At 71.8% G+C, this 55,675-nt stretch carries 54 protein-coding genes and 1 tRNA gene (2 of these 55 cut by a window edge); 30 read left to right on the plus strand and 25 right to left on the minus strand.

Annotated features, from left to right (window positions below; genetic code table 11):
• The 3 genes in view from ASC58_RS08410 to ASC58_RS08420 are tightly spaced (at most 35 nt apart) and all read right to left on the minus strand, a layout consistent with a single transcriptional unit that may run on beyond the window.
• Nucleotides 1-388, minus strand: partial view of a HipA family kinase gene (locus tag ASC58_RS08410; RefSeq protein WP_056918978.1) — the 5' portion only. Its footprint begins 380 nt before the window's first position; the window shows 388 of its 768 coding nt (coding positions 1-388); it begins with the start codon at nucleotides 386-388; its stop codon lies beyond the left edge, outside the window.
• A 35-nt stretch (nucleotides 389-423) separates the two neighbouring features.
• On the minus strand, nucleotides 424-1,647 hold the full coding sequence (locus ASC58_RS08415; protein WP_056918979.1) for an MFS transporter: 1,224 nt from the start codon (nucleotides 1,645-1,647) through the stop codon (nucleotides 424-426).
• Nucleotides 1,648-1,664: 17 nt separating this feature from the next.
• On the minus strand, nucleotides 1,665-2,108 hold the full coding sequence (locus tag ASC58_RS08420; RefSeq protein WP_056918980.1) for a MarR family winged helix-turn-helix transcriptional regulator: 444 nt from the start codon (nucleotides 2,106-2,108) through the stop codon (nucleotides 1,665-1,667).
• Between the two features lie 132 nt (nucleotides 2,109-2,240).
• Here ASC58_RS08420 and ASC58_RS08425 point away from each other — a divergent pair, with 132 nt between their 5' ends.
• Nucleotides 2,241-2,705, plus strand: a complete 465-nt coding sequence (locus ASC58_RS08425; protein WP_056914376.1) for a peroxiredoxin — start codon at nucleotides 2,241-2,243, stop codon at nucleotides 2,703-2,705.
• 32 nt (nucleotides 2,706-2,737) lie between these two features.
• Here ASC58_RS08425 and ASC58_RS08430 read toward each other — a convergent pair whose 3' ends face one another.
• The 5 genes from ASC58_RS08430 to ASC58_RS08450 form a co-directional block, all read right to left on the minus strand.
• On the minus strand, nucleotides 2,738-4,273 hold the full coding sequence (locus ASC58_RS08430; protein ID WP_056918981.1) for an ATP-dependent DNA ligase: 1,536 nt from the start codon (nucleotides 4,271-4,273) through the stop codon (nucleotides 2,738-2,740).
• Nucleotides 4,274-4,309: 36 nt separating this feature from the next.
• The gene (gene ald, locus ASC58_RS08435; RefSeq protein ID WP_056914378.1) at nucleotides 4,310-5,428 is read right to left on the minus strand and encodes an alanine dehydrogenase; all 1,119 of its coding nucleotides are present in this window, start codon (nucleotides 5,426-5,428) and stop codon (nucleotides 4,310-4,312) included.
• A gap of 94 nt (nucleotides 5,429-5,522) precedes the next feature.
• Nucleotides 5,523-5,708 carry a hypothetical protein gene (locus ASC58_RS08440; protein ID WP_056914379.1) on the minus strand — a complete coding sequence of 62 codons (186 nt, stop codon included), beginning with the start codon at nucleotides 5,706-5,708 and terminating at the stop codon, nucleotides 5,523-5,525.
• A gap of 112 nt (nucleotides 5,709-5,820) precedes the next feature.
• Complete coding sequence (locus ASC58_RS20950) at nucleotides 5,821-6,006, minus strand: hypothetical protein (protein WP_157581183.1); 186 nt, start codon at nucleotides 6,004-6,006, stop codon at nucleotides 5,821-5,823.
• Nucleotides 6,007-6,142: 136 nt separating this feature from the next.
• Nucleotides 6,143-7,324: a phosphodiester glycosidase family protein gene (locus tag ASC58_RS08450; RefSeq protein ID WP_056914381.1), complete on the minus strand. Its 1,182-nt coding sequence runs from the start codon at nucleotides 7,322-7,324 to the stop codon at nucleotides 6,143-6,145.
• Between the two features lie 265 nt (nucleotides 7,325-7,589).
• Here ASC58_RS08450 and ASC58_RS08455 point away from each other — a divergent pair.
• From ASC58_RS08455 to ASC58_RS08465, 3 genes are all read left to right on the plus strand, one after another.
• Nucleotides 7,590-7,677 (plus strand) — tRNA-Leu (locus tag ASC58_RS08455).
• Between the two features lie 71 nt (nucleotides 7,678-7,748).
• Entirely contained in the window at nucleotides 7,749-9,092 is a 1,344-nt protein-coding gene (locus ASC58_RS08460) for a M20/M25/M40 family metallo-hydrolase (protein ID WP_056914382.1), read from the plus strand.
• Nucleotides 9,093-9,225: 133 nt separating this feature from the next.
• Nucleotides 9,226-10,140: a hypothetical protein gene (locus ASC58_RS08465; RefSeq protein WP_056918983.1), complete on the plus strand. Its 915-nt coding sequence runs from the start codon at nucleotides 9,226-9,228 to the stop codon at nucleotides 10,138-10,140.
• On the opposite strand, the gene ASC58_RS08470 is transcribed toward ASC58_RS08465, so the two are convergent.
• A complete protein-coding gene (locus ASC58_RS08470; RefSeq protein WP_056917068.1) occupies nucleotides 10,115-10,300 on the minus strand; it encodes a DUF5703 family protein in 186 nt (61 codons plus the stop codon). The genes ASC58_RS08465 and ASC58_RS08470 overlap by 26 nt on opposite strands.
• Nucleotides 10,301-10,338: 38 nt before the next feature.
• Between ASC58_RS08470 and ASC58_RS08475 the strand changes: the two genes are divergently transcribed.
• Entirely contained in the window at nucleotides 10,339-10,773 is a 435-nt protein-coding gene (locus ASC58_RS08475) for a hypothetical protein (RefSeq protein WP_056918984.1), read from the plus strand.
• 19 nt (nucleotides 10,774-10,792) lie between these two features.
• Here the strand turns inward: ASC58_RS08475 and ASC58_RS08480 are convergent, their stop codons facing one another.
• Entirely contained in the window at nucleotides 10,793-11,731 is a 939-nt protein-coding gene (locus ASC58_RS08480) for an aldo/keto reductase (RefSeq protein ID WP_056914385.1), read from the minus strand.
• A gap of 113 nt (nucleotides 11,732-11,844) precedes the next feature.
• Between ASC58_RS08480 and ASC58_RS08485 the strand changes: the two genes are divergently transcribed.
• Together ASC58_RS08485 and ASC58_RS08490 are read left to right on the plus strand one after the other, a co-directional pair.
• Nucleotides 11,845-12,903 (plus strand): LLM class F420-dependent oxidoreductase, encoded by a 1,059-nt coding sequence (locus ASC58_RS08485; protein ID WP_056914386.1) that lies wholly within the window; start codon nucleotides 11,845-11,847, stop codon nucleotides 12,901-12,903.
• A 33-nt stretch (nucleotides 12,904-12,936) separates the two neighbouring features.
• The gene (locus ASC58_RS08490; RefSeq protein ID WP_056918985.1) at nucleotides 12,937-13,794 is read left to right on the plus strand and encodes an undecaprenyl-diphosphate phosphatase; all 858 of its coding nucleotides are present in this window, start codon (nucleotides 12,937-12,939) and stop codon (nucleotides 13,792-13,794) included.
• 49 nt (nucleotides 13,795-13,843) lie between these two features.
• Here ASC58_RS08490 and corA read toward each other — a convergent pair whose 3' ends face one another.
• The gene (gene corA, locus ASC58_RS08495; RefSeq protein ID WP_056914388.1) at nucleotides 13,844-14,824 is read right to left on the minus strand and encodes a magnesium/cobalt transporter CorA; all 981 of its coding nucleotides are present in this window, start codon (nucleotides 14,822-14,824) and stop codon (nucleotides 13,844-13,846) included.
• A 58-nt stretch (nucleotides 14,825-14,882) separates the two neighbouring features.
• On the opposite strand from corA, the gene ASC58_RS08500 reads away from it, so the two are divergent.
• Genes ASC58_RS08500 through mshC form a run of 4 tightly spaced genes read left to right on the plus strand, consistent with a single transcriptional unit; the run spans nucleotide 14,883 to nucleotide 18,204 of the window.
• Nucleotides 14,883-15,581: an MSMEG_4193 family putative phosphomutase gene (locus ASC58_RS08500; RefSeq protein ID WP_056914389.1), complete on the plus strand. Its 699-nt coding sequence runs from the start codon at nucleotides 14,883-14,885 to the stop codon at nucleotides 15,579-15,581.
• 10 nt (nucleotides 15,582-15,591) lie between these two features.
• Nucleotides 15,592-16,128: a DUF3090 domain-containing protein gene (locus tag ASC58_RS08505; RefSeq protein ID WP_056914390.1), complete on the plus strand. Its 537-nt coding sequence runs from the start codon at nucleotides 15,592-15,594 to the stop codon at nucleotides 16,126-16,128.
• A gap of 26 nt (nucleotides 16,129-16,154) precedes the next feature.
• The gene (locus tag ASC58_RS08510; RefSeq protein WP_056914391.1) at nucleotides 16,155-16,934 is read left to right on the plus strand and encodes an SCO1664 family protein; all 780 of its coding nucleotides are present in this window, start codon (nucleotides 16,155-16,157) and stop codon (nucleotides 16,932-16,934) included.
• 22 nt (nucleotides 16,935-16,956) lie between these two features.
• Entirely contained in the window at nucleotides 16,957-18,204 is a 1,248-nt protein-coding gene (gene mshC / locus ASC58_RS08515) for a cysteine--1-D-myo-inosityl 2-amino-2-deoxy-alpha-D-glucopyranoside ligase (RefSeq protein ID WP_056914392.1), read from the plus strand.
• Nucleotides 18,205-18,214: 10 nt separating this feature from the next.
• Here mshC and ASC58_RS08520 read toward each other — a convergent pair whose 3' ends face one another.
• On the minus strand, nucleotides 18,215-19,066 hold the full coding sequence (locus tag ASC58_RS08520) for a PAC2 family protein (RefSeq protein ID WP_056914393.1): 852 nt from the start codon (nucleotides 19,064-19,066) through the stop codon (nucleotides 18,215-18,217).
• A gap of 148 nt (nucleotides 19,067-19,214) precedes the next feature.
• On the opposite strand from ASC58_RS08520, the gene ASC58_RS08525 reads away from it, so the two are divergent.
• Complete coding sequence (locus ASC58_RS08525) at nucleotides 19,215-19,916, plus strand: HAD family phosphatase (RefSeq protein WP_056918986.1); 702 nt, start codon at nucleotides 19,215-19,217, stop codon at nucleotides 19,914-19,916.
• Between the two features lie 31 nt (nucleotides 19,917-19,947).
• Here the strand turns inward: ASC58_RS08525 and ASC58_RS08530 are convergent, their stop codons facing one another.
• Together ASC58_RS08530 and metH are read right to left on the minus strand one after the other, a co-directional pair.
• The gene (locus ASC58_RS08530) at nucleotides 19,948-20,793 is read right to left on the minus strand and encodes a PD-(D/E)XK nuclease family protein (RefSeq protein WP_056914395.1); all 846 of its coding nucleotides are present in this window, start codon (nucleotides 20,791-20,793) and stop codon (nucleotides 19,948-19,950) included.
• A 94-nt stretch (nucleotides 20,794-20,887) separates the two neighbouring features.
• A complete protein-coding gene (metH, locus tag ASC58_RS08535) occupies nucleotides 20,888-24,610 on the minus strand; it encodes a methionine synthase (protein WP_235529186.1) in 3,723 nt (1,240 codons plus the stop codon).
• Nucleotides 24,611-24,744: 134 nt separating this feature from the next.
• Between metH and ASC58_RS08540 the strand changes: the two genes are divergently transcribed.
• The 4 genes from ASC58_RS08540 to arc all read left to right on the plus strand — a co-directional run bounded on the left by ASC58_RS08540 (nucleotide 24,745) and on the right by arc (nucleotide 30,271).
• The gene (locus ASC58_RS08540; RefSeq protein ID WP_082553100.1) at nucleotides 24,745-25,872 is read left to right on the plus strand and encodes a site-2 protease family protein; all 1,128 of its coding nucleotides are present in this window, start codon (nucleotides 24,745-24,747) and stop codon (nucleotides 25,870-25,872) included.
• Nucleotides 25,873-25,950: 78 nt separating this feature from the next.
• Entirely contained in the window at nucleotides 25,951-27,339 is a 1,389-nt protein-coding gene (locus ASC58_RS08545; protein ID WP_082553101.1) for an SGNH/GDSL hydrolase family protein, read from the plus strand.
• Nucleotides 27,340-27,418: 79 nt separating this feature from the next.
• Nucleotides 27,419-28,456, plus strand: a complete 1,038-nt coding sequence (locus tag ASC58_RS08550) for a tRNA (adenine-N1)-methyltransferase (protein WP_056918988.1) — start codon at nucleotides 27,419-27,421, stop codon at nucleotides 28,454-28,456.
• 72 nt (nucleotides 28,457-28,528) lie between these two features.
• Nucleotides 28,529-30,271, plus strand: a complete 1,743-nt coding sequence (gene arc, locus ASC58_RS08555; RefSeq protein ID WP_056914398.1) for a proteasome ATPase — start codon at nucleotides 28,529-28,531, stop codon at nucleotides 30,269-30,271.
• Here arc and ASC58_RS08560 read toward each other — a convergent pair.
• Genes ASC58_RS08560 through ASC58_RS08575 form a run of 4 tightly spaced genes read right to left on the minus strand, consistent with a single transcriptional unit; the run spans nucleotide 30,268 to nucleotide 35,349 of the window.
• The gene (locus ASC58_RS08560) at nucleotides 30,268-32,856 is read right to left on the minus strand and encodes an AMP-binding protein (RefSeq protein ID WP_157598408.1); all 2,589 of its coding nucleotides are present in this window, start codon (nucleotides 32,854-32,856) and stop codon (nucleotides 30,268-30,270) included. The genes arc and ASC58_RS08560 overlap by 4 nt on opposite strands.
• 59 nt (nucleotides 32,857-32,915) lie before the next feature.
• The gene (locus tag ASC58_RS08565) at nucleotides 32,916-33,317 is read right to left on the minus strand and encodes a DUF3054 domain-containing protein (protein WP_056918990.1); all 402 of its coding nucleotides are present in this window, start codon (nucleotides 33,315-33,317) and stop codon (nucleotides 32,916-32,918) included.
• Nucleotides 33,314-34,303, minus strand: a complete 990-nt coding sequence (locus tag ASC58_RS08570) for a ribose-phosphate pyrophosphokinase (protein ID WP_056914401.1) — start codon at nucleotides 34,301-34,303, stop codon at nucleotides 33,314-33,316. Before ASC58_RS08570 ends, ASC58_RS08565 begins: the two co-directional genes overlap by 4 nt.
• A 35-nt stretch (nucleotides 34,304-34,338) precedes the next feature.
• Nucleotides 34,339-35,349, minus strand: coding sequence for an alpha/beta hydrolase (locus ASC58_RS08575; RefSeq protein ID WP_056918991.1), 1,011 nt, complete (start codon nucleotides 35,347-35,349; stop codon nucleotides 34,339-34,341).
• 75 nt (nucleotides 35,350-35,424) lie between these two features.
• Between ASC58_RS08575 and dop the strand changes: the two genes are divergently transcribed.
• The 4 genes from dop (at nucleotide 35,425) to prcA (ending at nucleotide 38,886) form a co-directional block, all read left to right on the plus strand.
• Nucleotides 35,425-36,942, plus strand: coding sequence for a depupylase/deamidase Dop (dop, locus tag ASC58_RS08580; protein ID WP_056914403.1), 1,518 nt, complete (start codon nucleotides 35,425-35,427; stop codon nucleotides 36,940-36,942).
• Between the two features lie 77 nt (nucleotides 36,943-37,019).
• A complete protein-coding gene (locus ASC58_RS08585) occupies nucleotides 37,020-37,226 on the plus strand; it encodes a ubiquitin-like protein Pup (protein ID WP_056914404.1) in 207 nt (68 codons plus the stop codon).
• The gene (gene prcB, locus ASC58_RS08590) at nucleotides 37,223-38,050 is read left to right on the plus strand and encodes a proteasome subunit beta (protein WP_056918992.1); all 828 of its coding nucleotides are present in this window, start codon (nucleotides 37,223-37,225) and stop codon (nucleotides 38,048-38,050) included. The genes ASC58_RS08585 and prcB overlap by 4 nt, the downstream gene beginning before the upstream one ends.
• Nucleotides 38,047-38,886, plus strand: a complete 840-nt coding sequence (gene prcA, locus ASC58_RS08595; protein ID WP_056918993.1) for a proteasome subunit alpha — start codon at nucleotides 38,047-38,049, stop codon at nucleotides 38,884-38,886. The genes prcB and prcA overlap by 4 nt, the downstream gene beginning before the upstream one ends.
• A gap of 87 nt (nucleotides 38,887-38,973) precedes the next feature.
• On the opposite strand, the gene ASC58_RS08600 is transcribed toward prcA, so the two are convergent.
• From ASC58_RS08600 to ASC58_RS08625, 6 genes are all read right to left on the minus strand, one after another.
• The gene (locus tag ASC58_RS08600; protein WP_056918994.1) at nucleotides 38,974-39,699 is read right to left on the minus strand and encodes a dienelactone hydrolase family protein; all 726 of its coding nucleotides are present in this window, start codon (nucleotides 39,697-39,699) and stop codon (nucleotides 38,974-38,976) included.
• 36 nt (nucleotides 39,700-39,735) lie between these two features.
• Nucleotides 39,736-40,371, minus strand: coding sequence for a peroxiredoxin (locus tag ASC58_RS08605; RefSeq protein WP_056914408.1), 636 nt, complete (start codon nucleotides 40,369-40,371; stop codon nucleotides 39,736-39,738).
• Nucleotides 40,372-40,422: 51 nt separating this feature from the next.
• Nucleotides 40,423-41,343, minus strand: coding sequence for an alpha/beta hydrolase (locus ASC58_RS08610; RefSeq protein ID WP_056918995.1), 921 nt, complete (start codon nucleotides 41,341-41,343; stop codon nucleotides 40,423-40,425).
• A 171-nt stretch (nucleotides 41,344-41,514) separates the two neighbouring features.
• Nucleotides 41,515-42,513 carry an oxidoreductase gene (locus ASC58_RS08615; protein WP_056918996.1) on the minus strand — a complete coding sequence of 333 codons (999 nt, stop codon included), beginning with the start codon at nucleotides 42,511-42,513 and terminating at the stop codon, nucleotides 41,515-41,517.
• A gap of 19 nt (nucleotides 42,514-42,532) precedes the next feature.
• Nucleotides 42,533-43,678 carry a hypothetical protein gene (locus ASC58_RS08620; RefSeq protein ID WP_056918997.1) on the minus strand — a complete coding sequence of 382 codons (1,146 nt, stop codon included), beginning with the start codon at nucleotides 43,676-43,678 and terminating at the stop codon, nucleotides 42,533-42,535.
• Nucleotides 43,671-45,143 carry a hypothetical protein gene (locus ASC58_RS08625; RefSeq protein ID WP_157598409.1) on the minus strand — a complete coding sequence of 491 codons (1,473 nt, stop codon included), beginning with the start codon at nucleotides 45,141-45,143 and terminating at the stop codon, nucleotides 43,671-43,673. The genes ASC58_RS08620 and ASC58_RS08625 overlap by 8 nt, the downstream gene beginning before the upstream one ends.
• A 66-nt stretch (nucleotides 45,144-45,209) precedes the next feature.
• On the opposite strand from ASC58_RS08625, the gene pafA reads away from it, so the two are divergent.
• From pafA to ASC58_RS08640, 3 genes are all read left to right on the plus strand, one after another.
• On the plus strand, nucleotides 45,210-46,577 hold the full coding sequence (gene pafA / locus ASC58_RS08630; protein ID WP_056914413.1) for a Pup--protein ligase: 1,368 nt from the start codon (nucleotides 45,210-45,212) through the stop codon (nucleotides 46,575-46,577).
• Nucleotides 46,578-46,698: 121 nt separating this feature from the next.
• The gene (locus ASC58_RS08635; RefSeq protein WP_157581189.1) at nucleotides 46,699-47,670 is read left to right on the plus strand and encodes an FKBP-type peptidyl-prolyl cis-trans isomerase; all 972 of its coding nucleotides are present in this window, start codon (nucleotides 46,699-46,701) and stop codon (nucleotides 47,668-47,670) included.
• A 41-nt stretch (nucleotides 47,671-47,711) separates the two neighbouring features.
• Nucleotides 47,712-48,098, plus strand: coding sequence for an FKBP-type peptidyl-prolyl cis-trans isomerase (locus tag ASC58_RS08640; RefSeq protein WP_056914415.1), 387 nt, complete (start codon nucleotides 47,712-47,714; stop codon nucleotides 48,096-48,098).
• A gap of 48 nt (nucleotides 48,099-48,146) precedes the next feature.
• On the opposite strand, the gene ASC58_RS08645 is transcribed toward ASC58_RS08640, so the two are convergent.
• Nucleotides 48,147-49,265 (minus strand): DUF3866 family protein, encoded by a 1,119-nt coding sequence (locus tag ASC58_RS08645; RefSeq protein WP_056918999.1) that lies wholly within the window; start codon nucleotides 49,263-49,265, stop codon nucleotides 48,147-48,149.
• 52 nt (nucleotides 49,266-49,317) lie between these two features.
• Between ASC58_RS08645 and ASC58_RS08650 the strand changes: the two genes are divergently transcribed.
• The 7 genes from ASC58_RS08650 to ASC58_RS08680 form a co-directional block, all read left to right on the plus strand.
• Complete coding sequence (locus tag ASC58_RS08650) at nucleotides 49,318-50,331, plus strand: YafY family protein (RefSeq protein ID WP_056919000.1); 1,014 nt, start codon at nucleotides 49,318-49,320, stop codon at nucleotides 50,329-50,331.
• Nucleotides 50,328-51,317, plus strand: coding sequence for a YafY family protein (locus ASC58_RS08655; protein ID WP_056919001.1), 990 nt, complete (start codon nucleotides 50,328-50,330; stop codon nucleotides 51,315-51,317). Before ASC58_RS08650 ends, ASC58_RS08655 begins: the two co-directional genes overlap by 4 nt.
• Before the next feature lie 10 nt (nucleotides 51,318-51,327).
• Complete coding sequence (locus ASC58_RS08660) at nucleotides 51,328-51,639, plus strand: hypothetical protein (RefSeq protein ID WP_056914419.1); 312 nt, start codon at nucleotides 51,328-51,330, stop codon at nucleotides 51,637-51,639.
• Nucleotides 51,640-51,728: 89 nt separating this feature from the next.
• Nucleotides 51,729-52,052 (plus strand): Sec-independent protein translocase subunit TatA, encoded by a 324-nt coding sequence (tatA, locus tag ASC58_RS08665; protein ID WP_056919002.1) that lies wholly within the window; start codon nucleotides 51,729-51,731, stop codon nucleotides 52,050-52,052.
• A gap of 71 nt (nucleotides 52,053-52,123) precedes the next feature.
• Complete coding sequence (gene tatC / locus ASC58_RS08670; protein ID WP_056914420.1) at nucleotides 52,124-52,894, plus strand: twin-arginine translocase subunit TatC; 771 nt, start codon at nucleotides 52,124-52,126, stop codon at nucleotides 52,892-52,894.
• Between the two features lie 64 nt (nucleotides 52,895-52,958).
• Nucleotides 52,959-53,870: a diacylglycerol kinase family protein gene (locus ASC58_RS08675; RefSeq protein WP_056919003.1), complete on the plus strand. Its 912-nt coding sequence runs from the start codon at nucleotides 52,959-52,961 to the stop codon at nucleotides 53,868-53,870.
• A 15-nt stretch (nucleotides 53,871-53,885) separates the two neighbouring features.
• A protein-coding gene (locus tag ASC58_RS08680) for an RNA helicase (RefSeq protein WP_056919004.1) crosses the window boundary here: on the plus strand, nucleotides 53,886-55,675 show its 5' portion. The gene runs 1,060 nt beyond the window's last position; the window shows 1,790 of its 2,850 coding nt (coding positions 1-1,790); the start codon lies at nucleotides 53,886-53,888; its stop codon lies off the right edge, out of view.

Consider the following 55,675-nt stretch of genomic DNA (forward strand, 5'->3'; position numbering starts at 1 on the left):
TCGCCGTGAGGGCGTCCAGCCACAGCACCTGCGAGGCCACCTCGGGAGCGGGAGGGCGCGAACCGTCGTACCCGAACGAACCGGGGAGGAAGTCGATGCCGAGGTTGAGCCCGAGGCTCGCGGTGAGCAGGTCCTGGACCTCCTCGTCGGCCTCGTACTTCGCGATGGGCGACTGCAGGTCGACGACGGCGAGCCGCGGGACGTCCAGCCCGAGGGCCCGCGCGAGCTCACCGACGAGCACCTCCGCGACGAGCACCTTGAGCCCCTGGCCGGCGCCGCGGAACTTCAGCACGTAGGTGCCGAGGTCGTCGGCCTCGACGATGCCGGGAAGTGACCCGCCCTCCTTGAGGGGGGTCACGTACCGGGTCGCCGTGATCTGTTCGAGCACGGCGCCAGCCTAGGGGGCGGGGGAGCGGCCCCGGGTCAGGCGTCGCCGACCGTGACGGCCTCGGCCTCGAGGTCGCGCTCCTCGATCGTGCGCTCGGTGGTGGCGTGGCCGTGCACCTCGTCGGTCGCCATCACCTCCCGACGGGCGGTGAGCAGCACGAGCACCGCGAGCACGACGGCTCCGGAACCCACCCAGAAGGGGATGTGCACCGAGCGCTCACCGAGCTTGCCGGCGAGGTATGGCGCGACGGCACCCCCGCCGAAGCGGACGAAGCTGTAGGCCGCGGAGGCGACCCCGCGCTCGACCGGCGAGACCTTCATGACCGTCTCGGTGATGAGGGTGTTGTTGATGCCGAGGAACGCTCCGGCGACGATGACGCCGACGACGAGGACCGGCTTGTGCTCGGTGCCGATCGCCATGGCCGCGAGCACGATCGCGAAGCCGATGAGCGCCCCGACGATGCCGGGCAGCGTGCCGAACCGGCGCTGCAGCCGCGGGGCGACGACCACCGAGGTGAAGGCGAGCAGCACGCCCCAGCCGAAGAAGACCAGGCCGACCTCGTGGGCGCCCATGGCAAGCGGGAACGGCGTGAAGGCGAGCAGCGTGAAGAAGCCGAAGTTGTAGAGCAGGGCGGTGATGCCGACGGTCAGCAGTCCTCGGTGCGAGAGCGCCTTGAGGGGCGCGGCGAGGCTGGTGCCGCCGCCGGTCGGCTTCGTCGGGGGCAGGGTGGCCACGATGCCGATGAAGGCGATGGCCATGAGCGCGGAGACGCCCCAGAAGGGCCAGCGCCACGAGTGGCCGCCGAGCCAGCCACCCAGCAGCGGACCGGTGGCGATCCCGACCCCCAGCGCGGCTTCGTAGAGGATGATCGCCTGGCCGACCGACCCTCGGGCGGCGCTGACGATCGTGGCCAGGGCGGTGGCGATGAACAGCGCGTTGCCGAGGCCCCACACCGCGCGGAAGGCGACGATGCCGCCCACGGAGTCCTGGGCCCCGGCGAGGCCGGCGCCCACGATGATGACGAGCAGGCCGACGAGCAGGGTGCGCTTGGCCCCGACCCGGCTGGACACCCAGCCGGTGCCGAGCATGGCCACTCCCATGACGGCCATGTAGCTGGTGAACAGCAGCGACACCTGCGAGGCGCTGGCCCCGAGGTCGTCGGCGATGGGCTTGAGGATGGGGTCGACGAGGCCGATGCCCATGAAGGCGATGACACAGGCGAGGGCGACGGACCAGACGGTCCTGGGTTGGCGCCACATGAGTGGTGGACGTCCTTTCAGTGGTGGGTGTCGGTGCGGGCGGCCCGGAGGAGCAGGTCGTCCAGGGCGGCGACGGCGGCGCGCAGCTGCGCGACCTCCGACTCGTCCAGGCTGGCGAGGGTGGGGGAGAGGACCGCGGCGCGAGCCCGTCGGATCTCCTCGAGCGTGTCCCGGCCGGCCGGCGTCAGCGACAGCAGGCTGGCCCGGGCGTCGGCGGGGTCGGGGACCCGTCCCGCCCACCCCTGGGACTCGAGGCGCTGCAGCGCGGTCGACATCGTCGGCTGGCTGCAGTGGTCGGCCTCGGCCAGCGCGCTCACGCGGGCCGGGCCGAGCTCGTCGAGCAGGGCCAGGAGCCGCGCCTGGGCGTACGACACGTCGAACGCGGCGAGTCGCGAGGCCCAGCGGGACAGCCGGGCAGCAGACCGCAGCAGGTCGTTGGCAACCGTCTCCCTCGGGTTCATGGTCCCAGTTTACATAGTTCACCTATATAAACCAATCCGGCCGGTCGGTCGTGGCGAACTGCTCCCGGACGTGCAGGGTCCATCCGATCCTGCGCACCGCCCGGACCGACCGACCGCAGCAGGAGGCACCCCATGAAGTCACTTCGCATCGGAGAGCTCGCACCGGAGTTCGAGCTTCCCGACCAGGGCGGTCGGACCCGCAGCCTGACCGGCCTGCTGGAGGAGGGGAGTGTCGTGCTCTTCTTCTACCCCGCAGCGCTCAGCGGCGGCTGCACCAAGGAGGCGTGCCACTTCCGCAACCTGCGCGCCGAGTTCGCCGCCGTGGGTGCCCAGCCGGTCGGCATCAGCATGGACACCGTCGAGGCGCAGTCGCAGTTCGACGGCAAGGAGTCGCTGGGCATGCCGCTGCTCTCCGATGCCGACGGTGCCGTGGCGACGGCCTTCGGGGTGCGCCGGAAGTACATCACCCCCGTGAAGCGCGCGACCTTCGTCATCGCCCCCGACCGCAGGATCATCGAGGTCATCGAGTCCGAGTGGAGCATGGAGAAGCACGCCGACACGGCGCTCCAGGTGCTCGGCGCTGCCGTCAGGCGCTGACGCAGGACCTCCGGGCCGGTGCGGGCTTGCCCTCAGGCGCGCAGGGACCGCACCGTGTCGACGGTGTCGGCCTGTTCGGCGGTCTTGTCGTCGCGGTAGCGGATGACGCGGGCGAACCGCAGCGCCATGCCTCCGGGGTAGCGCGAGGACGTCTGGATGCCGTCGAACGCGATCTCGACCACCTGCTCGGGACGGACGTGCACGACGTGTCCCTTGCGGTGCGTCTCGAGCTCGAGGAACCGCGCCGTCTGCCAGGTGAGGATCTCGTCGGTCATCCCCTTGAACGTCTTGCCCAGCATGACGAATCCATCGGTGTCGGGGTCACGGGCACCGAGGTGGATGTTGGAGAGCCAGCCCTCGCGCCGGCCGCTGCCCCACTCGACGGCCAGGACCACGAGGTCGAGGGTGTGCCGTGGCTTCACCTTCACCCACCCGGCACCTCGGCGCCCGGCGGCATACGGCGCCGACGGTGACTTGACCACCACGCCCTCGTGGCCGTCGGTGACGAGGCGGTGGAAGAACTCGGCAGCCTGAGTCGGGGACGGCGCCAGGGTGCGTGGCACCTGCCACTGCCCGGGCACGAGGTCGGCGAGGCGGGCGAACCGCTCGGTGGCCGGCAGGTCGAGCAGGTCCTCGCCGTCCACGTGGAGCAGGTCGAAGAAGTAGGGGGTGACGGGGACGGTCGCCCTCAGCTCGTCGACCCCGGTGCTGCTCATGGTGCGCGAGGCCGTCTCCTGGAACGGGCGTGGTCGACCGTCCTCGGTCAGCGCGATCGCCTCACCGTCGATGACCAGCCGCTGGGCCGGCAGGGCCAGCACCGCCTCCACCACCTCGGGCAGTCGGTCGGTGATGTCGTCCAGGGAGCGGGTGAAGAGCCTGACCTCGTCGCCGTCGCGATGGGCCTGGAGGCGGATGCCGTCGAGCTTGCCGTCGACGAAGACCCCGGCCCCGTCGTCAGGGGCGACCTGCTCCCAGGCGGCGTCCACGTCGGGAGCGGAGGCGGCCAGCATCGGCCGCACGGGGCGCCCGACCTCGAGGCCGATCTCCGCCAGCGCGGTGCTGCCGCCGGCCAGCGCGGCAGCCGCCACCGGGCCGGTGTGGCCGGCGAGCATCACGGCCCGCCGGACCTCCGTCTCGGGGACCTCGGACGCCGCGGCGATGGCGGCGAGCATCACGCCGTCGAGGGCGCCCTGGCGGACCTGCCCGGTCACCAGCGCGCGCAGGTAGACCTGCTCGTCCTCGGTGAGCCGCTCGAACAGCTCGACGACCGCGGCGGCCCGCGAGGCCCCGCTGCCGCTGCCGGCGATCGCCCCGATCGAGGTGAGGGCGGCGTCGACCTCGGCCACCGTGACCGACGGCTCCGGGGCCGGGACGGGCAGGGTGGACAGCCCGCGCCAGCTCACGCCGATGCGTCGCTGGGGGAGGACGCCGGACAGGTAGGCGGCGACCGTGGCCGCGTCGCCCGGGCCGGCCGCCCGCAGGGCGTCGGCCACCGCGGCCGTCTTGGCCAGCCTGGAACGGGTCGCGGAGGCCGCGTGGGAGGCGGCGACGACATCGGCGAGGAGCACGCCCCGAACCTAGTCGCCGCCGCCGACAGCCGCCGGTCAGCCGGCGAGCACGTCCGCGAGGTCGACCGAGTCGAACCCGTGGGCCTCCGCAACGGGGGCGTACGTCACGTGGCCGTCGTGGGTGTTGAGCCCGAGGGCGAGTGGACGGTTCGCCGACAGCGCGGCCTGCCACCCCTGGTTGGCGAGCTGCACGGCATACGGGAGGGTCACGTTGGTGAGGGCGTAGGTGCTGGTGTGCGGCACCGCGCCGGGCATGTTGGCGACGCAGTAGAAGACCGAGTTGTGCACCGCGTAGGTGGGGTCGGCGTGGGTCGTCGGTCGGGAGTCCTCGAAGCAGCCGCCCTGGTCGATGGAGATGTCGACGAGCACCGAGCCGGGCTTCATCCGGGAGACCTGCTCGTTGGTGACGAGCTTGGGCGCCTTGGCGCCGGGGACGAGGACCGCACCGATGACGAGGTCGGCGTCGGCGATCGCGCGCTCCACCTCGTAGGCGTTGGAGGCGACGGTCTGGCAGTGGCCCTGGTAGATGGCGTCGGCGTGCCGCAGCTTGCTGATGTCGCGGTCCAGGAGCAGCACCTCGGCCTGCATGCCGAGGGCGATCGCGGCAGCGTTCATGCCGGAGACTCCGGCACCGATGACGACCACCTTCGCGGCGTACACCCCGCTCACACCGCCCATGAGGACGCCACGACCACCCTGCGCGCGCATCAGCGTCTGTGCGCCCACCTGCGGCGCGAGGCGACCCGCGACCTCGGACATGGGGGCCAGGAGGGGCAGTGAGCGGTCGGGCAGCTCGACGGTCTCGTAGGCGATGCCGGTGACCTTGCGCTTGACCAGCTCCTCCGTGAGGGCCCGGTCCGCGGCGAGGTGCAGGTAGGTGAAGAGGGTCTGGCCCTCGCGCATCCGGTGGTACTCCGGCTCGATCGGCTCCTTGACCTTGAGGATAAGGTCCCCGGTGCCCCACACGTCGTCGGCGGTGTCGAGGATCTTCGCGCCGGCTGCGACGTAGTCCTCGTCGAGGATCGAGGAGCCGACTCCGGCGTCCTTCTCGACGTACACCTCGTGGCCCTGGACGACGAGCTCGTGCACCCCCGACGGCGTGATGGCGACCCGGTACTCGTTGTTCTTGACCTCGCGGGGGATCCCGACCTTCATGTGACGCTCCTCCATGGTTCGGCGTGGTCCTCGAACAATGGCGGAGTTGCGGCGCCCTGCCAACCTCCGTCGGCAGGTCCGTGCTCGCGACGGCTCAGGCGGCCAGCCGCTCGGAGTGACCGAGGGCGTCGACGAGGGCCTGTCGCCACGAGACCACCTCGTGGCCGGTGCGGCAGGAGGCGCCGCCGCACGAACACATCCAGACCCAGCTACCGGTCGTCGCGCGGAACACCATCGGGTGGTGGTGGGCGACGTTCCTGCGGTGCGAGCGGACGGTCATGGCAGGTTCCTGGGTGGGAGGGGTGGACGGTGTGGTTCCAGTGATGAGGAGGCGTCGGACGCGTTCCAGATACACGGGCCGGCCGGGTGGGGGTCCCCGACACGGTGGTGGCTCAGGGAGCGACTGCGGAGGAGTGGTTGAGCGCACCGATCAGGGCGACCCTCCAGGGCGTTGCCTCGCGGGTGGTGCGGCACGAGGCGCCGCCACAGGAGCACGCCCAGACCCAGCCACCCTGGCTGGAGCGCTGGACGCGGGGGTGGTGGAGGGCTGAGGACCGGTGGGCCGTGCGGGTGTTCACGTGTCGAATGTAGGACGCGTGCCAGCACGCCCACGCGTCGCCGCGCCGTGGGTCGGCCACCCTCGGGAGGCATCCCACCCGAACGGACGAGGCCGGTATGGGGAGTTGTCACCACCCCGGCGTAGGGGCGGTGGGCTCAGCCGGCGCTGAAGACGTTCGGGACCGCGCGCTGCGCCTCGGAGAGACCGCGGTCCAGCCGGACGACGGTGCCCGAGGGCAGCCGCGCCAGCATCGTCGTGGAGCCACCCCCGTCGAGGTTGGTGGCGTTCCAGGCGCCCAGCTTCTGGAGGTAGTCGGCCATCTGGTGGATCGTCGCGCCGCCGTAGCGGACGCCGTTGACCGTGGCCCGTCCGGAGACCGTCACGAACAGCAGGTCGCCGGCCTTGGTCCAGCCGATCGCGGTCCGCGGGCGGAGCAGCTCGTCGCGGGCACCGCAGGTGCCGCCGTTCTTCACCCCTGCGTTGAGGTAGCGGGCACCCCGGCCCACCGCCTCCCAGACGGCGATGGACGCGTCCGTGTGGGCGGCATACGACACGGACACGGCGTTGCCCACGCGGAGGCTGGACAGCCAGGTGGCGGTCGCACCGGTGCCGGTGAGGATCGTCTGCCCGGAGGCCGGCACCTTGCCGCGGCTCGTGCCGGTCCGCAGCGCGACCACCTTGCCCCCGACGACGACGACGTCCACCGAGCCGTAGGGGCGCGACTGCGAGCCCCAGGCAGTCGTGTAGACGGTGACGCCCTCGGTCACGGCCTGCCAGTTGAGTCCGGTGACGGTGCGCGCGCCCTTGCTGCCGGCCGAGGCCGAACCGGTGAGCCAGAGCTTGGTCGGCACCGACGCACCGCTCTTGCTCACGGCGATGACGGCGTCCTTGACCGAACGCGCCTTGGTGACCTGGCCCCCGACCATCTGCGGCAGGTCGGGCAGTGCGCCCCGAGTGGGGTCGAAGACCCCACCGTTGACCATGACGACCGCGCCGGGGGCCCCCTTGAGGTAGGCCGACGGCGTGCTGGCCTTGGTGAGCGCAGCCGCTGCCCTGACCCGCGGGTGCAGCGCCGACGACGCCGGAACGCGCACGACGACGATGCGGGTCGACGCCTGGGGGTTGCTCGGGGTGGGGCCGGTGTCCCAGATCCTGGCGCTGAGGCCGCCGGCCAGCCTGGTCGTCGTCGGCGTCCGCGACAGGAGGGCCGGCGTCGCCCGGCAGGTCGCTGCCGTGGCGCTCGTCGCCACCGGGGCGGTGACCAGCAGGGCGCCGGCGAGGGCGGGGACGAGCAGGGGGGCGACGGCGCGCAGACCGCGGGCGGGGGAGCTGGGCACGAGGGGTCCTGGGGGCTGCGGGGGACGGAGGGCCCCCACGCTAGGTCGGCCCGCCGCCGGGCGTGGGGTGGTCGCAGAGGGTCGATCCGTTCGGACGAGGGGGTATGGCGCACGGACCCCCGGGTGGGTGCCGGTCGACGGTGGACGCACGTCCGATTCGTGCCGGATTTTCGTTGGGACCGAGGCGGTTTGGGAGTTGTGGCCGCTGACGTGTATCGTTCCGGGTCGCAGCAGGCGCTCCTCTGGAGCGTGTGTGAAACACCTTGTCCGGGTGGCGGAATGGCAGACGCGCTAGCTTGAGGTGCTAGTGCCCTTTATCGGGCGTGGGGGTTCAAGTCCCCCTCCGGACACCAGCGTGACGAAGGACCTCCAGGCGACTGGGGGTCCTTCGTCGTTTCCCTCCCGCGCGCCTAGTGTGGACGGCATGAGCGACGTCACCAGCCCTGCCCGCGAAGTCGAAGGTCCCGTCGACGAGGTCGTCCGGATCTGCCGGGACCTCATCCGCATCGACAGCACGAACTACGGGGACGGCAGCGGGCCGGGGGAGAAGGAGGCGGCCGCCTACGTCGTCGCCCAGCTGCGTGAGGTCGGCCTGGATCCGACCGTGGTCGAGAGCGACCCCGGCCGCACGAGCGTCATCGTGCGGGTCGAGGGCGAGGACCGCAGCCGCCCGGCCCTGTGCATCCACGGCCACCTCGACGTGGTGCCGGCCAACGCCGCCGACTGGCAGGTCGACCCGCTGAGCGCCGAGCTGCGCGACGGGTGCGTCTGGGGACGCGGAGCCGTGGACATGAAGGACATGGATGCCATGATCCTGGCCAACATCCGCGACCTCGCCCGCCGCGGCGCCAAGCCGCCGCGGGACGTCGTCTTCGCCTTCTTCGCCGACGAGGAGGCCGGTGGGGTCAAGGGTTCGCACCATGTCGTGAAGACCCGGCCCGAGCTGTTCGACGGGGTGACCGAGGCCGTCAGCGAGGTGGGGGGCTACAGCGTCACCGTGCCCACCAAGGACGGAGAGCAGACCCGCGCGTACCTCGTGCAGACCGCCGAGAAGGGGATCCTCTGGCTGCGCCTCGTGGCCACCGGACGCGCCGGCCACGGCTCGGTCCCGAACCCCGACAACGCGATCGTCCACCTGGCCGAGGCGATCAGCCGGATCAACGCGCACAAGTGGCCCCGCGAGTACATCGCGTCGGTCCGCGAGCTGCTCGACGGGCTGAGCGACCTCACCGGCACGAGCTACTCCGACGAGGACCTCGACGAGCTGCTCGAGCACCTTGGAGGCGCCCAGGGGTTCGTCCGGGGGACGTTGCAGGACACCGCGAACTTCACGATGGCCGAGGCCGGCTACAAGCACAACGTCATCCCGCAGAGCGCCAGCGCCGCGCTCGACTGCCGCTTCCTCCCGGGTCACGACGAGGACCTGCTCGCGACGATCCGCGAGCTTGCCGGCGACAAGGTCGAGGTGCAGGTCGTCCACCGCGACATCGCCCTCGACTCGCCCTTCGAGGGTGAGCTGGTCGACGCGATGACCGCCGCGCTGCTCGCCGAGGACCCGGGTGCGCAGGTCCTGCCCTACTGCCTCTCCGGCGGCACGGACAACAAGGCCCTGAGCACCCTGGGCATCACCGGCTACGGCTTCGCCCCGTTGCAGCTCCCCGCCGACCTGGACTTCGCCCCGATGTTCCACGGCATCGACGAGCGGGTGCCGGTGTCGGCCCTCGAGTTCGGCGCCAAGGTGCTCCAGCGCTTCATCGCCACCTGCTGACAGGAGGTATGGCGCGTGGCCCGGCCGCGCGCCATACCGGCCTCTCGCACGCGTTTGCTACTGACCCGTAGCGTTCGCCCCGCTGTCTCGTTTGACCGGATACAACCCCCGTGTGTCCGGCAAAGGAGCCACCATGACTCGGCGTCGTCCCCGCCTGCTCGCCCTTCGTTCGGCCGCTGCCCTCGGCGTGGCCGTCGCGCTGTGCGGCCTGGCCACCTCGCCGTCGCACGCGCTGGGGCTGCCCGAGCCCGTGAGCACGGCCGTCGGTGGGGTCACCTCCACGGTGAAGGGTGCCACCGGGGGTCTCGGGCTGCCGGTTCCCGGGGCGACCAGCACGGCCCCGACCGGGACGGGTTCGCCGACCTCGTCCGCCCACCCTTCCTCGTCGGGCACCGGCACCGCTCACGGCCCGAGCGCGACGTCGTCCGGGGCCTCGGGCAAGGGTGCGGGTTCATCCGCTGGCAGCGCGCCTGCCGACGGCGCGGTCGTGGACTCCCCGGCAGCCACCGTCTGCCTCATCCCCACGGGCGGTTCGTCACCCGCGGTGCGCGTCGACCTCAAGGCGGCGGGGGTGGACCTGTCCTCGCCGCTGGTCAAGCAGTTCCCCCAGGCCCTCGCGCCCTGCCCCAAGGGGGCCGTGCCCGCCGGTGACCACGTCCTGTCGATCGACGCGACGGTCAAGGGCCTCCTGGGTGCCTGTGTGCGGGTGACCCGCCAGGTCGTGCCGGTGCAGACCACCCTCGTCGTGCTCGACCGCGACCTCATCAAGGAGCTCACGGCCGCCGGTGTGCCGCTCCAGCGCCTCGTCGTGTCGTGCCCCCGTGGTGCCGGGGCTCCGCCCGCCGGGCACACGCCGTCCTCGGGCACCCCGGGTCACCCCGCCGCCGGCCACACCCCGGGCGCGGCCTCGGCCCTGCCCGCCGGTCTGGCCTTCACGGGCACCGACCCGGTCCCGATGGCCCTGGTCGGTGCAGGCCTGCTGTGGCTCGGGGTGCTGTTGACCCGACGCGCCCGGGTGGCCCTCAGGACGAACGCGGCACGCGGATGATCTTGCGCCGCAGCCAGGTCCGCTGGATGCCCCCGAGGTAGATCCGGGTCCGGTGCAGCTCCCAGTGGCCGTACTCGGCGTGCTCCACCAGGGCGCGCCTGATCTCGGAACGGCTGTCTCCTCGCGTGAAGCTCACCACGCGGTACTCGTACTCGACCATCGACGCCATTGTCACCCAGAACCCGCTACGGTCGGCACATGACCGCAGACCCGCGTGGCGCGCTGGCCGACCTCGTCGCCGCATTCGAGCGGCACCTCGAGGCCTCCGCCTCCAAGCGCGGGGAGGACGATCCGACGGTCATCGCGACGTACGACGACCTCGCCGACGCCTTCGCCTCCTACGACGACGCCCTGCTCCAGGCCTACGGCGAGATGACGCCCCTGGACATCTACGACGGCGATGACGAGGACGACGAGGACGACGACGAAGAGCTCGACGACCACTCCGACGAGGACGGCGACGGCACGGTCTACTCGGGGCTGGACGACGCGGACTACGACGACGCCGACGACGACTCGGACGACGACTCGGACGACGACTCGGACGATGACTCCGACGATGACGACGACGACTCGGACGATGACGACGACGACCAGGGCCACTCCCACGACGCGGACCACGCGCAGCGCTGAGGCTCGCTGAGGCCGACCGTCAGTCGGACACCTCGTCCAGTGCTGCCACGAGCTCGGCCGGCAGCTCGAGCTGCTCGCTCGCCAGCGACGTGCGCAGCTGGGCCGTGGTCCGGGCCCCGACGACGGGGCTGACCACCCCGGGTCGGTCCCGCACCCAGGCCAGGGCGACCTCGGTGGTGCTGACCTCGAGGCCCTTGGCCGCGATGGCGAGAGCCTCGACGATGTTGGTGCTGCGGTCGTCGAGGTAGCGGGCGGTGAAGCGCGGGAAGTCGCGGGAGGCGGCTCGGGAGTCGGCAGGGATCCCGTGCCGGTACTTGCCGGTGAGCACGCCTCGCCCGAGCGGCGACCACGGCAGGATGCCGAACCCCAGGGCCTGCGCGGCCTCGAGCAGGTCGGGCTCCGGGTTGCGGTTGACCAGGGAGTACTCGACCTCGTTGGCCACCAACGGAACTCGCGCCTGCTCGAGCAGCGAGAACGCCCGGGCGCTCTGCCACCCGCTGAAGTTGGACACGCCGACATACCTCGCACGCCCGGTCGCCACCGCCCACTCCAGGGCTGACAGGGTCTCGGTGAGCGGCGCCTCGTCGGACCAGGTGTGCACCAGCCACAGGTCGACGTGGTCGGTGCCGAGGCGTTCCAGCGAGGTGTCCAGCTGGCGCAGGAGGCTGTGGCGCGAGGTGTCGACGACCCGCTGCCCCGAGCGGCGCGAGATCCCGGACTTGGTGCAGAGCATGACGTCCTCGCGGTCCACGGCGTCGCCCATGAGCCGGCCGATGATCTCCTCGGCCGCACCGTCGGAGTAGCCGTGGGCGGTGTCGAGGAGGTTGCCCCCGGCGTCGAGGAAGGTCCGGAGCTGCTCGCGGGCATTCTCCTCGTCGGTGGTGCGGCCCCAGGTCATCGTGCCGAGGGCCAGCCGGGACACGGACAGGCCTGAGGTCCCCATTCGTCGCTGGCGCATGGTCACTCACCGTAGTCGCCGGGGTCGCCCGCCCCGGGCCGCGGCACGCGCAAGGGGCTCGGCCGGCACCCGGCTTCGGCACGCAGCGAGGGCTCCGCCGCTAGCCTCGGTCCATGGAACTCGGTGTGAACCTCGGCTACTTCGGCATGGGCATGGACCAGGACAACGTCGCGGTCGCGCAGGAGGCCGACCGGCTCGGCTACGCCGTCGCCTGGGTGGCGGAGGCGTACGGGTCCGACGTCCCCACCGTGCTGTCCTGGATCGGCGCCCTGACCGAGAAGATCCACCTCGGGGCAGCCGTCATGCAGATTCCCGCCCGTACCCCGGCGATGACGGCGATGACCGCAGCCACGCTCGACACCCTGTCGGGCGGCAGGTTCCGGCTCGGCCTCGGGGTCAGCGGCCCGCAGGTGAGCGAGGGCTGGCACGGGGTGCGCTTCGCGGCACCGCTGGGCCGAACCCGTGAGTATGTCGACATCGTCCGCATGGCCCTGCGCCGCGACACGGTCTCCTACTCCGGCAAGCACTTCACGCTCCCGCTGCCCGACGGCCCGGGCAAGGCGCTCAAGCTCACCATCCACCCGCCTCGCACCGACCTGCCGATCTACCTGGCGGCCGTGGGTCCCAAGAACCTCGAGCTCGCCGGCGAGGTCGCGGACGGGTGGCACGCCATCTTCTTCAGCCCCGAGCACTCCGGCGACCAGGTGGCCAGCGTCGTCGCCGGGCGCCGTCGCGCTGGTCGCGGCACGGACGAGAACCCCTTGGCCGGCTTCGACATCGCCCCGTCGGTGCCGGTGGTCGTCGCCGACGACGTCGAGGCCGCGGCGGACGCGATCCGCCCCTACGCTGCCCTGTACATCGGCGGCATGGGTTCGCGTGAGCAGAACTTCTACAACCAGCTCGCCTGCCGGATGGGCTTCGAGGACGCCGCCGCGAAGGTCCAGGACCTCTACCTCGCCAAGCAGCACCGTGACGCCGCGGCCGCCGTGCCGTTCGAGTTCATCGACGCCACGTCCCTCATCGGACCCAAGGCGCGCATCGCCGAGCGCATCGGCCGGTATGCCGCCGCGGGCGTCGGGACGCTCTCCGTCGCCCCCTTCGCAGGGAGCCTCGACGCACGGCTGCATGTCGTGCGGACCATGGCCGAGGTCATGCGGGAGACTGTCGGCTGAACCTGCCCAGTCCCCGCCCTCGAAAGTAGAGCCGTGACCCTCAGCTACCTCGACGCCGTGATCCTCGGCATCGTCGAAGGACTCACCGAGTTCTTGCCGGTCTCCTCGACCGGCCACCTCACCATCACCGAGAAGCTGCTCGACCTGAAGATCGACGACCCGGGCGTCACGGCCTACACCGCCGTGATCCAGCTCGGCGCGATCCTGGCCACGCTTCTCTACTTCCGCAAGGACATCGTGCGGCTGCTCGTCGCCTGGGTCGGGGGACTGACGCGGGCCGAGGGCCGGACCCACCACGACTACCAGCTGGCGTGGGCCGTCATCGTCGGGTCGATCCCGGTGGGCATCGTCGGCTTCCTCGCCAAGGACGCGATCAGCGGACCGCTGCGCAGCCTCTGGGTGGTCGCCGGGGCGCTCATCCTGTGGAGCGCGGTGATGTACCTCGCGGAGACGCGTCACGCGGCCCTGGTCAAGCACGGGGAGGAGCGGGGCGAGGGACAGGTGACCCTGCGCGACGGGATCGTCATCGGCCTCGTGCAGTGCGCCTCGCTGGTCCCCGGCGTCTCCCGCTCGGGAGCGACGATCTCGGCCGGGCTGTTCCGTGGCCTCGACCGACTCACGGCCACCCGCCTGTCGTTCTTCATGGCCATCCCCGCCCTGACCGCGGCGGGCCTGTTCGAGATGGTCAGCGAGGCCGACCACCTCAAGCTGCTCGGCGTCGGCCAGATGGTCGTGGGCGTCGTGGTGTCGTTCGTCGTGGCGTACGCGTCCATCGCCTGGCTGCTCAAGTTCGTCAGCTCCAACAAGATCACCGCGTTCGTCTGGTACCGCGTCCTGCTGGGTGTGGTGCTCATCGTCGTGCTGTCCGCAGGCTGGATGACCGCCACCTGACGGAGGTGACGACAGGGGCGGGCCGGGTCACCGGGCCGCCCCTTCGTCGTCAGAGCCAGCCGGAGCGGCGGAACGCGCGGTAGAGGCTGCCGCAGGCCCCGGCCATGACGGCCAGGACGATGAAGTAGCCGTACCGCCACTTGAGCTCCGGCATGTTGTCGAAGTTCATGCCGTAGATGCCGGCGATCATCGTCGGCACCGCGGCGATCGCGACCCACGCCGAGATCTTCCGCATGTCGCTGTTCTGCTGCACGGTGATCTGCGCGAGGTGCGCGTTGAGGACGTCGGTGAGCAGTCGGTCGTACGACTCCACGTGGTCGATGACGCGCAGGAGGTGGTCGGCGACGTCGCGGAAGAGCAGCCGCATCTCCTTGACGGACACCGGGCTGCGCGAGCCGTCGTGCAGCATGTTGAGCGGCGCGGCGAGGGGGGTCGCGGCCCGGCGGAACTCCACGACCTCGCGCTTGAGGCTGTAGATCTGCTCGGAGTCTGCGTGACCGCGCCCGCCGAAGACCGCCGCCTCGATCTGCTCTAGGTCGGTCTGCAGCTCGGCGTCGATCTCGACGTAGTTGTCCACGATGGCGTCCATGACGGCGTGCAGCACCGAGATCTCGCCGTGGCGCAGCATGTCGGGGGCTGCCTCGAGGCGCTTGCGCACGGCGGCCAGCGGGCTGAGCTCGCCGTACCGGACGGTGACGACGAAACGGTCGCCGACGAAGAGCATCACCTCGCCGGTCTCGACGTCGCTGGTCTCGTCGAGGTACCTCAGGGTCTTGAGGACCACGAAGATCGTGTTGTCGTAGAGCTCGACCTTGGCCCGCTGGTTGCCCTTGACCGCGTCCTCGACGGCGAGCGGATGCAGCTTGAGCTCGTCGTTGACGAGGTCGAACTCCGCGTCCGTGGGGTCCTTCAGCCCGATCCACAGGAACGCGTGCGGGTCGTCCCCGGTGCGCAGCGCTTCCAGGGCCTCGCTCAGGTCTCCGCACGCCTGGCGGACCCCGTCGCGGTAGATGGCTTGGTCGACGATCACGGGGCTACTCCACCACGTCCGTGCAGTCGGTGCGAGCGACCGGCCGTAGAGTTCCCGCGTGCCCACCCTGCTGCTCGTCCGCCACGGCCACTCCAGCGCGAACGGCGAGGGGATCCTCGCCGGACGGCTGCCCGGGGTCCACCTCACGGACCGCGGTCGCGAACAGGCGCAGCGCCTCGGCGAACGCTTCACCGACCTCACCCCGGTCCGGGTCGTGAGCAGCCCGCTCGAGCGCTGCCTCGAGACCGCGGCGCCGCTCGCCGAGGCCGTCGGCGCGACCGTGCAGGTGGAGGACGACCTCCAGGAGTGCGCGTACGGCGCCTGGAGCGGGCGCAAGCTCGCCGAGCTCGCGAAGGAACCGCTGTGGTCCACCGTCCAGGACGACCCCGCCTCCGCGCGCTTCCCGGACCACGAGACGTATGCCGCGGAGAGCCTGCAGGAGATGAGCGACCGGGTGGTGGCCGCGGTGCGGCGCATCGATGCCGAGGTCGCGGCCGAGCACGGCGACACGGCCATCTGGGTCGCGGTGAGCCACGGCGACCTCGTCAAGGCGCTGCTCGCGGACGCCACGGGATCGGGGCTCGGCCACTTCCAGCGCTACACCGCCGACCCCGCGTCGGTGTCGGCGATCCGTTACGGCGGACGGCACACGTTCCTCCTCGCGGCCAACGAGCTGACCCCGGACCTGACCCGCTTCGTGCCGCCGAAGGACGCGCCGCCGACGGGTGATGCGCAGGTCGGCGGGGGAGCCGGTTAGAGTTTTGGGCATGTCGCTGCTCGAGTTCGACCCGCCGGACCGGTTCGTCGCCGGCACCGTGGGGCCCCCCGGCCAGCGGACCTTCTTCCTCCAGGCCAGCGAGGGGCGCCGCATCAGCAGCGTCTCGCTCGAGAAGGAGCAGGTCCGGGTCCTGGCGACCCGCATCAACGACCTCCTCGACAGCTATGCCGGTGGGATGGGCGGTGACCACGCCGCGGCGGAGGTCGTCGACAACGCACCGCTCGACACCCCCATCGAGGACGACTTCCGCGTCAACACCCTGGCGCTGGCCTGGGACGAGGACCGTCAGGTCGTCATCATCGAGGCGCTCGACCGCGACCCGGACGAGCCCGAGGCGGGTGACCCGGAGGTGCTGGCGTCCGAGCCCCGCCAGGTGCGGGTCGTGCTCTCGCCGGCACGGGCGAGGGCCTTCGCCCGTCGCGCCCAGTCGATCGTCGCCGCCGGTCGTCCGCCCTGCCCCTTCTGCGGTGGCCCCCTCGAGACCGAGGGTCACATCTGCCCGCGCGCGAACGGCTACAAGCGCTGAGCGCGAGCCAGTCCGCTGACGCGGCCCTGCTCGACGTCCTCTCGAGGGCGGACCTGGAGGTGGTCGGCCGGCTGGCCGACGCGTCGAACCTCGCCGTCCTCGTGCGCGTCGGCGCCGGTGGCCCCTACGCGATCTACAAGCCGGTGCAGGGGGAGCGGCCGCTGTGGGACTTCCCCGACGGCACCCTCGCGGGCCGCGAGGTCGCCTGCTACCTCATCAGCGCCGCCGGTGGCTGGGACGTCGTCCCCCCGACCGTCCTGCGGTCCGGCCCCCAGGGGATCGGCTCGGTCCAGCAGTGGGTGGGTGACCCCGGCGAGGAGCCGGAGCACCCTGTCGACCTGGTCGCACCCAAGCAGGTTCCCCGCGGCTGGCTGCCGGTCCTGCGTGGGGAGAACGAGCTGGGCCAGCCGGTCGTGGTCGTCCACGAGGACACCCCGGCGGCCCGGTCCGTCGCCGTCTTCGACGCCCTCGTCAACAACTCCGACCGCAAGGGCTCCCACCTCGTGCGTGACGGAGACCGCCTGCGCGGGTTCGACCACGGCGTCAGCCTGCACCAGGAGCCCAAGCTGCGGACGGTGCTGTGGGGCTTCGCCGGTGAGCCGCTGCCGGACACCGAGCTCGCCCGCGTGGCGAGGGTGTGCGACCTCGTCGAGGACGAGGACTCCGAGCTGCGGGTCGACCTGGACGGCCTGCTGACCATCGACGAGGTCGCAGCCCTGCTCGGCAGGGGGCGCCGCCTGCTCGACCGCGCGGCATACCCGATGCCGTCCGGGCAGTGGCCGGCCATCCCGTGGCCGCCCCTGTGAGGGCTCACCGTAGAGTTCCGCTGTGATCTCCTGGCCCACCCCGTTCCTCCCCGCCGTCCCCGGCACCGGCCACCCGGTCCAGGTCTTCGACACCGCCACGGGCGGTGTGCGGCCCCTGACGCCGGGGCCGACGGCGCGGATGTACGTCTGCGGCATCACGCCGTACGACGCGACGCACATGGGTCACGCCGCGACCTACGTGACGTTCGACGTCCTCGGCCGCGCGCTGCGCGACGCGGGCCACGAGGTCGAGTACGTCCAGAACATCACCGACGTCGACGACCCCCTGATCGAGCGGGCCGAGCGCGACGGCGTCCGCTGGCAGGACCTCGCCCACCGCGAGATCGCACTGTTCCGCGAGGACATGACCGCCCTCGCGGTCGTGCCGCCGGACCACTACATCGGCGTCGTCGAGAGCATCGAGCCGGTCGCGGCCGCCGTGCGCGGGCTGCTGGCCACCGGTGCTGCCTACGAGGTCGAGACGGCCGAGTCCGAGGGCAACGACCTGTACCTCGACCTGACCAGCGACGAGGGCTTCGGGTCGGTCTCGAACTGGACCCGGGAGGAGATGCTCGCGGTCTACGCCGAGCGCGGGGGCGACCCCGACCGGCCCGGGAAGCGCGACGCCCTCGACCCGCTGCTGTGGCGCTCGGCCCGGGAGGGCGAGCCGTCGTGGGAGGTCGACGGGCTCCCCGCCGGCCGCCCCGGATGGCACATCGAGTGCACCGCCATCGCGCTGGACCACCTCGGCATGAGCTTCGACGTGCAGGGTGGCGGCACCGACCTGATCTTCCCCCACCACGAGATGAGTGCGACCCAGGCCGTCGTCCTCACCGAGGAACGCCCGTTCGCCCGCACCTACGCCCACCAGGCGATGGTCGGTCTCGACGGCGAGAAGATGAGCAAGTCCAAGGGCAACCTCGTGCTCGTCTCGAAGCTGCGCGCGGACGGCGTCGACCCCATGGCGATCCGGTTGGCCCTGCTCTCGCAGCACTACCGGACCGAGTGGTCGTGGACCGACGACCTGCTCGCGCAGGCGCAGGCGCGACTCGAGACGTGGCGTGCCGCGCTGTCCGTCAACGCCGCCCCGGACGCCGAGGAGACGATCGAGCAGGTGCGGCGCCACGTCGCCGACGACCTCGACACGCCGGGCGCGCTGGCTGCGGTGGACCGCTGGGCCAAGGAGTGCCTGACGCGCGGGGGCCGTGACGCCACCTCGGCGGGCGTCCTCGCCCGGGCCCTGGACGCCATCCTGGGCGTCCGGGTCTGACCGGAGGTCGCTAGCCGGGGCCGTCCTGGCCCCGACGACGCAGGTAGCGCTCGAACTCGCGGGCGATCGCGTCGCCGCTGGCCTCGGGGAGGTCGGCGGTGTCCTGGGCCTCCTCGAGGGACTGGACGTACTCCGCGACCTCGTCGTCGGTCTCGGCGAGCTCGTTGATGCCGCGCTCCCACGCCTTGGCCCCGTCGGTGAGGTCACCGTGCGGGATGGGGAGGTCGAGCAGCTCCTCCAGCCGGGACACCAGCGCCAGGGTGGCCTTGGGCGAGGGGGAGTGGCCGGCGTAGTGCGGCACGGCGGCCCAGCAGGAGATCGACTGCAGGCCTGACTGGGTGGCCGCGTCGGCGAGGACCCCGACGATGCCGGTCGGTCCTTCGTAGCGGCTCGGCTCGAGGTCGAAGCGGTGCAGGACGTCCTCGTCGTCGGACGTCGCGGTCACCGGGATGGGTCGGGTGTGTGCGACGTCGGCCATGAGCGCGCCGAGCGTGACCACGGTGCTCGCCCCCACCTGCTGGGCGAACTCCATCAGCTCGATCGTGAACGCGCGCCAGCGGAAGGAGGGCTCGATGCCCTGGATGAGGACGATGTCGCGCTCCAGCGCGTCACTCGTCGCGACCAGGATCCGGGTGGTGCGCCAGTGGATGCGGCGGCGGCCGTCGTCGAGGACCACGCGGGGGCGGTTGACCTGGAAGTCGTAGTACTCCTCCGGGTCCAGCGCGGCGATGGCCTCGGCGTCCCACACGTCGATGAGGTGGTCGATGGCTGCGGTGGCGGCCTCGCCGGCGTCGTTCCAGCCCTCGAAGGCGGCGATGACGACCGGGTTGTTGAGCTCCGGTACGTCTTCGAGCTCGATCACTGTTCCTCCTTGCCCGGGCCGGCCCGTTGCCGACGGCACACCTCGTCCTCCCAGCCTACGGTCCGCGGTGCGGCACCACCGGAGAGGCTGCGTATAGTCGGGCGCGCCGTCCCAGCCTGCCCCACCGACCGCGCGGAGCACCCCAGTCATGTCCACGCCCAGCACGTCGCCCTCCGCACCGGAGGCAGGGCTCCCCGCCGCGGTGTTCTGGGACATGGACGGCACCCTCGTCGACACCGAGCCGTACTGGATCACGGCCGAGCACGCGATCGTCGAGGAGGCCGGCGGGGTCTGGAACGACGAGTACGCCCACCAGCTCGTCGGCAACGACCTCATGGTCTCCGCCGAGTTCATCCGCGACAACAGCCCCGTGGAGCTCGAGCCCCTCGAGATCATCGAGGAGCTGCTCCGCCGGGTGGTCGTCCAGGTTCAGGAGCACGTGCCGTGGCGGCCGGGTGCGCTCGAGCTGCTCGACGCGCTCCAGGCCGCAGGAGTCCCCAACGCCCTGGTCACCATGTCGTGGCGGTCGCTGGCCGACAGCGTGGTGGGGGCCCTCCCCGAGGGCACCTTCGCCGCGGTCATCACCGGCGACGAGGTCGAACACGGCAAGCCCCACCCCGAGCCGTACCTCGCGGCCGCCCGCGCCCTCGGCGTCGAGGTCGGCGACTGCGTCGCGATCGAGGACTCCCCGACCGGGGTGCGGTCGGCCGTCTCGGCAGGGGTGCCGACGATCGCGGTGCCGCACGTCGTCCCGGTGCCCGTGACCGCCGGGGCGGTGCAGGTGCCGAGCCTTCGGGGGCTGGCCCCGGCCGACCTGGTCAGCCTGTTCGACGGGTCCCGTCGGAAGTAGGCAGGTCCTGCGTCGGGCAGGGCCCGCGCGGCTACTCGTCCGTGGGCTCGACCTGCCCGGACACGGCAGGGTTGAGCGCGATGAGCGCGGCGTTCTCCGGCAGCGGCGGGGGCGTGCCACCCCACGCGGGGCAGAACTCGCGGAAGTCGCACCAGTCGCAGAGCTTGGACGTCTTGGGTCGCCAGTCGCCGGTCGTCGCGGCCCGCTCGATCGCGACCCAGACCGCCTTGAGGTTGCGCTCCAGGCTGAGCAGGTCGTGCTCGTCCGGCGCGTACCGGACGACCTCGCCGTTGCCGAGGTAGACGAGCTGGAGCAGTCGCGGGATCTCCCCGCGGAGCCGCCAGAGCACGAGGGCGTAGAACTTCATCTGGAACAGCGCCTTGCCCTCGAACAGCTCGCTCGGCGACCGGCCGGTCTTGTAGTCGACGACGCGCATCGCCCCGTCCGGCGCCACGTCGAGGCGGTCGACGTAGCCGCGCAGCACGAGCCCGTCGACGTCGGTCTCGACGTAGAGCTCCCGCTCGGCGGGCTCCAGCCTCGTCGGGTCCTCGAGGGTGAACCACGTCTCGATGAGGGCCTGCGCGTCGCTGAACCAGCCGTCCTCGGTCAGCTTGGCGTCGTCGGCGATCATCGCGGCCAGCTCGGGCTCCTCCTCGACCAGCGCGCTCCACTGCGGGCCGAGGAGGGCCTGGGCCGCGGCCGGGGTGCGCTCGTCCGCCGGCAGGTCGAACAAGCGCTCGAGGACCGCGTGCACGAGCGTCCCGCGCGCCGCAGCGGGGCTGGGCGGCGAGGGCAGCTTGTCGATCGTGCGGAACCGGTACAGCAGCGGGCACTGCTTGAAGTCGGACGCACGGCTCGGCGAGAGAGCGGGAACCATGACCCGCACTCTAGGTGCCCCGACCGACACGGCCGCGCGGGCCGCGCCATACCTGTGGACGGGTCGTGAACGCGTCCACAGGTATGGCGTGCGCTCAGTCCTCGGGCAGGTAGCCCAGGTTCGGGCTGAGCCAGCGCTCGGCCTCGCGCAGCGTCCAGCCCTTGCGCTCGGCGTACTCCTCGACCTGGTCGCGCCCGAGGCGGCCGACGACGAAGTACTGCGACTGCGGGTGCGAGAAGTACCAGCCGGACACCGCGGCCCCCGGCCACATGGCCATCGACTCGGTGAGCTCGATCCCCGTGCGCTCCTTGACGTCGAGCAGCTCCCAGAGGAGCTCCTTCTCGGTGTGGTCGGGGCAGGCGGGGTAGCCCGGCGCGGGGCGGATGCCGACGTACTTCTCGGCGATGAGGTCGGTGTTGCGCAGGTGCTCGTCCGGTGCGTACCCCCAGAAGTCGTGGCGGACGCGCTCGTGCAGCCGTTCCGCGAAGGCCTCGGCCAGCCGGTCGGCGAGGGACTCGAGCAGGATCGCCGAGTAGTCGTCGTTGGCGGCCTTGAAGTCGGCCACCCGCTCGGCGGACCCGAGCCCGGCCGTCACGGCGAAGGCGCCGACGTGGTCGCGCAGCCCGGTCTCCTTGGGTGCCACGAAGTCCGACATCGCGCGGTTCGGCACACCCTGGCGGTGCTGCCCCTGCTGGCGCAGCGTGTGCAGGGTGGTCGCCACGGTCGCGCGCGACGAGTCCGTGTAGACCTCGATGTCGTCGCCGACCGAGCTCGCCGGGAAGAGCCCGAGCACGCCACTGGCGCGCAGCCACTTCTCGTCGATGACGCGGTCGAGCATCCGCTGGGCGTCCTCGTAGAGCTTGCTGGCGGCCTCGCCCGTCGCGGGGTTGTTGAGGATGTCAGGGAAGCGGCCCTTCATCTCCCACGCGAGGAAGAACGGCTGCCAGTCGATGTAGTCGCGCAGCTCAGCGATGGGGTAGTCGGTGAACGTCTTGACGAACTGCGTCACCGTGGGGCGCTGGTGACCCGACTGCCGGCGCAGCAGCTCCTTCTCCTGGGCGGCGACGAGGTGGGGGACCGGCGGGCGGTAGCCGGACCAGTCGATCGGGGTGGCCTTCTCGCGGGCGACCTCGATCGAGACGAGCGGGCGTTCGGTCGACTTGGCCGCGTGCCGGGCGCGCAGGGCGTCGAAGTCGGCCTTGACGTCGGCCATGAGGACCTCGCGCTGGTCGTCCGCGAGCAGCTTGGACACGACCGGGACGGAGCGGGACGCGTCCTTCACCCACACGACGGGCCCGTGGTACTGCTGGTCGACCTTGACGGCCGTGTGCGCCCGTGAGGTCGTGGCACCTCCGATGAGCAGCGGCAGGTCGAGGCCCTGGCGCTCCATCTCGGAGGCGAAGTTGACCATCTCGTCCAGGCTCGGGGTGATGAGGCCGGACAGGCCGATCACGTCCGCCTTCTCGGCCTTCGCCGCGTCGATGATCTTCTGCGCGGGCACCATGACGCCGAGGTCGACGACGTCGTAGTTGTTGCACTGCAGCACCACGCCGACGATGTTCTTGCCGATGTCGTGCACGTCGCCCTTGACGGTGGCGAGGACGATCTTGCCCTTGCTGCGGTTCTCGGCGACCTCGGCCTCGGTCTTCTCCGCCTCGATGAACGGGATGAGGTAGGCCACCGCCTTCTTCATGACGCGGGCCGACTTCACGACCTGCGGCAGGAACATCTTGCCGCTGCCGAAGAGGTCACCCACGACGTTCATGCCGTCCATGAGGGGGCCCTCGATGACCTCGATCGGCCGCCCGCCGCGGTCGCTGATCTCCTGGCGCAGCTCCTCGGTGTCGGACTCGGCGTGCTCGTCGATGCCCTTGACCAGGGCGTAGGTGATGCGTTCGCCGACGGGCAGGGACCGCCACTCCTCGGCGATCGCCTCCTGCTTGGTGTCACCGGTGTTGAACGAGTCGGCGATCTCGAGCAGCCGCTCGGTCGAGTCGGGGCGGCGGTTGAGGACCACGTCCTCGATGCGCTCGCGCAGGGTCGCGTCGACCTGGTCGTAGACGACGAGGGCGCCGGCGTTGACGATGCCCATGTCCATCCCCGCCCGGATGGCGTGGAAGAGGAACACCGCGTGGATCGCCTCACGGACGGCGTTGTTGCCACGGAACGAGAAGGAGACGTTGGAGACGCCGCCGGAGACCAGGGCCCCAGGGAGGTTCTCCTTGATCCAGCGCGTGGCCTCGATGAAGTCGGTCCCGTAGGCCGCGTGCTCCTCGATGCCCGTGGCCACGGCGAAGATGTTGGGGTCGAAGATGATGTCCTCGGCAGGGAAGCCAACCTCCTGCGTGAGGATGTCGTAGGCCCGCTGGCAGATCACCTTGCGTCGTTCGAGGGAGTCGGCCTGGCCGTCCTCGTCGAAGGCCATCACGACGATCGCCGCGCCGTACTTGCGGCACAGCCGCGCGTGCTCGACGAACGGCTCGACGCCCTCCTTCATGGAGATGGAGTTGACGATCGGCTTGCCCTGCACGCACTTCAGGCCGGCCTCGATGACGTCCCACTTCGAGGAGTCGACCATCAGCGGCACCCGGGAGATGTCGGGCTCGCTCGCGACGAGCTTGACGAAGCGGTCCATCGCGGCGACGCCGTCGATCATGCCCTCGTCCATGTTGATGTCGATGACCTGGGCCCCGGCCTCGACCTGCTGGCGGGCCACGTTGAGCGCCGTGCCGTAGTCCTCGGCCTGGATGAGCTTGCGGAACCGTGCCGACCCGGTGATGTTGGTGCGCTCACCGACGTTGACGAACAGCGACTCCTCGGTGACGGTCAACGGCTCGAGGCCGGACAGCCGCAGGGCGGGGGAGACCTCCGGGGGGACGCGGGGCGACTGGTCGCTGGCGGCCTTGGCGATCGCCGCGATGTGGTCCGGCGTCGTGCCGCAGCATCCGCCCAGCAGGTTGACCAGCCCGGCCTGCGCGAACTCGCCCACGATCGCCGCCATCTGGTCGGGCAGCTCGTCGTACTCCCCGAAGGCGTTGGGCAGCCCGGCGTTGGGGTAGCACGACACGAAGGTGTCGGCGACGCGTGCCAGCTCCGCGGCATACGGGCGCATCTCCTCGGCGCCGAGCGCACAGTTGAGGCCGACCGCGATCGGGCGTGCGTGGCGCACGGAGTTCCAGAACGCCTCGGTGACCTGGCCGGACAGGGTGCGTCCCGACGCGTCGGTGATGGTGCCGGAGATGATGACCGGCCACCGGCGCTCGTGCTGCTCGAACAACGTCTCGAGCGCGAAGATCGCGGCCTTGGCGTTGAGGGTGTCGAAGATCGTCTCGACGATGAGGACGTCCGCACCTCCGTCGACGAGCCCCCGGGCCTGCTCGGTGTAGGCGTCCACGAGCTCGTCGAAGGTGACGTTGCGCTTGCCGGGGTCGTTGACGTCGGGGGAGATCGAGGCGGTGCGGTTGGTGGGGCCGAGCGCGCCCAGCACCCACCGCGGACGGTCCGGCGTCTTCTCGGTCATGGCGTCGCACGCGGCCCGGGCCAGGCGCGCCGACTCGAGGTTGATCTCGTACGCCAGGTCCTCCATGCCGTAGTCGGCGAGGGAGATCTTCTGGGCGTTGAAGGTGTTCGTCTCGACGAGGTCGGCCCCCGCCTCGAGGTATGCCGTGTGGATGCCGGCGATGATCTCGGGCTGGGTCAGCGACAACAGGTCGTTGTTCCCCTTGAGGTCGCTCGGCCAGTCGGCGAAGCGCTCGCCGCGGTAGTCGTCCTCGCCCAGTCCCTCCCGCTGGATCATCGTGCCCATGGCGCCGTCCATCACGAGGATCCGCTCGGTGAGGGCGGACCTCAGCTGGTCGGTCGCGTCGGGCTGGAATGCGGGTGAGTCGGGCACCGGTCAAGTATGGACCGGCGCCTGCTCGGACGTCCGGGTGGTTCACGTACTGTCAGGGCATGACGACCGCTGCCCGAGGGCACCACGCCCCCGAGGACGAGCAGGACCGCGGCCTCGGGGTCCGCATCGCGCGGGTCGCCGGGATCCCGGTCTACGTCGCACCCAGCTGGTTCCTCATCGCCGTGGTCATCACCGCGATCGTGGCCCGCCCGTTCCTGGGGACGCGGCCGCTGCTCGGCATCGGCATCGGCATCGCGCAGGCCCTCGTCCTCCTGGTGAGCGTGCTCGTGCACGAGGCCGCGCATGCCGCGACGGCAAGGGCCTTCGGCATGCCCGTGGTCCGGATCGTCGCGAACCTCTGGGGCGGCCACACCTCGATGGAGGCCGGTCGCACCACCCCGGGACGGATGGCGCTCGTCGCCGCCGCCGGTCCGGCCTCGAACGCGGTGTTCGCCGGGCTGGCGTGGCTCGCCCTTCCCTCCGCGACCGGCGACGTGTCGGGGCGCATCCTCGAGGGACTGGTCATCATCAACGGCTCGCTGGCCGTCCTCAACATCCTTCCCGGCATGCCGCTCGACGGCGGGCAGGTGCTCGAGTGCCTCGTGTGGAAGGTCACCGGGGACCGCAACAAGGGCTCGGTCGTGGCCGGCTGGAGCGGCCGTGTCCTGGCGGCCCTGGTCGTCCTGTGGTTCTTCGTCCGGCCCGTGGCCACTGGTCAGCAGATCGGGTTCAGCCACATCTGGTCGCTGTTCATCGCCTCCATCCTCTGGACCGGCGCGACGGAGTCGATCCGGCGCGGGCGGGCCCTCTCGACGATCGGTCGCCTGCGGCTGGGCTCGGTGATGCACCCGGCCATCGCGGTGCCCGAGACGGCACACGTCGCCGAGCTGCCCGCCACGCCGGGCGGCGAGCTCGTCGTCGTGGACGCGCACGGGCGGCCCACCGCCTACGTCGACTCCGCCCACCTGTCGTCGGTGCCGCCGGACGCGCGCCCCCACACGCCGGTGAGCGCCGTCGCCAGCCAGCAGCACCCGGGCTGGGTGATCGAGGCCGACCCCGCGGGGGACGTGATGCCTGCGGTCGCCGCCCTCCAGGAGTTCCAGATCACCGTGGGCGCCGTCGTCCACCAGGGCCGGGTGGTGGGCGTCGTGCACGCCGCCGACATCGGTCGCGCCCTCAACGGCTGAGCGCGGCCGGTGGGTCGTTCGGTCCGGATGCGCGGGCATCCCTTGATGGGACATTTCGGGCGACGTAGGGTCCGGCCCATGACCTCCGCCCCGGTGCCCCGCAGGCGCCGGCGCCACGCGGTCGCGGCAGCCGCCCTGGCCTCGGTCGTCCTGCTCGCGGGCATCGCGTCCGTGGGCGGCCTCACCCGTGCGGCGTCGGCCGACGCCCCCACGGACGGATCGAGCCGGTCGCTGGTGGCGGTGTCCCCGAAGCCGTCGCGCGGCGAGGTCCCGCAGGAGGATGGGGCCACGCCGGCCGCCATCCCGTCAGCGGCCCCGGTCCGGTGGGTCGGCACCTGGGCCACGGCGGTCGCCGTGCCGCAGGCCGGGGAGGCGCTCGCGGGGTTCACCGACGTCACCCTGCGCCAGCGCGTCCACGTGTCGCTGGGCGGTGACGTCGTCCGCCTGCGCCTCACCAACGTCCACGGCACCTCGCCGTTGTCGGTCTCCGCCACCCTCGCGCGCCCCGCGACCCGGCACGGCGCGCTCCGCGGTGACCTCGACCCGACCACCCTCGTTCCCGTCACGTTCGGCGGGAGCCGGCACGTCGTCATACCGGCGGGCTCGGCGACCGCCTCCGACCCGGTGGCGATCGTGGTCCCGGACGACGGTGACCTGCTCGTCAGCCTGCACCTGCCCGGACCGACCGGACCCGCGACCTACCACCCCCAGGCGCACTCGACGGGGTACGTCGGCCACGGTGACCAGACCGCGTCGGCGTCGGTCGCAGCGTTCCCGGGACGTACGACGTCGTTCTGGTTCCTCGACGGCTTGGACGTCCGCGCCACGGCGTCCGGGTCGGTCGTGTTCCTGGGCGACTCGATCACCGACGGCGCGGCCTCGACGCTGGACGCCGACCACCGCTGGCCCGACCGCCTCGCCGACCGGGTGCTGGCCGAGCCACGTGCGCTGAGGTTCGGGGTGCTCAACGCCGGGATCAGCGGCAACCGGCTCCTGCTCGACGCCCACGGCCAGGGGCAGGGGGAACGCGCCCTGGGCCGGTTCACGCGGGACGTGCTGACCCGGAGCGGTGTGGAGACCGTCGTCGTGCTCGAGGGCGTCAACGACATCCAGCAGGACCCGTCGGAGACGGACCCGCAGGACCTCGTCGCCGCCTACCGGGAGATCCTGGTCCGCGCCCACGAACGCCACGTGCGTGTGGTGGTGGCCACCATCGGACCGTTCCGGGGGTGGCCACGCTGGACGCCGGAGCGCGAGGCCGTGCGCGTGGCCGTCAACGACTGGATCCGCGGGTCCGGGGAGCCCGACGCGGTGCTCGACCTCGATGCCGCCCTGCGCGACCCGGTGCAGCCGACCCGTCTCGTGGCTGCGTACGACAGCGGGGACCACCTGCACCCGAACGACCTCGGGTATGCCGCGATGGCAGCGGCCGTCGACCTGCCAGAGCTGCTCGGCCAGCCCCGTTGACGGCCTCTTCCGGTGCGCCGGTGTCGTGCGACGACCGCGGGTCCGGGGCCAGCTCCGGGGAGAACTAGACTTCGCCGCCATGAGCAGCACCCCCGACCAGACCCCTCCCGCCGCGACCGGGGCCGACCTGCGCCGTGGCACGTTCTCCGAGGGCGAGCGGGTGCAGCTGACCGACCCGAAGGGGCGCCTGCACACGATCACCCTCGAGGCGGGACGCGAGTTCCACACCCACCGCGGACGCCTCGCCCACGACGACCTCATCGGCAGCCCCGACGGGTCCGTCGTCAGGAACACGGCCGGGGTCGAGTACCTCGCCCTCCGGCCGCTGCTGTCGGACTACGTCATGTCGATGCCACGCGGTGCCGCCGTCGTCTACCCCAAGGACGCCGGCCAGATCGTCACCATGGCCGACATCTTCCCGGGCGCCCGGGTCGTCGAGGCCGGCGTCGGTTCCGGCGCGCTGTCGATGAGCCTGCTGCGGGCCGTGGGGGAGACGGGCCACGTCCACTCGTTCGAACGGCGCGAGGACTTCGCCGACATCGCCAAGGGCAACGCCCGCGCCTTCTTCGGGCAGGACCACCCGGCGTGGCAGGTCACCGTCGGCGACCTCGTCGAGGAGCTGCCGCAGCACGTCGAGCCCGGCAGCGTGGACCGCGTCGTCCTCGACATGCTCGCCCCGTGGGAGTGCCTGGACGCCGTCGCCGACGCGCTCCTGCCCGGCGGAGTGCTGATCTGCTACGTCGCCACCGCCACCCAGCTGTCCCGCGTGGCCGAGGGTGTCCGCGAGCACGGCGGCTACACCGAGCCCGAGGCGTGGGAGTCCCTCGTCCGCGGCTGGCACCTCGAGGGGCTCGCCGTGCGACCGCAGCACCGGATGCACGGACACACCGGCTTCCTCATCACCACCCGTCGGCTCGCGCCCGGCGTCACCCCGCCGCTGCGCAAGCGCCGCCCCGGCAAGGGCTCGGTCGACGAGGACGGTGCACCCGTGCAGGACTCCAGCTTCGGCCGCGAAGGGGAGTTCACGCCCGAGGACATCGGCGAGCGCGTCCCATCAGACAAGAAGATCCGGCGGGTTCGCCGTTCTGTGACCCAAACCTCCGAGACCACGGAGTAGTTCAGGGTTAGGTTTGCTTATCGGCCGTCCCCGCACGGTCGATGACCGAGGTTCGCCACCGAGGGAGTCGACATGACCGACCACAGCCAGCCCACCCCCGACCGCAGCGAGGAGCGCCGCCAGGCGGAGCTCCTCTCCGAGGAGGTCGCCGCCCTGCGGCAGCGGCTCGCCGACGCCCCCGTGCGCTCGCGCGAGCTCGAGACCAAGGTGCTGCAGCTGCAGTCCAACCTCGCGACGATCTCCTCGCAGAACGAACGCCTCGTGCGCACCCTCAAGGAGGCGCGCGAGCAGATCGTCACCCTGAAGTCCGAGGTCGACCGGTTGGCCCAGCCCCCGGCTGCGTATGGCGTGATCCTCGAGTCCTACGACGACGCCACGGTCGACATCCTCACCGGCGGCCGCAAGATGCACGTGGCCGTGAGCCCGGCCGTCGACCCGTCCGAGCTCTCGAGCGGTCGGGAGGTACGCCTCAACGAGGCGATGAACGTCGTGGCGACCTGCGGCTACGAGCGCATCGGCGAGGTCGTCATGATCAAGGAGCTGCTCGGGGAGGGCAGGGTCCTGGTCGTCTCGCACGCCGACGAGGAGCGGGTCGTCCGCATGGCCGACTCCCTCGAGGGGGAGCCGATCCGGGTGGGCGACGCGCTCATGCTGGAGTCGAGGTCCGGGTTCGTCTACGAACGCATCCCCAAGGCCGAGGTGTCCGAGCTCGTCCTCGAGGAGGTGCCCGACATCGACTACGAGGACATCGGTGGGCTGGCCGGCCAGATCGAGGCCATCCGGGACGCCGTCGAGCTGCCCTACCTGCATCCCGACCTGTTCACCGAGCACCAGCTCAAGCCCCCGAAGGGCGTCCTGCTCTACGGCCCGCCCGGGTGCGGCAAGACGCTCATCGCCAAGGCCGTGGCGTCCTCGCTGGCCCGGAAGGTGGCGGAGAAGGAGGGCAAGCCGGTCGGCAAGTCGTTCTTCCTCAACATCAAGGGCCCCGAGCTGCTCAACAAGTACGTCGGTGAGACCGAGCGCCACATCCGGCTGATCTTCCAGCGGGCCCGGGAGAAGGCGTCGGGTGGCACGCCGGTCGTGGTGTTCTTCGACGAGATGGACAGCCTGTTCCGCACCCGCGGTTCGGGGGTCTCCTCCGACGTGGAGACGACGATCGTGCCGCAGCTGCTGTCGGAGATCGACGGGGTCGAACGGCTCGAGAACGTCATCGTCATCGGCGCCTCGAACCGCGAGGACATGATCGACCCCGCCATCCTGCGGCCCGGCCGCCTCGACGTGAAGATCAAGATCGAGCGCCCCGACGCCGAGAGCGCCCGCGACATCTTCACGAAGTACCTCACCTCCGACCTGCCGCTGCACCCGCACGACCTGGCCGAGCACGACGGCTCCGCCCAGGCGACGGTCGACGCGATGATCACCGCCACGGTCGAGCGGATGTACTCCGAGATCGAGGAGAACCGGTTCCTCGAGGTCACGTACGCCAACGGTGACAAGGAGGTCCTCTACTTCAAGGACTTCAACTCCGGCGCGATGATCCAGAACATCGTGGACCGGGCCAAGAAGATGGCCATCAAGGACTTCCTCACGGTCGGGGCCAAGGGCATCCGGGTGGACCACCTGCTGGCGAGCTGCGTGGACGAGTTCAAGGAGAACGAGGACCTGCCGAACACGACCAACCCGGACGACTGGGCCCGCATCTCCGGCAAGAAGGGCGAGCGGATCGTCTACATCCGCACGCTCATCACCGGCAAGAGCGGCACCGAGCCGGGCCGGTCGATCGACAACGTCGCCAACACCGGCCAGTACCTCTAGGGGGTGCCGGCGGTCCCCTTCACGCGGCCGACGAGGCGCCCCGCCGCGGCTTCGACGCGCAACCACAGCTGCCAGTAGGCCACCCCGACGGCCACGGAGGCGGCCATGGCGAGCACCGAGCTCGTCCCCATGATGTGCGGGTAGACGACGAAGTGCGTGAGGTAGACGAACAGGCTGGCGCTGGCGACCACGGCAGCCGCCCGCCCGAGGAACGCCGGCAGGACGACCGTCGGCACCCAGACCAGGACGAGCAGCCCGACGATGATGGTCACCTCCCGCATCGGCATCGACGGCCAGAACCCCGGCACCGTGAGGACCGGGATCGCCGAGACCAGGAGACGCTGGGCGGTCGACGACGCCCGTGCCGCGGCCCAGCCGGTGGCGAACAGCCAGATGAGGACGTAGGCGTTGGCCCCTCGGTAGGGGCCGGCGTCGGGCACCACGACGGCATACCTCGTCAGCAGGCCGAGGCCCACGAGGGCGACGGGGAGGGCGAATGGCCAACGGCGTTCCCAGCGGTCCACCGCCGGGACCGCGAGGAGCGCGGCGGTGCCGAGCAGCAGGGCGACCACCGCCTCGACGAACCAGTAGTGCCAGTGGTCGGACCAGCGTGACCAGTCGCCGAGCACCTGGTTGAGCAGCAGCACGTTGCGCCAGTCGTAGGTGCCTGCCACGACGGCGACGACGCCGATCCAGGCCGCACTGGGCGCCCAGATCCGCAGGGCGCTCCGGGCGACGCCCTTCACGCGCTCTCCGCGGGAGCGGCTGGTGAGCTGGAACCGGGCGAGGTTGAAGCCGGCCAGCGCGAGCAGCGTGTGCGCGCCTCCGGGGACGAACGACAGGTGGGTGTGGTTGGCGAGGATGAGCAGCACGGCGACGGCTCGCAGCACGACGCTGGTCTCCACGCGGTGCAACCAGGTCCGCGCCGGGCGCCGGGTCGCTGCAGCCGCACCGACGAGCTCGGCAGGGGCGAGGAGGTGCCAGCCGGACGGGAGCGCGTCCAGGACCCGCTCGAGACGGAGCGACACCTCGACGTAGGAGAGGGAGTCGCCACCGAGGTCGACGAAGCTGGTCCGCTCGGTGGCGTGCGGGGCGTCCAGCAGCCTGCGGTACAGCCCGACGACGCGCGCCACGACGTCCCCGTCGGCCGTCGTGCCCTCGTCGGTGGTCGGGTGCGCCTCGCGGTGGGCTCCCAGCAGCTCGGCGATGCGTGGGTAGTCCGGCTTGCCGGTGGCCAGCCGGGGGGCCTGCAGCCCGTCGAGGACGACGACCGCGGCCGCCGGTATGCCGTGCTGGCGGCGCAGCGCCTGCGTCACCTCCGGGCCGGCCCCGGTGCGTTCGGCGAGCACACCCACCGCGTCCCCGAGGTCGACGCAGTGGGTGGGGTGCCCGGCGTCGCGCAGGTCGCGCTCGACGTGGTCGAGGTCGATGCGCAGGCCCATGACCTTCGCGAACCGGCTCCGTCGGCCGACGATCTCGACGAGGCCGTCGGGTCCGAACCGCGCCAGGTCACCGGTCCGCAGCTCGGTCACGTCACGGCCGCGGGCGAGGTCGGCCGAGGACCGGGCGTAGCCCAGCATGACGTTGGGGCCGGAGTAGACGAGCTCGCCGAAGCCGCAGTCGATCTCCCCGAGGGGCTCGATGCGGAACGAGCCACCCGGCACGGGAGCGCCCACGGTCCCCGGCCGTACGCCCGCGAGGTCCGGCGGGAGGACGGCCATCCGGGCGGTGGCCTCCGTCTGGCCGTACATGACGAACAGGTCCCAGCCCTGCTCGCGCCCGAGGTCGGCGAAACGGGTGACGACCTCCGGGTCGAGTCGCCCACCGGCCTGGGTGACGCAGCGCAGCGTCGGGTGGTGCCGGTCGGCGAACCCGCTGCGCTCCAGCAGGTCGAAGCTGTGCGGGACCCCCGCCAGGGTCGTGGCGGCGGTCTCGTCGAACAGCCGCCAGAAGCAGGGGTCGACGACCGAGAGCTCGGTGAGCACGATGCTCGCGCCGGCGGCGAGGTGGCTGTGCACCACCGACAGGCCGTAGCAGTAGTGCAGCGGCAGGCTGGTCACGGCGCGGTCGGTCGACCGGATGCCGAGCGCGTCCGCGATCGCGTGGGCGTTGCTGTCGAGGTTCTCGTGTGAGAGCCGCACGACCTTGGGGGAGCCGGTCGACCCCGACGTGGGCAGGAGCAGCGCGAGGTCGGGGTGCAGGTCGTGGGCCGGCGAGGCCGGGTCGTGGCGGTCGACCACCTGCCAGCCGGCCGGGCCGCGCCCGGCCACGACGTCTGGGTCGTAGGCGTCGGCGAGGCGGTCGAGGTGCTGCACCCGGTCGCCGGGGGCCAGCAACGGCACGTGCCCGGCAGCGAGGGCCCCGAGGTAGGTCACCAGCGCGTCGAGGGTGTTGTCGGCGGCCAGGAGCACCAGGCGCCGACCACCGCCGAGGGCGGCGGCAGCCGCGTCGACGAGGTCGGCCAGGGCGGCATATGTCAGGGTCCGGGAGCCGGTGTAGACGGCCGGGACGGCACCGCGGGAGCGCAACGAGGTCGCGAAGGCGACTTCCGGTCTGGCCGGGGCGACAGCAGGGAGCGCAACCACGCCCAGGAGCGTATTAGGTAAGGCTTACCAAACTCAAATGCCCTGCACAGGGGGGCCGGCTAGCGCGACACCCGCTCGCGGGCCTGCGACCAGCGGGCCACGCCCTCGACGGCGAAGCGGCCCACCTCGCGCACGCAGCGCCACCCCACGAGGAACAGGCCGAGCACGACGAGGGTGACCACGGCGAAGCTCCAGGCGAACCCACCGCCGGTCGCGACCCGCAGCGCCAGGCCGAGGACCACGGTCGTCAGCCAGACCACGGGCGAACCGGGCACCCGCACCGGCCAGTCACCGCGCGTGCGGGCCAGCAGCCAGCCGAGCGCCAGTGCTGCGAGGAAGGGCCAGGCGACGAGGACGACGCCGCGCAGGGTCACGCCCTCGGCATGGCTGGCCCGGCCGATGGTCGCGAAGAGCAGGACTGCGACGACGTCGAGCAGGAACGCACCCGCGGCACGCCTCACGCGCGCACCTTGTCGAACAGCGTCGCCTGCGGGGGTGAGAGCGTCGGGTCGACCCCGTCGAAGAGGCTGCTCACGGACTCGCCGGCGTGGATGCGCTTGATGGCCTCGGCGAACAGCTGCGCCACCGAGCGCACCTGCAGCTCGGGCCAGTGGCCCGGGGCGGGCACGGTGTCGGTCGTGACGACCTCGCCGATCATCGGGTGGTCGCGGAGCCGTTCGACGGCCTTGCCGGCGAACAGCCCGTGCGTGCAGGCGACGTCGGCACCGGTGCAGCCGAGGTCGCGCAGCCGCTCGAGGAGCTCCACGATCGAGCCGCCGGTGGCGATCTCGTCGTCGAGCACGATGGCGCGCTTGCCGGTGACGTCGCCGACGATGGAGTCGATGATGACGCGGTCGTCGGCCAGGCGCTGCTTGGACCCCGCTGCCACGGGCAGCCCGAGGAGCCGGGCGAACTGCGTGGCCGTCTTGGCGTTGCCGAGGTCGGGGGAGACCACGACCGAGTTGGTCAGGTCCCCGGACCGGAAGTGGTCCGCCAGGACCCCGATGGCGGTGAGGTGGTCGACCGGCACCGAGAAGAAGCCGTGGACCTGCGGTGCGTGGAGCGTCATGGTGAGCACGCGGTCGACACCTGCGGCCACGAGCATGTCGGCGACCAGACGGCCACCGAGGGAGATCCGCGAGGCGTCCTTCTTGTCGGAGCGGGCGTACGCGTAGTGCGGGATCACTGCCGTGATCTGGGCCGCCGAGGCACCCCGCGCCGCGTCGACCATGAGGAGCAGCTCCATCAGGTGCTCCTGCGTCGGCGGCACCAACGGCTGGACGATGTAGACGTCGCGCTGGCGGCAGTTCGCCAGCAGCTGCGCCTGGAGGCAGTCGTTGCTGAACCGCGTGATGTCAGCGGGTGAGAGGTCGACGCCCAGGGCGTCGCAGATGCGTCGGGCGAGGGCGCGGTGGGCGCTCCCGGAGAAAACCACGATGTCCCGCATGACGCTCCTCGGTCGACCGGTGATGCACGTCGAGACTAACCGCCGCGGGGCCCCTGTGGGACCTCCCCGTCCCACAGGTGGGACCGGAGCTCGCCGACGAGCTCGGCGCGGTGCTGGGCCGCGGTGGGCACGACGCCGGGGATGGAGGCGAAACCGTGCGGGACGCGGACGTAGTTGGTGAGCCGGACGGGCACGCCCGCGGCCCGCAGCGCGGCGGCATACCGGGAGCCGTCGTCGCGCAGCGGGTCGCGGTCGGCGGTCTGGATCAGGGCGGGCGGCAGGCCCTCGAGGCTGCCGAACAACGGCGAGACGAGCGGGTCGCGCAGGTCCGAGCCCTCGGGGGCGTAGTGGTTGCGGAAGGCGACGATGCTGGCCCGGGTGAGCATCGGCGCCCCGGCCAGCTCGTGGATCGAGGGGGATGCCAGGGTCATGTCGGTCGCGGGGTAGATCAGGGCCTGGTGGCGCACCGGTGAGTCCCCGCGGTCGCGCAGCACCTGGGCGGTCACCGCGGCGAGGTTGCCCCCGGCGCTGTCACCGCAGAGGGCGACCCGCGAGGTGTCGGCGCGCAGGACGTCACCCTGCCCGGACAGCCACGTGGTGGCGTCGACGCAGTCGTGCGCGGCCGTGGGGGCCCGGTGCTCGGGCGCCAGCCGGTAGTCGACGCTCACGACCACGGCGCGGACCTGGGCGGCGAGGTGGCTGCACAGCGGGTCGTACATCACGACGTTGCCCTGCACGAACCCCCCGCCGTGCAGGAAGACGATGACCGGGACCTCGGTCTCGGTGTCGCGGACGCCACGGGGGCGGTACAGGCGCAGCGGGATCGAGTGGCCGTCACGCGCCGGTGCCGTGCCGTAGGTGATGCCGACCGACCGGTCCACGGCCCCCGTGATCCACGAGAACGGCGGCCGGTCCGGCGTCACCGCACCCCGGTCCGCCTGGATCTGCTCGACGCTGCGACGCTCCACCGGCGGCCGGAGACCACTGTCGAGGAGCGCGGTGAGGGCGGCGGTCTGCGGGTACAACGCTCTGGGGGAGTGACGCATCTGCAGAAACTAACTCACCTAGGGTGAGGACATGAGCCAGGACGCACGACCCGGACACCGCCGCGAGCTCGACCGATGACCGTCCGCCGGGTCATGGGGATCGAGACCGAGTACGGCATCTCGGTGCCCGGCGACCCCGCAGCCAACCCCATGGTCCTCTCCGGCCAGGTGGTCAACGCGTACGCGTCGGCCCAGGGCATCCGGGCCGCGCACGCCTCCTGGGACTACGCCGACGAGGCGCCCCTGCGGGACGCCCGGGGGTTCGAGATGGGCCGCGGGCTCGCCGACCCCAGCCAGCTCACCGACGAGGAGGACCCGACGCTGGCCAACGTCGTCCTCACCAACGGCGCACGCCTCTACGTCGACCACGCCCACCCGGAGTACTCCTCGCCCGAGGTCACCACCCCGCGCGCGGCCGTGGCCTGGGACCGGGCCGGCGAGCTGATCATGGCCGAGTCGGTGCGCCGCCTGTCGCACGTGCCGCCGGGGGTCAACCTCTACAAGAACAACACCGACGGCAAGGGCCAGTCCTACGGCACGCACGAGAACTACCTCATGCGCCGCGAGACGCCGTTCTCCGACATCGTGCGCCACCTCGTGCCGTTCTTCGTCGCCCGCCAGGTGGTCACCGGGTCCGGGCGGGTGGGCATCGGGATGGACTCGCGCCGCGACGGGTTCCAGCTCAGCCAGCGCAGCGACTTCTTCGAGGTCGAGGTGGGCCTGGAGACGACGCTCAAGCGGCCCATCATCAACACCCGGGACGAGCCGCACGCGGTGGCGGACCTGTACCGCCGGCTGCACGTCATCATCGGCGACGCCAACCACTGCGACGTCGCGAACCTCCTCAAGCTGGGCACCACGTCGCTGGTCCTGGCCATGATCGAGGACCGTGCGATCAGCGCCGACCTCACCGTCGCCCGCCCTGTCGCGACCCTCCAGGCCGTCAGCCACGACCCCACCTGCCGCCAGCTCATCGAGCTGCGGGACGGGACGAAGCTCACCGCGGTGCAGCTGCTGTGGCGCTACCACGACGCCGCGGAGCGCTACCTCCAGGACCGGTATGGCGCCGAGCGGGACGACGACACCGCGGAGGTCATGCGGTGGTGGGCCCTGGTCCTCGACAAGCTCGAGCGGGACCCCTCCGAGGCCGCCCGCGAGGTCGACTGGGTCGGCAAGCTGCAGGTGCTGCAGGGGTACATCGACCGCGACGGCCTGGACTGGTCCGACTCGCGGCTGCGCGCCATCGACATCCAGTGGTCGGACGTGCGCCCCGACAAGGGCCTCTTCCACCGGTTGCGCAGGGCTGGGCGGTTCGAGGAGCTCGTGCCGGAGGAGGTCGTCCTCGAGGCCGTGCGCGAGCCCCCGCACGACACCCGGGCGTACTTCCGGGGCAAGTGCCTGGAGAAGTACCCCGACCAGATCGCCGCCGCCTCGTGGGACTCGGTGATCTTCGACGTCCCGGGCCACGCGTCGCTGCAGCGGGTGCCGATGCTGGAACCGTTGCGGGGCACCAAGGCCAGCGTCGGGTCGTTGCTCGACCGGAGTCCGGACGCCGCCACCCTGCTGCGCGAGTTGGCCTCGGCATCGGGTTAGGTTCGGACTAGGGTCGACGCAGGACGGGCGCCCGCGCCCACGTCGCCACACGCAGCACCGAGCGAGAGGTCACGGACATGCCGAGCCAGGAGCAGAGCCGCCCACAGCGCAGGGACGACGCGCCCGACGAGGCGCCCGAGCCCACCCCCGCAGCGCCCGAGGCCACCGCCCGCAAGGAAAACCTCGACTCCGACATCGACAGCGTCCTCGACGAGATCGACGGGGTCCTGGAGTCCAACGCGGAGGAGTTCGTCCGGGGGTTCGTCCAGAAGGGTGGCCAGTGACCACAGGCGCCGACGCGGGGAGGCTCCCCGCGGCATACCTGTCCACGGGCTCCTCGTCCTTCACCGACTTCGTCGGGGCGCACTCCCCTCACCTGCTGCCTTCTCGCAGGGCCCTCCCGGTCGGGAGCACCATGGAGGCTCCGCACGGCACGACGATCGTCACCGTCACCTACGACGGCGGCGTCGTGATGGCCGGCGACCGGCGGGCGACGATGGGCAACCTCATCGCCAACCGCGACATGGAGAAGGTCTTCGCCGGTGACGAGTACTCCGCCGTCGGCATCGCCGGCACCGCGGGCATCGCCATCGAGCTGGTCAAGCTGTTCCAGGTCGAGCTCGAGCACTACGAGAAGATCGAGGGGACGCTGCTCTCGTTGGAGGGCAAGGCGAACCGGCTGGCGTCGATGATCCGGGCCAACCTCGGCATGGCCATGCAGGGGCTGGCCGTGGTGCCGCTGTTCGCGGGCTACGACCTCGACAAGCGGACCGGCCGGATCTTCTCCTACGACGTGACCGGCGGCTGCTACGAGGAGCACGACCACCACAGCGTGGGCTCGGGCTCGCTGTTCGCGCGCGGGGCGATGAAGAAGCTCTGGCGACCCGGGCTGTCGGCCGACGGCGCGGTCTCGGTCGCCGTCGAGGCGCTGTACGACGCCGCGGACGACGACTCCGCGACCGGTGGACCCGACGTCGGTCGACGCATCTGGCCGACCGTGGCGGTGGTGGGTGACCAGGGCGTGGTGTTCCGTTCCGACGACGAGCTGAGGACGACCGTGGAGGCCGTCATCGCCGCCCGCCAGGGCAACCCGGGAGGTGCGCGATGAGCAGCATGCCGTTCTACGTCTCGCCCGAGCAGCTGATGAAGGACCGGGCCGACTACGCCCGCAAGGGAATTGCGCGCGGTCGCTCGGTGGTCGTGCTCGGCTACGACAAGGGGATCGCGTTCGTCGCCGAGAACCCGTCGCGGGCCCTGCACAAGGTGTCCGAGATCTACGACCGCATCGCGTTCGCCGCGGTCGGCAAGTACAACGAGTTCGAGAACCTCCGGGTGGCAGGCGTCCGCTACGCCGACCTGCGCGGCTACTCCTACGACCGCACCGACGTCACGGCTCGCGGCCTGGCCAACGCCTACGCGCAGACCCTCGGCACCGTGTTCACCCAGGAGTCCAAGCCCTACGAGGTCGAGATCGTGGTCGCCGAGGTGGGCAGCACCGCCGACGAGGACCAGATCTACCGGCTCACGTATGACGGGTCCGTCGCCGACGAGCGCGGGTTCGTGGCCATGGGTGGCGCGGCCGAGCCGATCGAGACCGGGCTCAAGGAACGCTGGGAGCCCGGACTGTCGCTCGCCGACGCGTTGCGGCTCGCGGTCGAGCTGCTCGCCAAGGACCCGGCGAAGGACGCGGGCAAGGAGGGCGGCGCACCGACCCGCACGCTCGGTGCGGGTCAGCTTGAGGTGGCCGTCCTCGATCGCGAGCGTCCGCGCCGGACGTTCCGCCGCATCGGGGGTGGGCTGCTCGACGCGCTGCTCAGCACCGAGGACCCGACGCACGACGCCCCGGCCGAGGACGACCGGACGCCGGGACGCCACGACACCCTCACCGGTGAGTCGCCGCGCGACGAGTCGACCAACCCGCAGACCCAGCGCCCGACCGAGTAGCACCGCGCGCACGAGGACGGCCGCCCCCGTCGGGGCGGCCGTCCTCCTGTCCGGGCCTGCTGCGCTGCGCGCTCAGACAGGGACCTTCTAGACAGGGAGCTTCTCGAGCAGGAAGCTCTCGGTCGCGACCCAGGCCTGGCTCGAGGCGGCCTCGTGGTGGAACATCGGCGACGGGTTGTCGAAGGCGTGACCGGCGCCTTCGTAGGTGAGGAAGGTGACGTCGTCGTTGTCGGCCGTGACTGCTGCCTCGATCTCCTCGACCTTATCCATCGGGATGTAGTCGTCGGCCGTGCCGAAGTGGTGCAGGCTCGGGGAGGTGACCTGGGGCGCCATACCGAGCAGGGTGGGCAGTGCCGAGCCGTAGTAGCTCACGAGCGCGTCGGGGGCCGCGCGGTCGGCCGCGGCAGCGGCAGCGACGTTGAACGCCATCCCGCCGCCGAAGCAGAACCCGATCACGCCCGCCGGCCCGCGGACCTCCGCCCGGTCGCGCACGGCGGCCAGCGCGGCCACACCGTCCTTGACGCCCTGCTCCCAGTCGAACCGGCCCATCAGCTCCATGGCCTGCGGCAGGCCGTCGCCACCTTCCTCGACGACCGGGTCGCCGAGGCGGTGGTAGAGGTGCGGGACCAGGACGACGTACCCGAGGGCAGCCAGGTCGGCGGCCCGTGAGGTGATGTAGTCGGTGACGCCGAAGATCTCCTGGTACAGCACGATGCCCGGGCCCTCCGCGGACTCGGGCAGGTGCAGGTCGGCGGGCATGGAACCGCCGTCGACCTCGATGGACAGGACCTCGGGGGAGCGGGTGTTGGTCATGTCACCAACGTAGGCCGCGCGGGCCCCGGGTGCCCCTCAGGCAGAGGGCGCGTCCGCGTAGCGCAGGTACGGCTTGACGACCTCGACACCCTTGAACCGCGCCTGGGCGTCCTCGGTCGAGACGGTCGGGGCGACGATGACGCGCTCGCCCGCCTTCCAGTCAGCAGGCGTCGAGAACGGGCCTGAGTCGTTGACCTGCAACGCATCCAGGGCCCGCAGGATCTCGTCGAAGTTGCGTCCGGCGCTCTTGGGGTAGGTGAGCGACAGGCGCACCTTGCCGGCCGGGTCGATGAGGAACACGGAGCGGACGGGTGAGGTGTCGCCGGCGCCGGGGTGGATCATGTCGTAGAGCTCGGCGACGTTGCGGTCCTTGTCGGCGACGATCGGGTAGGTCACCGAGGCGCCGGAGACCTCCTCGATGTCGGCCTTCCACGAGTTGTGGTCGTCGAGGCCGTCGACGGACACCGCGAGGACCTTGGTGTTGCGGCGGGCCCACTCGTCCTTGAGCTGGGCCACGCGACCGAGCTCGGTGGTGCAGACGGGCGTGAAGTCGGCGGGGTGGCTGAACAGCACGGCCCAGCCGTCGCCCTTCCAGTCGAGGAAGGTCAGCTCGCCCTCGGTCGTGTCGGCGGTGAAGTCCGGGGCGTCGTCGCCCAGTCGCAGCGTGGCCATGACGGCTCCTTCTCGAAGGTAACGCGATGTTTGTCGGATCCAAACATGCCGTTACTTGACCGAGGTGTGGATATCTCGTCCGGATGCTGGACCCAGCGCGGCGACCAGGGCCGCCGCGACGGTGCCCACCACGGCAGGGTCGAGCAGCAGGCCGTAGTGGTCGGAGTCGAGCTCCCGCACAGCAAGATCGGGGGGCAGGTGCGCCGCGGCGATGCGCTCCGCCGTGTACAACCCGACCGGCTGGTCCAGGGGTCCGCGGCGGGCGTACAGCAAGGTGGTGGGGGACTGGAGGGTGTGGATGGCGCTGAGCGTCGCCGGGTCGGACACGAGGTCGGCCCAGTCGGCCCGCACGCACTCCAAGGACGACGTCGAACGCATCCGACCCCGGGGCCCGGACAGGTCGTGCAGCAGGTAGGCCGCGAGGGCGGCTCCCGCGGGTCCGGACAGGTGCCGCCCGAGGGCGGGGTGGGCGCCCCAGTGGGCGAGGTAGGCCTGCTCGTCCTCGAACGTCATCGACAGCCGTTCCATCGCCGGGCCGATGATGCTGTGCAGGACCTCGTCGATGTCGAGGGTGCCCGGTGAGGGAAAGGCCAACCCGCCGTCGACCAGGACGACGGCCCCGACGTCCTGGGGGTGGGTGGCCGCCGCGAGCGCGGCGACGAAGGCTCCCATGTCGTGGCCGGCCAGCACCGGGCGCTCCAGGCCCAGGTGGATGGTGAGGGCGTGCACGTCGGCCACGTGGTCGGCCAGCCCGGTGGAACGCAGGTGCGCACTCTCGGCCCGCCCGCGCATGTCCGGGGCCAGCACGTGCACGAGGCCATCGAGGCGCTCGGCCACCGGCACCCACGCGAGGGCGTTCGAGGAGGTGCTGTGAAGGGCCACGACGACCGGCGCCCCGGCGGGCGCCTGCGTGAGGCGGTGCACCGTGAGGTGGCCGCCGTCGACGGGAACCTGCTCGGTCAGCGGTGGCACGCAGGGTCCTCTCTCGGGGTGACCGCGTCGTCGCGGCGCCGGGGCCGGCCCGGACGAAGCCGGCCGGAGCTCCCGGTCGACGCGCTGGGCCCGACGCTACGCACCGGCGGCGCCCCTCCCTATGGCGCCCGCCGCCACATCCCGGTCCGGGAAATGTGGTCGGTCGACGTCTCAGCCGACCGCCCGGGCCAGGTCGACCAGGGCGACCTCGTCAGCAGGGGCGAGACCGGCCCGGCGCGGGCGACCTGGGCCCTGCGCCAGCTCCCACGCGAGGGTGTCCTCCAGGGTCTGGGCGAGTGGCCGCGCCCTGAGTCCGAGCGACTCGGCCGCAGCAGTGCTGCGGCTCATCATGCCGGCGTACTCCGGCAGGGGGAGCCACAGCGGGAGCGAGCGCTCGCCCGACCACGGTGCGACCTCGTGCTCGGCGAGCCAGTCCTGCGACACCCCCACCAGCTCGCCGTCGTGCCCCGTCACCTGCCGGGCGGTGCGCAGGTGGTCGGGCAGCGGGACGACCGACCCGGCAGCGTTCGCCACGCCCACCGCGGCCACCTCGGCGCAGTGCAGCAGCCAGGCCGCGAGGTCGCGGACGTCGATCACCTGGGTGTCGATGGGTGAGTCGGGCACGAGGACCGCTCCGTCGGCCGTCGCCGGGTGGGCGAACCGCAACGGCCAGTACCCGGTCCGGTCCGTGTGGTCGCCCGGCCCGGCGACCAGTCCCGCCCTCGCCACCAGGGCCCGGTCCGGTATGGCGCCGAGCACGGCCTGCTCGCACGCCACCTTGCGCGCGCCATACGTCTCCCACCCCTCGTCGTCCTCGGGGGAGGGGTCGAGCAGGGGCGCCGACTCGTCGGCGCCGGGGTCGTCGTGCGACGCGTAGACCGACGCGGAGGACACGAAGACCCAGGACCGGGCTCGGTCGGCCAGCGCCGCCAGGGCGCCGCGGACGTGGCTGGGCTGGCGGGCGACGTCGACGACGGCGTCCCAGTCGGCCCCACCCAGCGCGTCGTACGCGCCGGGCGTGGACCGGTCGGCCCGGACGAGGGACACCCCGGCAGGGACCTCCCCGGCCCGGCCGCGGGCCAGCGCCGTCACCCGGTGCCCGGCGGCCACCGCCTGCGCGGCGACCTCGCCACCCAGCCAGGCCGTCCCGCCGAGCACGAGGATCCTCATGACCGCACCACCGCCGCGCTCAGGCGCGGCTCGGTTGCTTCGTGCCCGGGGCCGGGGCGGGCCGGGCTGCGTCGTCCTTCTGCTTCGACGGCTGGTCGGTCTTCGGCGCCGCGTCCCCGGCAGCCTCCGGAGCAGGGACGGCGTCCTGCGCGCCCTCAGACCGGTCCTGGTCCTGTGCCGGGACCACCGCGGCGGACTCGCCGGCCTCGGAGCCGCTCGCCGCCGCCACCTCGGGCAGGGCGCCCTCGATCGAGTCGACCATGGACGCACCACCGAGGGTGGCGAGCATCTGGCGCACGTTGCTCAGCTGTGCGGTGATGCTGTCGCGGCGGGCCGTGGCCGCTGCGAGCTCACGCTCGGAGTCGCGACGGATCCGCTCGGCCTGCTCACGGGCGGACGCGACGAGCGCGTCGGCCTCGGCCTTGGCCGACTCGAGCGTGCGCCGGCTCTCGGCGGTGGCGTCGGCGTGGGCCCGCTCGCTGTCGGCAGCCAGCCCGGTGGCGCGCTCCTGCGCCTCGTTGAGCGCCTTCTCGTGCGCCGCCATCTGGGCGGTGAACTCGGCCGACGCCTTGTCGCGGCGCTGGCCCAGGGTCGCCTCGAAGTCGGCCGCCGCGGCGGCGGCGCGGGCGCGCTGGTGCTCGTAGAAGGCCTCCGCCTCCTCCCGACGGGCCGAGGCCTCGCGGTCGGCGTCGTCGAGGATCGAGTCGGCCTGCTGCCTGGCCTTCTCGACGACCTGGCTGGCCTGGGCGTCGGCGCGGGTGCGCACGTCCTCGGCGTAACGGTCGGCGTCGGTGCGGGTCTGGTCCGCGGCCAGGCGCGAGGTGCCGGCCAGGGTCTGGGCGTCGACGTCCGCGTTCCGGCGGATCTCGGTGGCCTCCTCGTCGGCCATCGTGAGGATGGCACCGATGCGTTCACCGAGGTCGGCGAAGGTCGGGGCCGCAGCCTTGCGCTGCTCGTCCTTCAGGCCTTCGAGCGCGCGAGCCGTCTGGGCGCCCTCCTCCTGGACCTTGGCCAGGGTCGAACGCAGCTCGCTGACCTCGACCGTGCGCTCGGCCGCCTCACGGCGGGCCTGCTCCAGGGCTCCGGCGTGCTCGGCCCGCCACTGGTCGACCTGGGCCGGGTCGTAGCCGCGCAGGACGCTGCGGAAGGAGGTGGTGTCACTCATGGGTGTTCCGTTCGGTGTCGTGGGTGGTGGGTCCGTCGTCAGCGGTGGTCTGGTGGGAAGGCACCGACAGGGCGTCGATGACGCCGGTCAGGTGGCCCAGCTGGGTGGTGATGTCCTCGCGGCGGGAGGCCAGGGAGGCGACCTCGGCCCGGGCCCGCTCCAGCATGGCCCGTGCCTCCTCCCGGACGCGGTCGGCGTCCGCCCTCGCCTGGGTGCTCGTGGCGATGAGCTCCTCTCGAGCGGCCCGGTGGGACGCGTGGGTCTCGCGTTGCAGGCGCTCGATCTCCTCGGCGGTGCGCTCCCGGACCAGCCGGGACGCACGTTCGGCCTCCTCGAGGCGCCGGTTCGCCCGCTCCTCGGCAGCCTTCTCGCTCTCTGCCGCCGACAGCCGTGCGCGGTCCGCCTCCTCGCGGGCCAGCGCGGTCGTCCGCTCGGCCTGGGCCTGCGCCGCGGTCATGACGGCCTCGGCCTGGGCCCGCAGGTTGCCGGACTCCGCCCGGGCCGCGTCGCGCTCGGACCGCGCCCGGTGGGCGGCACGGGCGAGCGAGGTCTGGATCAGCTGGCGACGGGAGCGCACCCGGGTGGCGAGCTGCTGGTGCGTCTCGCGGCGCTGGCGGGCCAGGTCGGCCTCGGTCTCCTCGAGGATGCCGCGAACCGTCCGCTGGCTCCAGGCCAGGTGCTCCTGCGCCTCGGCCGTGACCTGGTCGGCCTCGGCATGAGCCGTCTCGAGGACCACCCGGGCCCGGTCCCGCGACTCCTCGCCGAGGGCCGCCGCCCTCGCGGCAGCCTCGTCGGTCAGGCGCGACGCCTCGACCTGGGCCTCCTCCACCCGGGTCCGCGCCTGCGCCAGCAACGCCTCCGCCTCCTCGCGGGCCTCGGCCAGCAGGGCGGCGTGCTGCGCGGCCTGCTCCGCGTCGCGCTCGGCGAGCCGGACGTCCATGCGCGCCACGCCCTCGGCGAAGGCCGCATCGCGCTCGCGCTCGTGGGCGGCATACCGGGCCATCGCGGTGTCGTGGTCGTGCTGGGCCGCGGCGCGCAGGGCCTCGGCCCGCTGCTCGGCGTCCTCGACGAGGGCGCGGGCCTCGGCCCGGGCGCCGGCGACGGCCTCCTCGCTCGTCCGGGAGGCGGCCTCGGTGAGCCTCGAGGCCTGGTCGGCCGCGTCGGTGACGAGCGCCTCGGCCTCGCGGCGGGCGTCGTCGAGGGCCCGGCCGACCTGCTCGCGGTCACGGACCGCGTCGGCGTGCTGCCGCTGGGCGTCCTGCAGGAGCGACTGCGCCTCGGAGCGCAGCCGCTCGGCGTCCTGCCTGGCGAGGGCCAGTGCCGCGTCGGACTCGGCTCGGAGGGCGTCGGCATGGGCCTGAGCTCGTTCGAGGATCGACTGGGTGTGCCGGGTGAGGTCGCCGATCTGGGTGGCGGGCGGACCCGGTGGACGCTTCAGCGCGTCCGCTGGGAGGGCGTCGGGCATGGCGGTCATGATTCCACGCCGAGGGTTTGCCGTGGCCCAAGAGGAGTTCAAGCCTAGAGTGGGTCCATGGAGCGCCGGATCTTCGGGATCGAGAACGAGTACGGCATCACGTGCACGTTCGAGGGGCAGCGCAGGCTGACGCCCGACGAGGTCGCGCGCTACCTCTTCCGCAAGGTCGTCTCGTGGGGCCGGTCCTCCAACGTCTTCCTCTCCAACGGTTCCCGGCTCTACCTCGACGTGGGTTCGCACCCCGAGTACGCCACCCCCGAGTGCGACCACGTCCGGCAGCTCGTCATCCACGACAAGGCAGGGGAGCGCATCATCGAGGGCCTGGTGGCCGATGCGCAGGACCGGCTGGTCGAGGAGGGCATCGAGGGCGAGATCTACGTCTTCAAGAACAACACCGACTCGGCCGGCAACTCCTACGGCTGCCACGAGAACTTCCTCGTCGGCCGGGCGGGGGAGTTCCAGCAGCTGTCCGACGTGCTGATCCCGTTCCTCGTCAGCCGTCAGATCACCAGCGGCGCGGGCAAGGTCGTCACCACCTCCAAGGGCGCGACCTTCTGCGTCAGCCAACGAGCCGACCACATCTGGGAAGGCGTCTCCTCGGCCACGACCCGCTCGCGCCCGATCATCAACACGCGCGACGAGCCGCACGCCGACGCCGAGAAGTACCGGCGCCTGCACGTGATCGTCGGCGACTCCAACATGAGCGAGACGACCACGATGCTCAAGGTCGGCTCGGCCGACCTGGTCCTGCGGATGATCGAGGCCGGCATGGTCGTGCGCGACCTGACCCTGGAGAACCCCATCCGGGCGATCCGGGAGATGAGCCACGACATGACCGGCCGCAAGACGGTGCGGCTGTCGAACGGTCGCGAGCTGTCCGCGCTGCAGATCCAGTCCGAGTACCTCGAGCGGGCGCAGGCCTACGCCGACCGTGAGGGGCTGGAGGACCCGATCCACAAGCAGGTCCTCGACCTCTGGGAGCGCACCCTCACCGCCGTCGACACCGGCAACCTCTCGCTCGTCGACACCGAGATCGACTGGGTCATCAAGCACAAGCTCATCACCGGCTACATGGACAAGCACGGCCTCCCGATGGAGCACCCGCGGATCGCCCAGATCGACCTCGCCTACCACGACGTCAACCGCCAGCGCGGTCTGTTCTACGTGCTGCAGAAGCACGGTCGCGCGGCGCGGCTGTGCACCGACCCCGAGGTGTTCGAGGCCAAGACGGTGCCGCCGCAGACCACGCGGGCCAAGCTGCGTGGCGACTTCATCAAGGCGGCCCAGGAGCACCGGCGCGACTTCACCGTCGACTGGGTGCACCTCAAGCTCAACGACCAGGCGCAGCGGACCGTGCTGTGCAAGGACCCGTTCGCGGCCGTCGACGCCCGGGTCGAGCGGCTGATCGAGGGCATGCGCGGCTGACCACCGGGCGCCGGTGCCGGCCGCCGTCCCCAGCCTTCGCACATGGGGCATTTCGGGCTTTGCCAGCCTCCGCGGTTAGGGTGGGTCCTTGGTCCACCGCCCCGATCGAAGGTCCCTCACCGTGTCTGTGCGTTCCCTGTCTGCCCGCCCGAGCCGCCGCCGCCTGTCGGTGATGGCCGCGGCCCTGACCGCCCTCCTGGCCCTGACGGCCTGTGGCAACTCCGACGACGCCAAGGCCTCGCCCTTGGACGGCATCACCGTGACCGGGGGCAACGACACCACCGCGCCGACGGTCGCCATCACCCCGAAGCCGTTGTCGGTCAAGGAGACGACGACCAAGGTCGTCAAGGCCGGTGACGGCCCCGTGGTGAAGGACGACGAGATCGTCAGCGTCAAGTACGTCCTGCTCAACGCCAAGGACTCCTCGGTCCTCGACACCAACTACGGCAAGCAGAACCTCGGCCTCAGCCTCGGCGCCGAGGGCCTCCTGCCCGGCCTGAAGAAGGGCCTGGCGAACCAGAAGGTGGGTTCGCGCGTGCTGGTGGCCGTGCCGCCCAAGGACGCCTTCGGCGCCCAGGGCAACACCGACATCAAGGTCGGCGGCACCGACACCGTCGTCTTCCTCATGGACGTGCTCTCCGTGACCAAGCCCCTGGCCAGCGCCGAGGGCAAGGAGGTCAAGCCCTCCGCCGACCTGCCGTCGGTCAAGGTCGAGAGCGGCAAGGCCGCGACCATCACGATCCCCAAGGGCAAGAAGCCGCCGACGAAGACGGTCGGCCAGAACCTCATCGACGGCACCGGCGCCAAGGTCGCAGCCGGCCAGACCATCCGGGTCACCTACACCGGTGCGCTCTGGAAGGACGGCAAGGTCTTCGACTCGTCCGCGACCTCCCCGCAGGGCTACTTCGAGACCGTCATCGGCAAGCAGCAGGTCATCAAGGCCTGGGACGCCCAGCTCGTCGGCAAGGCCGTCGGCAGCCGCGTCCTCATGGTCGTCCCCCCGGCAGACGGGTACGGCGCCGCGGGCAGCCCGCCCAAGATCAGCGGCACGGACACCCTCGTGTTCGTCGTCGACATCCTCGCGGCCTACTGAGCCGCACCCGTCCCACCCCTCTCTTCCCAAGGAGCAGCAGCATGGGTTTCGACCCCAACACCACCAAGCCCGAGATCGACTTCCCCGGCGACGAGGCCCCCAGCGAGCTCGTCATCGAGGACCTCACCGAGGGTGACGGCCAGGAGGCCGGCGCCGGTGACACCATCTCGGCGCACTACGTCGGCGTGGCCCACTCCACCGGCGAGGAGTTCGACTCCTCGTGGAACCGTGGCGCCCCCCTGGACTTCCGCCTCGGCGTCGGCCAGGTCATCCGCGGCTGGGACGACGGCATCGTCGGCATGAAGGTCGGCGGCCGTCGCAAGCTCGTCATCCCCGCCCACCTCGCCTACGGCGACCGTGGCGCCGGCGGCGCGATCAAGCCGGGCGAGACCCTGATCTTCGTGGTCGACCTCGTGGACGTCCGCTGACCGCGGACCGTCCCCGGGTCCGCTGAGCGGACCCATGGCTGGGTCACCTCAGCCGTCAGCGTTCTCCGACAGCAGCCGGGCGGCCCACCGCCCGGCTGCTGCGCTGTGCAGGAACGCCGCGTGGTCCTCGTCGAGCCCGCGGCCCATGGTGGAGAGCTTCACCGGGGTGCCGCGCAGCGCCGCGTCGAGCCCGTCGACCGGCACCTCGCGCAGGGTCAGGTCGCCGGTCGCCTCGTCCACGAGGTCGCCCGCCTGCGCGAGCACGAGCCGTCCGAACTCGTCGTCCACGATCCCCACCGGCACGTCCGCCGCGGTGAGGCACACCCTCCCGTATGCCGTCCGGCTGTGGTGCGAGATCCCACGGTGCCGCCCGCGCTGGTCGGCGTCGGAGACGCGCAGGGCCGCGACCCCGCGACCGCGCAGGACCCCGACGGCGTTGAGCGCCTCGCCCGCCGCGACGCCCGTGTACCCCCAGGTCGTTCCCGTCCCGACGTTGCCCGGTCCCTGGATGACGACGGCCACGTCGGCCCCGAGGACGTGGCGCGCAGCGAGCAGACCGGAGTGCAGGGTGACCGCCTCGTGCTCGCCGCCGTAGGCCTGGCCCACCGTCACGGTGCCGTGCAGCCAGCCCGCCTCGGTGAGGCCGGCGACCGCCCGTGAGAACGCGAGCGGCAGGGCTCCACCGTCGGTCATGAGGTAGACGACCCGGGCGTCCGGGCGTTCGGTGCGCAGGCCGGCCAGGACCGCGGGAAGGGCCGAGTGCAGGTCGGCGACGACGACCGGCAGGCCGAGCAGGTCACCGGCGGCCGCGGGGCCGGTGGTCAGGGCTGCGTGGTGCGGGCTGTCCTGCTCGTCCACGGCCATGAACATCTGCTGCTGGGGCGTGTACCTCGCCTTGACGATGTGGCCCTCGCTGGCCGGCGGGTCGGCGGGGAGGCGGTCTGGTGCCGCGACGACGAAGGCCAGCCCCCCGGTGCCGAGGCCGCGCAGCAGCGCGGAGGCGTTGAGCAGGACCCGGTCACCGACCTGTGGCTCACCGACCAGGGCCGTGTACGCGAGGGCGCGCACCACGTCTCCGTCGTCGCCCGCCAGCTGGACCGCATACTCGACGGCGCCCGGCCACCGGCCACGCACCTGCTGAACCGTGCCCTCGCGCCACTGCATCACGACACGCAGAGTAGTCACGGGCGGTACCGCGCACTCCGGTAGCGTCGGGCGGGTGAGTTCACCCACCGGCCCCGCGGCCAAGACCGAGCGCCTGCTCAACCTCGTGCTCTGCCTGCTCTACACGCGCCGGCCGCTGCCCAAGTCCAAGATCCGCGACATCGTGCCGCAGTACGGGGACGCCGCGAGCGACGAGGCCTTCGACCGGATGTTCGAGCGTGACAAGGACGAGCTGCGCGAGCTCGGCATCCCGCTCGTCACGGCCGAGATCGGCGGGGTCTGGGACGACGAGGTGGGGTACCGCATCGACCAGCGCGAGTACGCGCTGCCCGACATCGAGTTCGAGCCCGACGAGCTGGCCGTCCTCGGCCTGGCCAGCCGCACCTGGGCGCACGCCTCGCTGGCCGGTCCCGCCGCCCAGGCCCTGCGCAAGCTCAAGGCCGCCGGCATCGAGCGGGACGGCGACTCGCTCATCGGCATCGAGCCGCGGCTCGGCACGAGCGAGCCCGCCTTCGAGCCCGTGAAGAACGCCGTCGTCGGCCAGCAGACCATCTCCTTCGGCTACCGCACCGGCGGGCAGGGCGAGGTCAACACCCGGCGCGTGCAGCCGTGGGGTCTGGCCTCCTGGCACGGCCGCTGGTACCTCACCGGGTTCGACCTCGACCGGGGCGCACCCCGGGTCTTCCGCCTCTCGCGCATCGATGGTGCGGTCTCGGTCGTGCGCAAGGCGGAGCCGTACACCGTCCCCGCCGACCACCGGGCCCAGGAGATGATCGCCTCGACCGTCGGCGAGCAGGAACCCCGGACCTCGGTCGTCCGGGTCCGGGAGGGCCGCGGACAGTCGCTGCGCCGCCGTGGCACCGCCGTCGGCACCGAGGGGGAGTGGACCGTCCTCGAGGTGCCCTTCTCCGACCCCTACGCGTTCGCCGACGAGGTGAGCGGGTATGGCGCGGACGTGGTCGTCAGCGAACCCGTCGAGGTCCGCGACCTCGTCGTTGAACGCCTGCGCGGGGCCGTCCGGGCCCACGCCGCCGTCGCCTCGGCCCCGACCACCGGAGGAGCCGCATGAGCACCCCCGAGACCGCAACCGCCCGACTCACGCGGTTGCTGACGATGGTGCCGTGGCTGGTCAACCGCCAGGGCATCGACACCGGTCAGGCAGCGGCCGAGCTCGGCATCAGCGTCGACCAGCTCGAGGCCGACCTGCGGCTGCTCTACCTGTGCGGGTACGGCCAGATGCCGGACGAGCTCATCGACGCCCAGTGGGAGAACGGCCGGGTGTTCGTCACCAACGCCGACACCATTGCCCGGCCCCTGCGGCTCGGGCGCGACGAGGCCCTCACCCTCATGGTCGGGCTGCGCGCCCTCGCCGCCGTCCCCGGGCTCGGGGAGCGCGACGCCATCGAGCGCGCCATGGCCAAGCTCGAGGAGGCCACCGGCGCCAGTGCCGAAGCCGCCTCCCGCGTCGAGGTCGCCATCAGCGAGGGCGTCGAGGCCGGGCTGCTCGCCGACGCCCGGCGCGCCGTCGAGGGCCACCGGCGGATCCACCTGCGCTACCTCGTGCCCAGCCGCGACGAGTCCACCGAGCGCGACGTCGACCCCATGCGCGTGGTGAACATCGACGCCAAGTGGTACCTCGAAGGGTGGTGCCACCGGGCGCAGGACACCCGGCTGTTCCGGATGGACCGCATCGAGTCGCTCGAGGTCCTCGACGTCGACGGCACACCGCCGGCCGAGGCCGAGCTGCGCGACCTCGACGCCGGCACCTTCACCCCGCGCGCCGACGACACCCTCGTCACCCTGCACCTGGGCCGTGGTGCGGCCTGGGTCGCCGACTACTACCCGGTGGAGACCGTCGAACCAGGACCGGACGGGTCGCTCACGGTGACCCTGCGCACCGCCGACACTCTGTGGCTGCGCCGGCTCGTCTGGCGACTCGGGGGCCACGGCACCGTCGTCTCACCCCCCGAGCTGGCCCGCACGGTGACCGACGGCGCGGCCGCAGCCCTGGCGGCATACGGCATCGACGCCTCCGCGCCCAGCGCGGACGGGTAGGGTCGGGCACATGTGGTGGTGGGTCCTGATCTGGGTGCTTCTCGTGCTGATCGCAGTGGGCTACCTCGCGAGCCGCGCGTGGGGCGTCTGGGGCCAGGTCAAGGAGCTCAACACCGAGATCGGGCGTGCGTCCGAGACGGTGTCGGCCCTGCAGGCCCAGACCGAACGGCTCGGTGACCCCGCCCCACCCGTCGAACCCGCCATCTTCGGCGACCCCCGCCAGCTGCGCCGGGAACGCGAGGTCACCCGTGCTTCGTTGAAGCAGCAGCGGCGCGCCCGACAGGCGTCTCGCCGTCCGGCTTGGGCACGGCATCTAGACTGACCACAAGGCACGGGAGTCGAAGGGCGCTCCCGGCCCGGCACACCTACTGACGCAGATCACCCGCAGGGTGGTCGAGAGGACTGAATTCCATGGGTCGCGGACTCTTCGAAGGCTGGCACATCATCGTCCTGCTGGTCCTGCTGGTGGTGCTCTTCGGGTTCAAGCGGCTCCCCGACGCCGCCCGGAGCATCGGTCGCTCCATGCGCATCTTCAAGTCGGAGGTGCACGAGATGAAGAACGACGGGAAGAGCGCTGCGAGCAGCGACACCGTCAAGGGTGAGGCCGTGGCCGACCCCCAGGCTCCGGGCGCCACCGCGCCGGGCAGGACGCAGGCGGCTCCCGGTGCGACGACTGCCGCCTCGCCCATCACCGAGGACAACAGTCCCCGCACGGACAACGCCACCGGTCTCTGACCGAACACGAGTAGAACCACCGAGACCGACTGATCATGGCCTTTCGTCGTGCCCGCAGTCCCGAAGGCCGCATGACTCTCGGTGACCACCTGCGCGAGCTCCGTCGGCGGTTCCTGATCTCGGCCATCGCCGTGCTGCTCGGGGGCGTGCTCGGCTGGATCTTCTACCCGCAGGTCTACGCGCGCCTGGCAGCGCCCTTCAACGACTACAAGCTGGCCAACCCGCAGAGCGTCATCAGCCTCAACTTCGGGAACGCCACGGCGGCCTTCTCCCAGCAGGTCAGCCTCTCGATCTTCGTCGGCGTCATCGCCTCGAGCCCCGTGTGGCTCTACCAGGTCTGGGCGTTCATCCTCCCGGGGCTGACGAAGAAGGAACGCAACATCTCGCTGGCGTTCATCGCGGCGATCTTCCCCTTGTTCCTTGCTGGTTGCGGCCTGGCCTACTTCGTCCTCCCGGCCGTGCTGGCGGTCCTGTACGGGTTCACCCCCGCCGGCGCCTCGAACATCCAGCAGGTGTCCGAGTACTTCAGCTTCGTCACGCGGTTCATCCTGGTCTTCGGAGCCGCCTTCCTGCTGCCGGTGTTCCTCGTGGCGCTCAATGCGATCGGCATCCTCCCCGCATCGGCGATGCTCAAGGCGTGGCGACCCGCCATCTTCGGCATCTTCGTCCTCTCGGCCATCGCGACGCCCACACCGGACGCCTTCACGATGTTCCTCATGGCCATCCCGCTCACGGTCCTCTACTTCGTCGCGATCCTCGTGAGCAAGCTGATCGAGCGGCGCAAGCGCAAGGCACGGCCCGACTGGGTCGAGGTTCCGGACGACGAGGCCTCGACGCTCTGAAGCCGTCCCCCGACACCTTCCGGGACGGTGCCGCAGCGCCGTCGTGGAGCGGTAGCCTCCGCGCGTGAGCAAGCGCATCGGCCTGGTCGTGAACCCGACGTCGGGCAAGAACCGCGGCATGAGCCTGGGCCTCGAGGTGGCCCACCGCATGCGGGCCGCCGGCCACGAGGTGCTCGACCTCTCGGACGAGTCGTATGCCGCCGCGCGGGACCGTGCGCTCGGGGCGATCGCCCAGGGCATCGACGTGCTCGCCGTCGTCGGCGGTGACGGCATGGCGCACCTCGGCGTCAACCTCGCTGCCGAGACGAAGGTTCCGCTGGCGCTCATCGCAGCCGGCACGGGCAACGACATCGCGCGCGGCCTCGGCCTGCCCGTCCACGACCCGGTCCGCGCCGCCGACCTCGTGAGCACCGGGCTGCCCCGCACCATCGACGCGGTGCGCCACGTGGACGAGCACGGGCGGCCGCGGTGGTTCGGCGGCGTCCTGGGGGCCGGGTTCGACTCGCTCGTCAACGAGCGCGCCAACACCTGGCCGTGGCCCAAGGGGCAGATGCGATACAACCTGGCGATCCTGCGCGAGCTGCCCCTGTTCAGGGCGATCCCGTACGCCGTGACGGTCGACGGGGTGCGCCACGAGACGCGCGCGATGCTCGTGGCCGTCGGGAACGGCCCCAGCTACGGGGGCGGGATGCAGGTCCTGCCCGACGCCCGGATGGACGACGGGCTCATCGACGTCCTCGTGCTGCACGAGATCAGCACCGTGGAGTTCCTCAAGGTGTTCCCCACGGTGTTCAAGGGCGCGCACGTCGGCCATCCCGCGGTCGAGATCCTGCGCGGGCGCCAGGTGACCCTGGAGGCCGCCGGGATCGTCGCCTACGCCGACGGCGAGCGGTTCGCCCCGCTGCCCCTGACGGTCGAGGTCGTGGCCGGCGCGGTCACGGTGCTGGCACCCTCCCCGCACCGACCCGGCGCCTGACGTAGCCTCGGCACCATGTCGACCCCTGCCGAGCGGTTCGCTGCCTCTGCCGCGCGCTCGCCCGCCCGCAACCCGCAGCTCGCGGTGTTCACGGCGGGTCTCGAGTTCCCCCTCGACGACTTCCAGGAGAAGGCGTGCCGGGCCGTCGAGGCCGGCCGAGGTGTCCTCGTCGCCGCTCCCACCGGCGCCGGCAAGACGATCGTCGGCGAGTTCGCGGTGCACCTGGCGCTGGCCACGGGGCGCAAGGCGTTCTACACGACCCCCATCAAGGCCCTGTCCAACCAGAAGTACGCCGACCTGGTCCGTCGCCACGGTGCCGCCAACGTCGGCCTGCTCACCGGCGACTCCTCGATCAACGGTGAGGCGCCCGTGGTGGTCATGACCACCGAGGTCCTGCGCAACATGATGTATGCCGGGTCCACCACCCTGCGCGGCCTCGGCTTCGTGGTCATGGACGAGGTGCACTACCTCGCCGACCGCTTCCGCGGCGCCGTCTGGGAAGAGGTCATCATCCACCTCGCGGAGGACGTGCAGGTCGTCTCGCTGTCGGCGACCGTGAGCAACGCCGAGGAGTTCGGCGACTGGCTGGCCGAGGTCCGTGGCAACCACGAGGTGATCGTCTCCGAGCACCGTCCCGTGCCCCTGTGGCAGCACGTCATGGTCGGCCAGGGTGTCTACGACCTGTTCGTCGACGAGCTCTCGGCACCGACCACGGGCGCGGACGCGACGCGGGTGAACCCCGAGCTGCTGCAGGCGATCCGGACGACCGAGCAGCGGGGTCGCTGGGACGACGCCGGCCGCACTGCCGGGCGGGGCGGGGGCGGTCGCCTCCCGCACCACGGCAGGGGGGCTCCCCGCGGTCCGGGTGGCGGTCACGGCGGACGGGGTATGGCGCGCGGCGGCTCCGGTGGCGGCCCGGGCGGTGGCGGCCGTCCCGGCGGGGGAGCGACGCGCTCCGAGGTCGTGTCCCGGCTCGACCGTGACGGCCTGCTCCCGGCGATCACCTTCATCTTCAGCCGGGTCGGCTGCGAGGGCGCGGTCCAGCAGCTGCTGCGCGACGGCGTGCACCTCATCCCCGAGGCGGAGGGGGACCGCATCCGACGCACCGTCGAAGAGCGCATCCAGGGCCTTGCGGAGGAGGACCTGGGGGTCCTCGGGTACTGGGACTTCGTGGAGGGCCTGTCGCGCGGATTCGCCGCGCACCACGCCGGCATGCTGCCGACCTTCCGCGAGATCGTCGAGGAGCTGTTCACGGCCGGTCGGATCCGGGCGGTCTTCGCGACCGAGACCCTGGCGCTCGGCATCAACATGCCGGCCCGCACCGTGGTCCTCGAGAAGCTCGTGAAGTTCAACGGTGAGACGCACGCGGACATCACCCCGGCCGAGTACACGCAGCTCACCGGTCGCGCGGGCAGGCGTGGCATCGACATCGAAGGTCACGCCCTCGTGCTGTGGAACCGTGGCCTGGACCCGCTGTCCGTGGCGGGGCTCGCCTCGACACGGACGTACCCCCTGCGCTCGAGCTTCCGCCCGACCTACAACATGGCGGTGAACCTCGTCGCCCAGGTGGGGCGCGAGACGGCGCGCGAGATCCTCGAGACGTCGTTCGCGCAGTTCCAGGCGGACCGCGCGGTCGTCGGGATCGCCCGGGCGGTGCGCCGCAACGAGGAGGGGCTCGAGGGCTACTCCGAGGGGATGGCGTGTCACCTCGGTGACTTCAACGAGTACGCCGGGATCCGCCAGGAGATCGCCCGGCTCGAGAAGGACGGTGCCAAGGCACGTTCGGCGGGCCGCAGGGCCGAGGC

The organism is Phycicoccus sp. Root101 (assembly GCF_001426245.1).
Lineage (GTDB): Bacteria > Actinomycetota > Actinomycetes > Actinomycetales > Dermatophilaceae > Pedococcus.

Coding starts and splice junctions, on each gene's coding strand:
- ASC58_RS08570 (WP_056914401.1), bottom strand. CDS start 34,303: ATGCGGGACATCGTGGTTTTCTCCGGGAGCGCCCACCGCGCCCTCGCC.
- arc (WP_056914398.1), top strand. CDS start 28,529: ATGACCGACCACAGCCAGCCCACCCCCGACCGCAGCGAGGAGCGCCGC.
- ASC58_RS08575 (WP_056918991.1), bottom strand. CDS start 35,349: ATGCGTCACTCCCCCAGAGCGTTGTACCCGCAGACCGCCGCCCTCACC.
- prcA (WP_056918993.1), top strand. CDS start 38,047: ATGAGCAGCATGCCGTTCTACGTCTCGCCCGAGCAGCTGATGAAGGAC.
- ASC58_RS08540 (WP_082553100.1), top strand. CDS start 24,745: ATGACGACCGCTGCCCGAGGGCACCACGCCCCCGAGGACGAGCAGGAC.
- metH (WP_235529186.1), bottom strand. CDS start 24,610: ATGGACGGCGCCATGGGCACGATGATCCAGCGGGAGGGACTGGGCGAG.
- pafA (WP_056914413.1), top strand. CDS start 45,210: ATGGAGCGCCGGATCTTCGGGATCGAGAACGAGTACGGCATCACGTGC.
- ASC58_RS08420 (WP_056918980.1), bottom strand. CDS start 2,108: ATGAACCCGAGGGAGACGGTTGCCAACGACCTGCTGCGGTCTGCTGCC.
- ASC58_RS08470 (WP_056917068.1), bottom strand. CDS start 10,300: ATGGTCGAGTACGAGTACCGCGTGGTGAGCTTCACGCGAGGAGACAGC.
- ASC58_RS08415 (WP_056918979.1), bottom strand. CDS start 1,647: ATGTGGCGCCAACCCAGGACCGTCTGGTCCGTCGCCCTCGCCTGTGTC.
- ASC58_RS08660 (WP_056914419.1), top strand. CDS start 51,328: ATGTGGTGGTGGGTCCTGATCTGGGTGCTTCTCGTGCTGATCGCAGTG.
- ASC58_RS08505 (WP_056914390.1), top strand. CDS start 15,592: ATGTCGCTGCTCGAGTTCGACCCGCCGGACCGGTTCGTCGCCGGCACC.
- ASC58_RS08620 (WP_056918997.1), bottom strand. CDS start 43,678: ATGAGTGACACCACCTCCTTCCGCAGCGTCCTGCGCGGCTACGACCCG.
- ASC58_RS08425 (WP_056914376.1), top strand. CDS start 2,241: ATGAAGTCACTTCGCATCGGAGAGCTCGCACCGGAGTTCGAGCTTCCC.
- ASC58_RS08475 (WP_056918984.1), top strand. CDS start 10,339: ATGACCGCAGACCCGCGTGGCGCGCTGGCCGACCTCGTCGCCGCATTC.
- ASC58_RS08600 (WP_056918994.1), bottom strand. CDS start 39,699: ATGACCAACACCCGCTCCCCCGAGGTCCTGTCCATCGAGGTCGACGGC.
- ASC58_RS08480 (WP_056914385.1), bottom strand. CDS start 11,731: ATGCGCCAGCGACGAATGGGGACCTCAGGCCTGTCCGTGTCCCGGCTG.
- ASC58_RS08655 (WP_056919001.1), top strand. CDS start 50,328: ATGAGCACCCCCGAGACCGCAACCGCCCGACTCACGCGGTTGCTGACG.
- tatA (WP_056919002.1), top strand. CDS start 51,729: ATGGGTCGCGGACTCTTCGAAGGCTGGCACATCATCGTCCTGCTGGTC.
- ASC58_RS08605 (WP_056914408.1), bottom strand. CDS start 40,371: ATGGCCACGCTGCGACTGGGCGACGACGCCCCGGACTTCACCGCCGAC.
- ASC58_RS08485 (WP_056914386.1), top strand. CDS start 11,845: ATGGAACTCGGTGTGAACCTCGGCTACTTCGGCATGGGCATGGACCAG.
- ASC58_RS08550 (WP_056918988.1), top strand. CDS start 27,419: ATGAGCAGCACCCCCGACCAGACCCCTCCCGCCGCGACCGGGGCCGAC.
- ASC58_RS08615 (WP_056918996.1), bottom strand. CDS start 42,513: ATGAGGATCCTCGTGCTCGGCGGGACGGCCTGGCTGGGTGGCGAGGTC.
- ASC58_RS08545 (WP_082553101.1), top strand. CDS start 25,951: ATGACCTCCGCCCCGGTGCCCCGCAGGCGCCGGCGCCACGCGGTCGCG.
- ASC58_RS08460 (WP_056914382.1), top strand. CDS start 7,749: ATGAGCGACGTCACCAGCCCTGCCCGCGAAGTCGAAGGTCCCGTCGAC.
- ASC58_RS08465 (WP_056918983.1), top strand. CDS start 9,226: ATGACTCGGCGTCGTCCCCGCCTGCTCGCCCTTCGTTCGGCCGCTGCC.
- ASC58_RS08585 (WP_056914404.1), top strand. CDS start 37,020: ATGCCGAGCCAGGAGCAGAGCCGCCCACAGCGCAGGGACGACGCGCCC.
- ASC58_RS08530 (WP_056914395.1), bottom strand. CDS start 20,793: ATGGTTCCCGCTCTCTCGCCGAGCCGTGCGTCCGACTTCAAGCAGTGC.
- ald (WP_056914378.1), bottom strand. CDS start 5,428: ATGAAGGTCGGGATCCCCCGCGAGGTCAAGAACAACGAGTACCGGGTC.
- ASC58_RS08640 (WP_056914415.1), top strand. CDS start 47,712: ATGGGTTTCGACCCCAACACCACCAAGCCCGAGATCGACTTCCCCGGC.
- ASC58_RS08625 (WP_157598409.1), bottom strand. CDS start 45,143: ATGCCCGACGCCCTCCCAGCGGACGCGCTGAAGCGTCCACCGGGTCCG.
- tatC (WP_056914420.1), top strand. CDS start 52,124: ATGACTCTCGGTGACCACCTGCGCGAGCTCCGTCGGCGGTTCCTGATC.
- ASC58_RS08440 (WP_056914379.1), bottom strand. CDS start 5,708: ATGACCGTCCGCTCGCACCGCAGGAACGTCGCCCACCACCACCCGATG.
- dop (WP_056914403.1), top strand. CDS start 35,425: ATGACCGTCCGCCGGGTCATGGGGATCGAGACCGAGTACGGCATCTCG.
- ASC58_RS08525 (WP_056918986.1), top strand. CDS start 19,215: ATGTCCACGCCCAGCACGTCGCCCTCCGCACCGGAGGCAGGGCTCCCC.